The organism is Spiroplasma monobiae MQ-1, assembly GCF_002865545.1.
GTDB lineage: Bacteria > Bacillota_I > Bacilli_A > Mycoplasmatales > Mycoplasmataceae > Spiroplasma_A > Spiroplasma_A monobiae.
Genome location: NZ_CP025543.1, coordinates 519,044 through 576,714 on the forward strand (window position 1 = coordinate 519,044; position 57,671 = coordinate 576,714).

The window sequence follows — 57,671 nt, forward strand, 5'->3', positions numbered from 1 at the left end:
GAATTTAGATTCAATTTCTTGATTTATATTCATTACCATTCCTTGAAAAACAAATTCCTTGTTTTTACTTATTGCTTTTTTGATCATATCTTGAAACTGTTCATTTTCGCTAACACCGCCACCAATAGTTATTAATTCAAAATCTAATACATAATCTAAATTAATTATAAGTTTTGCTATTTGTTCTATCCATTCATCAATCATCTTTACAGCTATTTCTTCTCCTTCATTATATAGTTCAAACATTTGTTTTCCTGTTAAAATTTTTTCTTCTTTGTTTAAAAACTTTCTTTTAAAAAGCAAGGCACCCAAACCTGTATCAAAAGTTACAGAATAATTCCTCTCATTACCAATACTTGAATACATCTTACCAAACTCTCCCGCTCTTAAATTTGCTCCATTATATATTTTTCCATTAATAATTATTCCACCACCAATTGCAGTACCAATAGTTATATGAACCATATTTGATACTTTTTTTGTTTTATTTCTTTCATAAAATTCACCAATTGCAGCTGACTTTGCATCATTTTCTATAAGAATTTTTTTCATATTTTTATATTTTGAAAAATATTCTTCAATATTTATGTCGATTTCAGTAATAGTTGATGGTGATAGTATTTTCTTATTCTTTGAATCTATAATTCCGGGCAAGGCCAAGAAAACATTAAATTCTTCTTTTTCATTATCTAGCACTTTAGATATTTCTTCAAAAACTTTAACTAATCTAGTTTTTGTAAAAAATTCTGTAACAACATCTGCTTCACAAGTTAAATATTCATTTTTTATTTCTTTTTTATTTTCAAATACAATACATTTTGTTCCTGTTCCTCCAACATCAAAAGTATAGCTTTTCATACTTATTCCTCTATTCTTTCTTTCTTTATTATTTTTTCATTTTAGTAAGAAAATAATAAGTCTTTTTCAAAAAAAAGAAAACACTTTCCTAAAAAGAAAGTGTTAAATTTTTTCAAATATGTGAAGGAATAAAAGTTCTAAAATTATATTTCTATATATCATTTTAGAACTATTAAAATCGTAATTCAATATCATTTCTGCTTCGAATTTTTCATCAATTTTAAATCTTTGTCTTTCGCTTGCTATTAAAAATGACTTTTGTCCTTCTTCCCTTGTTGAATTTCAAACTTTTAATAGTGAATCATTATCTGCAGAACAAATTATAATTATGTTTAAATCATTAACATCATTTTTAATTAAATTAGATCTATAGTCATTACTAATTAGTCTTACATTTTTATTTAATGAGACAAAAAGATCTTTTATATAATTTGCTGCATGTTTAACTTGATATGATGAATAAATATTAATTGTTTCTTTTATTTTTAATTCATTCACAATTTCTTTTATAAAGAAATTGTTTTGTGAAATTCAATGTGTTATAGAATTTAATTTTTCAATAACGTTAACATCTTTTATATTTCTATTTCAATCATAATGTTTATACTCTTTTTTTAATTCAAACATTAATTCTCTATAGCCAGAATAACCAATTTTCTTTGAAAATTTAGTTATTTGACTTATACTAACAAAAGATTCTTGAGCAAGTGTTTTCTGATCTTTAAAATCTCCATTGTTGAAATGACTTAATATTATCTTAGCGATTGTAATATATGTTCCTTCATTAATTCCTCTTGTTACTTTTTCAATTTTTTCTACTATTGATTCCATTATTTTTATCCTTTATTTCATTCTCTATATAATTATAGTTTTTAAGATTATGTTTTTCAAAAAAAAAAAAAAAAATATTTTACAAAGATAAAATATTTTTTTTGGATTTTATAATTCTCCAGTTTCTCTGAATTTTTTGAATCAATTAAATGATTTTTTCTTGAATCTATCTCCAGTACCTTTGTGATAATCATCATAATCAACAAAGATTAATCCGTAACGTTTTGACATTTCGTTTGTACTTAAACTTACAACGTCAATTGGTGTTCACATTGTGTAACCAAATACATTTACTCCATCAAGAATAGCTTCATTCATTTGTTTAAAGTGTTCTGATAAGTAATCAATTCTATAATCATCTTCAACAGTATTGTTGCTATCTAATGTTTCAACAACTCCAATACCATTTTCTGAAATAAATAAAGGTATTTCATATCTATCTCATAATTCATTTAGAGTAACTCTTAATCCAATTGGATCAATTTGTCAACCTCACTCAGTTGCTTTTAAGAATGGGTTTTTACCTCCCATTAGTAAATTTCCTCCAGCTTTTTCTAATAATTCTTTTGAAATTGTTGAGGTCATGTAGTAACTGAAAGTAATGTAATGTATTGGATTGTTTTTAATTACATTCATTTCTTCAGGTGTTGTTTCAAATTTAATATTGTGTTCTTCGAAATAACGTTCTGAATATGTTGGATATTTTCCTTTGATCATTACATCATAGTAGAAATATCTTTCCATTTGTTGGAATTTTAAGTTTTCCATTACATTAACTGGGTTACAGTCAGAATAATAAGTTGTCATGTTAGCAACCATACATCCCATTTCAATATTGCTTGAAATTGTTTTTGCAATTTCAATAACCTTAGCTTGAGCATAAAATTGGTTGTGCAATCCTTGTCATGCAGCATTTTTATATTCCTCTTCTGTTTTGAAGTCTTCTTTGAAAACTCCAAGACCAGTAACAGGAGATAATGTTGCAATATTGATTTCATTAAATGGTAATCAATATTTAACTAAATCTTTGTATTCGTTCATAATAACTGTTGAGAATTTGATAAATAAATCAACAACTTTTTTGTTTGATCATCCACCATATTCTTTTGTAATTGGATAAGGAACGTCATAATGTTGGATGGTTAACATTACTTCCATTCCGGCATCTTTACATTCTTGAAATACACTTCTGTAAAATTCAATTGCACTTTTGTTTGGTTCTGCTTCATCTCCATTAGGAAAGATTCTACTTCATGCAATTGACATTCTATAAATGTTCATTCCAGCTTCTTTAAATAAAGCAATATCTTCTTTGTATCTGTGATACTGATCTACTCCAAATCTTTTTGGATAGTGTAGACCTTCTTTGTTTTCAATTGATTTTTCATAATCTTCTCTAGTATAAGCATTTAATTCACTTACACTTTTACGATCCAAATTTGGGTTGAAAGGTCTCATATCTGCGATTGTAAGTGATTTACCATCAACATCATATGCCCCTTCTACTTGTGAAGCTGAAGTCGCCCCTCCTCACAAGAAATCTTTTTTAACAAATTTCATAATTTGCCTCCTTATTGTTAATTAACTGCTAGTAAATTTCTTTTTTGTTCTTTTGTAAAGTAAATTTTTTTCTCTTCAAGAACACCATAACCTACCTCAACAGCATTTACTGCATTTCAATATAAGTTTTTGAATTCTAATATTTCTTCTTTTTTAACTTCTTTTGAAATGTTTTCTACAAATTCAAATGTAGCATTTTCTAATTCTTTAACTGTTGATTCATAGTTTTTAACTGTATCTTTTCGGTCTTTAATTAGATTTTCTTTTTCTAACACTAATGGATTAATTTTATCAGTTAAACTATATGAATTGTATCTCTCAACAATCATGTCAATTTTTTCTTGTTCTAATTTTTCATTAACTTGAGCTTTTGTTGCTTTTTTATATAGTTTAGCTTTTGTTTTTTCTTCTACACCATTTAAATAAGCAATTTTAGCTTCTAACTTAAGTAATTTTTGTAAATATTTTTCATATTCTTTAATTACTTCTTTTTTATCTTTTATTTGTAAAGAAATATCTTTAGAATTTTTTTCAAATCATTCTAAACTTTCTGAATTCATTTTTTTCAATAATTTTTCAATTTTTTTAGAAACATCTACTGCTACTTTGTATTCATTTTTTCTTTCTTTATAGAAGAAGAAAGTTAATAATATAGCAGTACCAATTGTTGCTAAAAATGATAATAATAATATAACTTTATGCATTGGCTCATCATAGTTTAGTACTGCTAGAATTCCTTGAGGACCTACAGAGTTTTGAACAACACCTAAGTAACCACAAATTAATCCACCAACACCTCCTGATAAACATCCAATTATGAAAGGTTTAACTTTTGGTAAGTTTATTCCATAAATAATTGGTTCTGTTATACCAAATACTCCTGCTGGTATTGCATTAAGGGCTAAGCCTCTTAAATTTCCATTTTTTGTAAATATAGCTATACCAATAACAGTTCCCAATTGTCCCATAACAGCTATTGTAACTGCGGGTAACATTGGTGAAGGTGTTGCACTTGTTATGATTGGTAACATCATTGTCATAGCAACAGCTACGTGAACACCTGTTAATACAAGTGGTTGTCATATAATTGTAAATAGAGCAACCCCTATACCAAATGGTATAGCACCCAATAAATTAACCAAAATAACCATTAAGTATTCTAATAATCCCAATATTGGTCCTGCAATAAATAATACAGGAACTACTGTTAAGAAAATAACAATAGCTGATCTAAATACAATATCAATTGAACTTGGCATTCAAGTTTTAATTCATTTATCTGAATAAGCAATTATAAATCCAGCCAATATAAATGGAAGAACACTTCCTTCATAAGCTTTTATAACTACAGGATAATCAGATATCCTAAATAAGAACCAACCAGAAATTCCATATTTTGTTTCTGACATCAACTGACCAAAACTTCATTCTTCAGTTCCAGTAGGCAATACTCCAACAAACAATATTCTTGAAGTCAATATCAATCCTGCAAATATAGCAAGAATAGTATTCCCATTTAAATATTTAACCGTATTATATAAAAAGAATACACCAATTAAGTTTAATCCTACCTTTTGCAAAATGAACATAATTACTGAAAGTAAATTTGCATTTTCAATACTAACTGTTGGGTCATCAAGGTTTTGTGTTCAACCAATTTGGTTTGTAATTGCATATAGAGCACCAAATATACCAACAGCCATAAGCACAGGGATAATCGGAACCATGATTCCAGCAATTGCTTCCATTATTATAGAACCAACAGATTTTTTAACTTTATCTTTTGTTTCTTTGGTAGATCCTGAATAGTTATCTAACTTTTCAATTTCTTCTCTTACTTTATAACATTCTCCACCAATAATGATTTGTAATTCATCACCAGCTCAATTTATACCTTTTACTAATTCATTTGATTTTATTTTAGCTTCATCAACTTTAGATTTATCATTTATGTTAAATCTAAGCCTTGTCATACAGTTATATACTCTTGAGTAATTAGCTCTTCCTCCAACTGCATTCACAAAGTGTTCACCTGCTAATTGATATTTTGATTTAAATTCTTTTAAACCATTTTCGCTTTTAGCGGGAGACACTTGCTTATAACTAATTTTACAAATCAATTCACCCTTTTTGTATTTTCCTTCTTTTAATCCAAGTATTTGAATATCTTCAGCACTTGCTGGATCAAATACAATTGGTGTTTCACTTGTTACATTGTTGTCTTTTAAAACTTGTAAGTCAACTTCAAATATTGCATCATTAAGTTTTAAATTTTGTTCAAGCTTTACCTTTTGAGTAAATGGTTTCCCATTTAATTTAACAGTATCAATACCACAATGAATTAAAACATCTAACTCATTGTTTATTTTAAAACCATAAGCATGTTTTGTTTCAAATGTCATCTTACACTTAGCCTTATCAAATGGCAATGAAAACTTTCCGTTTTCTGGTATTACTACTATCCCATCTCCAAGCATTTTCTCTGAGAAAACAGCATCACTACATTTAGAAATGTGTTTTACTTCACAGTCAACTGGAGCATATAGATTAATTTCCATACAAAATTCTCCTTTACAATAATATTTTCCATTATATGTAAAAAAAAAGAATAGATTTATCTACTCATTCAAGTACTTTCCTAATTGTAAAGTTTTTAAAGTTTATTAAATATTGTAAAGAAAAGCATATTAAGAGCCAATATTCTAGTGTCTGCTCTTGAATTATCCAAATCAAAGTCAATAAGCATTTTGGCTCAAAATTCTTCTTCTAGCTTATTTTCTTGTTTTTCAGTAACAATCAAGTAATTATTTTCTTTTGTTTCATAAGACTTAGTAAAGTTATCAATTAAAGTATCATTGTCCCTACCTGTTAAAACCACTATATTAATTCCTTTTCCATTTTGTTGTCTTGGTTTGAATCTAAATTCATTATTAAGCAGTATTACATCTTTGCCATATTCTATTAATAAGTTTGCAAAATATTTTGAACAATCATAAGCTTGATAAGAAGAATAAATATTTATAACTTCTGCTCGATTTATTCCAATTATTATTTCATCAACAAATTTTTCATTGTTTTGAATTCAGTTTTGAATATTTGCAAAAACCTCTTGTGAATCAATCCTACTTGTCTTTTCATAGTTATATTTTGATCATTCATTTTTAATTGTAAAAATAAACTCACGATATCCAGAAAATCCAAGTTTTTTAGAAAACTTAGTTAATGTAGATATAGAAACAAATGTTTGTGAAGCTAGCTCTTCTTGATTGAAAAATTTTCCGTTCTTTGAATTTTCCATTATCTTTTTCGCTATTATTTTAAAGGTTGTTTCTTCAAAATCCTTACTTAATATTTCCAATTTTTCAAACACAGAAATCATTTTTTTACCCTCTTCCAATTTGATTATAGATAATTTTTATTAAATAAAAAAAAAAAAAAAACATTTTCATTTAATAAAATGTCTTTTATCTATTTTAAATATTCTAAGAAAGTTAATGCACCTAAATGTCTTACCGCTTGATTTGCAAAAGCATTAGACTTAGAAACTATCTCAATTATATCCTCATTTGTTGAATTTTCATTAATATTGTTTGTAACAAATTCATTTATTAAACTTGAGATGAATGCATCCCCAGCACCAGTTGTATCAACTAATTCTTCACAAAGAATTGTTGGAACAAAAATAATTTCACCGTTTCATCCACACATAGTGTCCTTGCTTCCTCTTGTTATACAAATTAATGCTTTTGGATTATTCTTCATTAATTCTTTTAATGCATTTTCCTCTTTAATCATTCCAGTAACCAGCAATAACTCCTCATCACTTAATTTTATTAAACTTGCATTATCCAAAAACTCTACACAAAGTCTAATGAACAACTTAATTTCAGCTTCAGTATTTCATAATTTATCTCTGAAGTTTGGATCAAAACAAAAGTTAATTTCATTTTTCTTTGCAAACTTAAGCAAGCTTCAGTAAGAGTCACTTAAATCACCTTCAAGAAGTGCTGTTGCACTTCCAAAGTGTATAAAATCAATTTCCTTTAATTTATCTTCTGAGAAATTAGATAAATGAAAATCATTATCACTATTTCTAATAAATTCAAAGAATCTTTCTTTATTTTCATCCAAAGTAACCTTTGCTATTGTTGTTGGTAATTGTGATTGCTCAATGAAATCTGTTTTAATATTAAATTTTTCTATGAAAGTATTAATTGAATCTTTGTATTTATCATTTCCTAAACTACCCATAAAATAACTTTCGTTATTTTTTAGCGCAGCAATTGAACAAGCAACATTAAAACTTGCTCCCCCAACCTCAGCTTTAGTTTTGCCATCAGCTGAATAAACATCCATTAAAACTTCACCAATAGATACTATTTTTTTCATACTTCTATTTTTCCTTTAATATATTTTTAAACATAATATTGTTTCAAACATACTTGTTTGAATCTAATTGAATAACTTTTATTTCATTTAAATCTGAAATAATTTTACTGTGATCTTTAATAAAGAATCTCAATGATATTGCATGTTGACCTTCATTAATAAATATTTCTAAACAGCTTCTGTCTATTAATATTCTAACATTATTAACCTCTAAATTACCAAAGTTAATTATTGAAGGTAAGTTTTCTTCATCATTAAAATCCATTTGTGTTCTGTCAATTACAAAATTATTATCCTTATTTTTAAGAACTATAAATTTATTTTCACTTGCTAATTTGATTTCAAAATCTTTATTTGAAATATTGTCAGATAAAATTTCAACTAATCCATTTTGATAATTAAAAGCACTATCTTCAGACTTAATTTCATTAAGTCTTAAGTTTTCTAATTCTTTAATCGGCATTTGATATAAGTAATCATTTTTCACAAATAATTCTCTTGGTATTGTTAAATGATTACTTCAAGTAGTTAACTCTTCAGGGAATGGATTTGATTTTGAATTTCCCAATCAACCTAACATGATAACTCTATCTTCAGTATTGTTAAATACTTGTGGTGCATAAAAATCAAAACCTAAATCAATTTTTCTTAATTCAGTTTTGAATTTAAAGTTAGCTTCAGAGTCAATTTCAACTTCTCTATATTTAACAAAGTGACTTCCCTCTCTTAAGGGAGCATCTTGTTCTAGACAAGCAAAAACATACTCTCTTCCATCTAATATAAAATGGTTAGGACATTCAACCATGTAAGAATTTTGTTCATCACCTTGATCAACTAAAACATCCTTTTTGAATTTTCAAGTTTCTCCATTAAATTCATAAACATTAAGAACACCTTCTTTATTTAAAGTTTGTGCTCCATTTAACATAAATAATTTATTTTCTTTTTCAAATACAATAGGATCTCTAAAGTGTCCTGTGTATTTTTTTAAATCACATTCAAATAATAATTCTTTTGTTACAACTTTTTCTTTTAAATCAATTAATGCTTTTAGTGTATAACTTGTTCTATCTATATCATTAAATTTTACATTTCCTGTATAGTAGATTTCCATTTCACCATTTGAATTAACTCTTGCACTTCCAGAAAAAACACCATTTTTATCATAGTCATTTGATGGAATTAAAGTTAATCCTTCATAAGTATAATTAATAAAATCTTTTGTTGTATAAAGTCCTCATGATTTATTTCAGTGTTCTATACTAAAAGGACAACTTTGCATAAAAACAAAATATTGTCCTTTATAATATACTAAACCATTTGGATCATTTGTAGAACCAGCATAACTTGATAAGTGAAATTGATTGTTATATCAATCAGATTCTTTTTTATCATGATACTCTTTGAATAGTTCTAAGTGACTTTCGTTTATTAAACTATATTTTTCTCACTTCATTTTAATTTCTCCATTTTGGTTTTTATTTTTTAGATTCTTTATCTTTTATTTTTTCAGATTTTTTAGCAGCTTTTTCAGCTTTTAATTTTTCTTTTTCAGCTTTTTCTTTTTCTCTTAAAACTTTAACTTCTTCAACATAAGCTTCATATTTAACTTTATCTTCTTTTAATTTAGCTTCTTTAGCTTTCATTTTTTCTAATTTAGCTTCATTAGCTTTAACTTTCTCTTCATGATTTTTAACATCAGTTTGCTTTGCAAATTTTTTAAAGTCAATTTGTGCGTTTACAACTTTTGTTGCGTATGCATCAATTTGTTTTTGAGTAACTTTTCTTCCAGATTCTCAATAGAAGAAGAATGTTAGTGCAAAAGCACTACCGAATGAAATTATGTTTACTAAGATAATTAATATTAAATTTCTCACACTATCTGTGTAAAGTAGTAGTCCAGGAATAACTGTTACACCCATTCCTTGACATCTAACATTAAGTAATCCTGCAAATAATCCACCAATAAATCCACCCAGTGAGGCAAAGATAAATGGTTTAATTTTTGGAAGGTTAACACCAAATATTGCTGGTTCTGTAATACCAAACATTGTTGATATTGCAGATGACATTCCTAAGTTTTTTTCTTGCTTTGATTTTGATTTTAAGGCAACAGCCATTGCAGCTCCACCTTGCGAAATGATTGATGCAGTTCATATCGCATTAAAGATTGATCCTTCTTTACCTAAACCATTTTGTACTAATTGAATCTCCAAACCTTGTAGAACTTGGTGACAACCAGTAATAACGATAGCTTGAAGAACACCCGCAATAATACCTGTACCTAAACCAAATGGTATATTTAATATAGCTTCAGTTCCAATTAGAATTCCGTTTTCAACCAATAATAATATTGGTCCCAAAACTAATAAAGCAACCAATAAAGATACCACAATTGTTAAGAATGGTGTGAAAATAATATTTACAGATTTAGGCATTCATGTCTTAATTCATTTTTCAAGATATGCTACACCAATACCTATAACAAGTGCTGGAAGAACCGAACCTTGGTAACCAGTAATAGGTATGAATCCTAAGTATATTGGTGTAGCATTTCCTGTAGCTATAGCACCTTTATCTGGCAATAGTGGAGAAATAAGCATTAATCCAACAATAATACCAAGTACTGGATTTCCTCCAAATCTTTTAACAGTTGATCAACAAACCAAAACTGCTAGAGATGTAAAAGCCGTTTTAGTTACAATATCAACTATAATTCATAAAAGGTTTCCTTCTTCAGGCGAATTTCCAGGACCCAGTATAATAGTTTTCAATAATGCAGCAAAACCCATTGCCAGACCAGCTGCAACAATAGCAGGAATTATTGGTAAGAATATATCCCCTAATGTTTTCATACTTAATTGTAATCACGCAAATTTTCCACCCTTATTTCTAAATGCTTCTTTATTTGCTTTTGCTTTTAGTGCAAATTCATCAAATGATTCCTTTTTATTTGAATCACTTATATTTGCAGTTTTAACTTCTAATATTTTTTGAACTTCTGCATAGACAGCTTCAACTACACCTGTCCCCAAGATAATTTGTAATTGAGTTGAACTTCAGTTAGTTCCTTTTGCTATTGGTGATTCTTTAATTGCATCAATATTTACTTTGTCTTTATCAATTACATTAAAACGTAATCTTGTAACACAGTGTAAATATGATTCAATATTATCTTTACCAACAGCATCGACAAATCTTTGTGCTTCTTGAGCATAATTTACTTTTGCCATGATTGATATTTCCTATTCTATTTGTTATTTTCTTCACTCTATAAAATTTCATTCAAAGAATTTTGGCTGATAATAACTTTGTCTAAATTCTAATATCTCACCAAAGATATCATAAACTTTTCCCTCATCTAAAATTAGACCGTCCACCATTTCATCATTTAAATTAAAATAATTTAAATAGTTTTCATAATCTGTTATAAATGATATTTTTTTTGCAGAGTGACTAACAATTAATTTTGTTTTATTCTCAATAAAATGCATTAAACCATTTTCATTCAATACATCCAGAGATAAATTTTTAAATTTATCTCTTTTAATTAAGCTTTCTTGAAATAAGATCAATTCTCCTTCAAATGTTTTTCTAATACATTTAATTCTTAATAGATCATCATTAACTTGAAAGCCAGTTGTTCTTGATAAATTGATATCACATTTTAATTCTTCTAAATTTGTGTAAACACTATTAGAACCTGGGAATAATTCTCTAAAACTAAATAATAAGTTATTAGAAATTTTATCTTGGACAACAAAACCTTTACCATTAACTGATTTTACAATTTGAAGTTCAATCAGTTTATTAAAAGCAATTCTTATGGGTTGCTCAGAATATCCGAATTTAGTTTTTAACATATTTTGACTTGGCAAAACTTCACCGGGAAGTACTTTATTTTCTCTTATCAAGTACATCAAATAGTCAAAAACTATCTCTCATTTTTTGTCCATTGCTAAATTCCCCTCAAAAGAATTATACAATTAATAAAACTATTTTAAATAGTTTTCAAGAGAATTTTTACCCCACTTTGTCTTCATCAAGATTGTAGACATACCAATTGTTGCTCCAGTTGCAATAAGCATTGCTATTGAAATATGAGCCCCCATAGGTATTGATTGTAATATTGCATTAATATTTTCATTTGCAAAATATTCTTTTGTAGCTGTTGTTGTCCAATCGAATTGAACCAATCCAATTCAACTTGCACTACCAAGCGAGTTTGCAACAGTATGTGTCATTCCCAGTCATCAACCCGCTATTCCACTACCAATTGCAGCTGATACAAATAATGGTTTTATTTGTAAATTTATACCAAACATTGCAGGTTCTGTAATACCTGTAAATGATCCAATCGTTCCCGATGTAGCTTTTGTAATTTGTTCTTTGTCTTTCTTACAAAAGAACACAAGACTTAAAGCAGCAGCCCCTTGAGCTATGTTTGAAACACATGCCACTGGAGTTATAAATGAGAATGAATGACCATATTTTAATTGTGTATCTACCAATAATTGTGTCTCAATTGGTAAGAAACCTTGATGTAAACCTGTAATAACAAGGAAAGGATAGAAGAACGCAAACACCATTCCACCAAACCCTATAAAGTTTCAATTTGTATATTTAAACATACCAGCAAGAGCAATTGATATTCCTCTTCCAATAATTTGTCCTAAGGGACCAATTATTCAAAATGCTAATCAAGATGAAATCAATACAGTAACCAAAGGTACCACAATAATTGCAATCACATTTGGAGTTATTTTTTTAAGTAATCTTTCAATATTGACAGATATAGCCAATACCATTAATACCGGTATTATTTGAGCTTGATAACCAATAAGTTTTATCTTAAAGAAACCACCAGCAACATTACCAAATATTTGATAATATACCCCAACAGTTCTTGCCATCATAGATAAATAGTCTTCTTCAGAAACAGTTAATCCATTCTCACTTAATCAATTATCGAAAGCAGCTTTTCTAGTTTCTTCAATAATGTTTGAACCTGTATTTAAGTCAAAACCTAATAATACGGGAGTGCTTGTAGAATAACTATTTAATAACCCAGGAGAGATTAAAACCAACCCCATAGCCATACCAAGATAAGGATTTCCACCCCATCTTTTAGCTGCTGTATAACCAACAAACGCAGGAATAGATCCTAAAATAGCACCACCAATAATATCTAGCAATTTTGTAAAACCAGAAGTTGGTGCAAATGTTCCGATCAATGATTTTAGTGCCAAAGACATTCCACCAGCTATAAAAACTGGTATTAATGGTACAAATATTGAAGCAAAAGAGTTCATTCCTCTTTTTGAAATCATAAATAGATTTGACTTAATAGAGACATCTTTTCTTCATAAAGGCTCTTTATTTTCTAATTTAATATCACCTTCACTTTGATTATCTTTTATAATCAAATTTATTTGTTTGTACAACTTGTCAACAACACCAGTTCCAATAATTATTTGATGTTGTGTTTCTTGCTTTTTATAACCTTTAAATAAAGGATGTTTTTTTGCTTTTTCTAAATCAAACTTATCATCATCAATTAATATAAATCTCAATCTAGTAGCACAATGTTGTATTTCCTTAATGTTATCTTTTCCGCCAAGAAGTTCGATCATCAATACAGCATTGTCGTAAAATATATTCTTAGACATATTTCCTCCTAATAATATTGATACATAGTAATTATTTATCTTTATTAACACAATATGTATACCTATGATTATAAGTTTTTAATAAACATAAAAAAAACCCTCTCAATGAGGGTTTATTATAAATAAAATTGGGTGTTCTAAACCAAATACTCAACTTTTGGTTTAGAAGAATAGCAAAGAAAATAGTTTTTTGAGTAATTAAGATAACCAATATCATCTAAATTTGATTAAGACAATTTTTTAAAATTTAATTTCCCGAAACACATTAATTAGTAGTAATTACAGTATACAGCCAAACTTAAATTCACCATTGGTCACAAAATAATCACTTCTGGTGAAAGAAACCGATGTTTCTTTCAATCTAATCTTTTCAAAAAAACTCATTAAAATCTATGCTTTTTGAAAAGTTAAAAGGTGTTTATAAAAAAAAAAAAAAAAACTCAGAATCATTGCATATAAAGGGTTTTTTTAAAGAAATGTAAAATATTTTAGTCACTAAAATATTTTTAAGTTTCAAATCACTCTTTGCTTTTTTTTTTTTTTTTTATTATTAAGAGGTATTAGTTATCTTCCTATTATAACTAATACACCATTTTAGAGAATATTTGTTTAAGATTATATTTTTTTACAAAAAAGTTATATTTTTTATTGCCTTATACCTACTATAATGTTTTACTATATTTACATAGAGGTGAAATAAAAATGAAAAATAAAATTTGATTTATAACCGGAGCCAGTCAAGGTTTTGGTTTAATCTTTGTAAAAAAATTACTAGATCAAGGACACTGTGTAGTTGCTACAAGTAGAAGTCCTGAAAAAATTATAGAACAAGTTGGTAACAATGATTCTCTTTTAGCTTTAAAAGTTGATTTATCTAACCAAAAAGAATTGGATGACGCAATGAAACAATGTGTTGATAAGTTTGGATCAATTGATATATTACTTAACAACGCTGGTTACGGACAATTGTGAACATTTGAAGAAACAAGTGATGAAGAAATAAGAAAATGTTTTGAAGTTAACTTTTATGGTACTCTAAACGCAACACGTGCTGCATTACCATATATGAGAAAACAAAAATATGGCCACATCTTTACAACAGCATCTGTTTGAGGTTATGTTGGGGATCCTTATATTTCTACTTATGCTGCAGTTAAATTTGCAACAGATGGTTGAACAGAAGCTCTTAGTCATGAACTTCAAGGATTGAATATAGGAGTAAGTTGTATAAAACCTGGAGGTTTTAGAACTAATTTCTTAGAAACAACTTCAATGGTAACTGGAGAAGATAAAATTGCTGATTATAAAGAAGCAAGAGATAAGTACTTTGATAACTTAACTAACTTCAATAAACATCAAGATGGAGATCCAGAAAAATACTGTGACTTTATTATTAATTTAACTAAAAAAGATAAAGTCCCTCCATTACACATCTTCACAGGTAGAGATGCTTATAAAATGGCAGAAGATAAAATTGCTAAAATTAAAAAAGACATGGAAGAAATTCAACAAGAAGCTACAAACTTACACGTAGAATAAAATGATTAAAAAAACCACTTTAAGTGGTTTTTATTTTAGTTAAATAGAGATTCAATATCAGGATATTCACTTATACCATTTACATAAAATCCAGTAAATTGATATACAGTTTTGCTTTTAACACTGTTTTGGTTATCTTTTGCTTTTATTGTTAATGTGTATGTACCATTTTTAAAGTTAGTAGCTGAACCAGGTTCAATTTCTATATTAACAATATCAATTGGATTTAAATCAAAGTTTAAAGAAATAAATTGTTCTAATATGACTTTAGAAACTTTATTAGAATCAAGCAAGTCTTTTTTATCGGTGATACTACTAATAATTGATCCAACACTTTTAATTTGATTTTCCTTATCAGATAAATCAAGTGGTGAGGTTCTTAAAAATGCATCCTTTAAACTTCCCTTTATTAATTTAGAATCACTTTTTGCAGTTATATCAAATCTTCTATTAATCTTTTGACCTTGAATTTTGTGGAAATTACTAATTTGTATATCATTCATATATACAAGATACTCTTCTTCTTTTATATTATTTTTTTCAAAAAGTCCTTTTATTAAAACTTTTAAATCTTCTTTGTTAAGTTCAGAGTCTGAACCTTTATCAGCAAAACCTTCTATAAAACCAAGATTTTTGTCAAAATTAGATATATCAATTATATCTTTTACAAAAACATCAAATTTAATATCTTTTGCATTTTTGTAAGAGAGTAAAATTGATGTATTACCTTGTTTTAAAGCTATAATTTTCATTTTACTTGAATCTTGATCAAAAGTAACTTTTACAATTTCTTCATTTGTTGTTTTAAATTTTAATGTTTCATTTTCTATTTTGTTTTGCACATTGACCAAAAACTCATTTGTGTCTCCAACACCAAATAATGTTTTATCTTCCACTTTTTCGATTACTGGGTCTAGTATTGTAGTCTCATTCACTTTAACTTTTAATACTGCCTCATTTTTTTGGTTATCTGCTTTAAAAATTAATTCTGTTTCACCTTTTTTTAAAGCTGTTATTTTTATTTCCCCTTTTGATTCAACTATATTTATATCAATAAAATCTACAGCAGTTTCTTTTAAAATTAAATTTTTAGCCTTTTTATTATAATTTATTGTTTTTTCTACAGTTTGACCATTAACGATATTAAACTCTAAAGTTGATTCACTAAGTTCTATATCAACTCTATTGTCAAAAACTTTTATAACAAGAGTTTCATTATTTTTTGAATTACTTGCAGAAAATTCCACATTGTAAGTTCCAATTTTTGTTGCTTTAATATGTATTGTTTTTTGTTCATCGTTGATAACAACTTTTAATGATGGGTCAACTTCAGAATGAATACTTAATCCCTTTATTGATTTGTTGTATTCAATTGTTTCACTTGAAACTACATCATTTGTTAGTTCTAAATTAATTTCTTTTTTACTCAAATTTATTTCATAACCTTCATCAATAACCTCTATAGAAACTGTTTTTGTTTTTAAAGAATTATCTGCTTCAAAAACAATATTTGTACTTCCTTTTTTCAGAGCTGAAAATTTTATTGTTTTTTCTTCTTGATAAACTTCTACTTTAACTACATCATTATCATTAGAAATTACTCTTAGATTTCTAATGGCATGACTATATTCTATTATTGTAATTTCTTTTTGCCCTTCATCTATTTTTAACTCAAGACTATCTGGAATATCTATTTCGTATTTGGATTCAGTTATATTTACTTCCATAATCTCTTCTTTTTTTGCATAAAGAGAATCAAAAGTTATTATAGCTCGACCAACTTCTATAGGTTTTAAATAAATATTATTATTATTTTGATCTATTGAAACATCAATCTTGTTTCCACTTATGTCCTTTACAATCAATTCTTTAATATTTTTATTATATTTAACAACCTTATTATTTGAATTTTGATAATCTAACAATAATTCAATTTTATTTTGTTCAAGATTAATTTCTTCTGGGTCAATAATGGTTATGCTTAATTTTTTTGATAGTTGAAATTCATTTGAATAGAAGTTGACATAATAATTACCTATTGGTGAAGAAGAACTAAGGTAAAATATTATGCTTTTATTTTCTAATTCAATTTTTATATCAATAGAGTTTGGGGTATTTTTATCCTTAACAATAAGATCAGAAACCTTATTATTAAATTTAACTCTTTTTTCAGTATCTTTATCATTTATCATAAAAATAGAGTTATTACTTATTAGATTACTTTGTGTTACTTTTGTAAAATTTATTCACATAAATATAGAAAGAGCCAATATTACAAATAATGAAATTAATATAGCCAAAGATATTAATATATTTTTTTTAACTTTTGGATTAGATATTTTTTTCTCTTTATTTGTTAGATTATCTAGTTTGTCTAAATTTTCTTTAAGATTATTATTTGGTTTTGATTCTTTTTTTATATTTTCAAAATCACTTTTTTTCTTATAATTTTTACTATCAAAATCTTCTTTTACTTTTGGGCTTGAAGGATTTGTATTATTATTAAAACTTGGTATTCATACTTTTGCATTATTTTTGATTATCATTTGGCAACAATAACAATGTTGACAAAAACCAAATAAAAAATGTTCATAAATAGGCACTTGCACATTTGTATTTCAATAACAGCTACATTGATCGCAGCTTCTGTATAAGAACTGAATATAAGAAAATGCATCGCTTATTAAATAAAACCTACCCATAACATTATGGTTATTATCAACAACATAAAATGAATTATCGTTAATTAATATGTAGTACATAATACACTCCCCAAAAAAACCTGAGAAAAATTATGTTAAAAAAAAAAAAAAAAAGTATTTTTACCCCTAAAAACTTTTATTATAAAAATTATATGTTTTTTTTTTTTTTTTGTCAAATAGCGACTTTAGATTAAATAAAAACCACTGTAAAGTGGTTTTTATTTTTCTTATTTTTTAGCACTTCATTTAAATGTAAATGTAGTAATTGTAAATATTGCAGCAAGTATTAATATTGCTCCAATTATTGGTTGTCATGTTGATGTAAAATCTTGACCGATAAAGTCACCAGGTGTAGGTTTACCAGTATCATCAAACTTAATTTCATAATGTTTATTAAACGGATTATCTCAACCCCCATTATTTCAACCCCTTGTTGCATACAAGAATAAGAACACTCCATACTTATGAGGAATAAAATAAGTAAATATTATCATGCCTTTGCTTGTTTCAAATATTTCTGGAGGTAACATAATTCCTGACAAGAATATACTAAAGAAGTAAACCATCATAATCATACCTTGACTTGATCCTGATGAACTAAATATTCCACCAAACATTGTTGCAAGAGCAATTGAAGTTAACGTAATTAATACCATTGATAGCAAGAAATATCCTCAATGAATATTTCCCATTAATTTAATTAATGTGTTAGCTTTTTCAACACTCATTGCATTAAGAATTTCTGAAAAAATGATATTAAATAACATCATAATTATAAATGACACTATTCCCGCAATTAAATACACTAATCACAATGCCGCTATAAATACACTTTTTCTAATTCCTGTAATATCAATTCTCTTTAAAAAAACTGAGTTTTTTCATTCAACTACCGCTGGGGCAAGCAAAGTCAAACAAGTCATACAAGGTAATAATGTATATGCAAAAAGAATTGCAAATTTTTCTGTACCTGGAGTTTGACCGTATTTTCCACCCATAATAAAGAAAAACATAATATTAAAAAATATTGGAACAACTATCATAAAGATAATAGATTTGGGTTCTTTTATAAATGATTTAAATAATAATAAAGATAAGTTATTGAAAATACTAATTTGTTTTTTTGCATCAAAGTTAACTTGTTTTCCAACTTTATTCATTATTTATTTTCTCCTTTAAAAAATCTATTCATAAGTTCTCTTACAGAATTATGATTTTTAATTGTATTTTCTACTGAATCATCATATCAAACTTTACTATCTTTGATAATGATAAGTCTGTCACACATTTCTTCCACTTCTTCTGGGTGATGAGAAACCAACAATAGTGTTTGTTTAAATTCTTTTGTATTTACCTTAAAAAAATCTATAATTTTAAATTGTAATTCCATATCAAGTCCTGTTGTAAGTTCATCTAAGATTACTATTTTAGGATTGTTCATGATTGAAATCATAGCATTAAATCTTTGTCTTTGACCTCCGCTTAATTTTTTAAGTGGTCTGTTAATGAATTCCTCTATTTCAAAAACTTGTTTCAGTTTTTCCTCTCACTCTTTTGTAAATTTTGGATAAACCGACTTATAAAAATCTAACATATTTTGTGCAGTTATTCCATTTGGTCAACTGCCTTCTTGTAATTGGATACCTATTTCTTGTTTGATATTGTTTTGTAAGTTAATTTTAATTTCCCCTGAATCAGGTTTACTAAATTGAGCTATCATTTCCACTAATGTTGTTTTACCACAACCATTAGCTCCCATCAAAGCTACACGTTGACCTTCTTTTATTTCTAAACTAAAGTCTTTAAAGATAATTTTTTTGCCAAACGATTTTGAAATATTTTTTACGTCAATGATTGTTTGCATTTCTATTTTCTCCTTATTAAAGAAAATATATCATAAATAAATAAACATACAAGATTTTTATTTCAAATATAATTTTTTTCTCTTGTTTTTATAAAAAATAAAAAACGCATTATAGCGTTTTTGTATTTTTAAATTAAAACTTTAGACTTATACTCATTTGTAAACTTTTCTCTAAGTTTAATTTGATGCTCTACAATTTTATTTTCAAATTCATCTTTAATGTTAATTTTTTGGTTTGAATATTCTTCTAAATAATTTTTTTTATCAAATTTTTCCAATGATGAAACCTTTTCTTTTTTATTATTAACTAAATCTGAAATCGCATTAGCTCTATCTTCTTTTGCGGTTTTAACAAATTTTTTAGTTTCTTCTCTTTTTTTATTTACAAATTCTTTTTCAGAATCTTTTAAACCTTTGTAAATTAATTTAGCTTTTTCGATTTTTTGAGTTGTTTCACTATTAATTAAATTTATTTTATCTTTTAAAGCATTTATTTTATAGATAACATCTTCTCTTTCTTTTTGAGTTTTAGACATTTTTACTAATTCATTTAATCCTTTAATTTCATTTTTAATCTCTGAAATTTCATATTTCTTATCTTCAATAAATTTTTCAACAGTAAGAACATGAGTTTCTTTTAAAGATCCCACAGTTCCTCTGCTTGAAATTAATAACATTCCATAAACCGATGTTGTAACAGCAACTCCAGAAGCAATAGCTATGAAGAATACTGCAGTTTGTCATCCATAAGGAACAGCACCCAATATAGCAACAATTGGTCCACCATGAGCTGCAAGATCAGTTATTTGAAATGCTCCTGCAATTGCTCCTGCAACCATTCCACCAAGAACATTTGAAATAATTGCTCTTTTAGGGTCTCTAATAGCAAATGGGATTGCACCTTCAGAAATACCAATAGTACCCATAATCATTGCGGAAATACCCATTCCTCTTTCTTCTTTTGTAAAGAATCGTTTAAACACAATTGTGCTCAAACCCATTGATAAAGGAGCAACTGGTATTGCAGCCGCCATTGCACCCATAGGTTCTGCAATAGGATCTGCTAGAGTAACAAGTGATGCACAAGTAACAAATGCAATTTTGTTAATTGGACCCCCCATATCAAATGATGCCATAGCACCTAACAATATTCCCAAGGCAATTCCCAATCCAATACCAAAGTTTGGACTTTGATATCCACTCTTAATTGCATTAGATAATTGTTCCATCACATAACCAATTGGTCCACCAATTACATAAATAAATAGAACAGATATTCCAATACCTGCTGTTAGAGGTATGAAGAATATTGGCATAACAGCTTTTAATGATTTGTTAACTTTTCAAGTATTAACTCACTGAACATAGTAACCAACCAATAAACCAGCAATAATAGCTCCAATAAATCCTGTTGGGGTTCTAACTTCACTCATACCTGGTAAAGGCATGAATTTAGAAGCATCATTACCAATAAAAGCACCAAGCATTGCAGGAGCAATTGCTGCTCTTCCAGCTATTGAATTAGCTATGAATCCAGCTAATATAGGTATCATTAATGTAAATGCAGCTCCTCCAATTGAATCCATTATTGCTAATGGATTTCAAGGATATCTGTTTTCAGGACCAGCAGTACCTGATTCGGGTCCTCAAATTGCTTTAGCAATTCCTATTGAAAATGCCAAACAAATTCCACCCATTATAATTACAGGGATCATATATGAAATACCAGCAAGTATATGTTGTAGAACCCCTTGTTTTTGTTTAGCAATTCCACCTTCATTGCTAAATTCAACCCCTAATTGAATGCTTCCTTTTAAAAAAGCATCGTCAAGAACCTTTAATGGTTCTTTTATAGCTCTGGCAACATGTGTTGAGTACACCAATTTCCCATTAAATCTTTCAAGATTAACTTTTGTATCCGCTGCAATAATGACTACATCAGCAGCTTCAATTTCTTTTGAAGTTAATGGGGTACCAACCCCTTTACTTCCTTGTGTTTCAACACGAATATTGTGTCCCGCTTTTGATAATTCTGATAATAGTTTATCTTCTGCCATATAAGTATGAGCAACACCAACAACACACGCAGTAATTGCAACAACATTTTTACCATCAAGGGTATTTGCTTCTTTAAAGACTTTATCTACTTTAATATCCATAAATTTAGAGAATTCTTTCGAGTTTTTAGCAGTTTTTAATTTTTTTCTTAAATCTTCAGACATAAGTTTTTTAGCAGTTTCACTTAATATATTTAAATGTTCACTTGAAGCATTTTCGGGTATTATTAATGCAATAATAACTTTTGTAGGTTTACCATCAAGTGATTCTCATTCTACATCGCCTAATGTTCTAACACAAATTATTGAAGCGCTTTTTATACCCTTTACCTTTGCATGGGGTATTGCAAAACCATCTTCAAACCCAGTTGTTCCTTCTTCTTCTCTTTTATAAAATGCCTTTAAAAGAGATTCTGATTCTGAAAAAATACCAAGTTCTTGTGCTTTATTTGTAATATATTTTAGAACTTCATCTTTTGAATTTAGTTCAATGTCTAAGAATATATTTTTGTCTATATAAATATTTTCCAAAATTTCCATTTTCCTTTCTTTTTTCTAGATAATTTTCTAAAAAAAAAAAAAAAAAAACAACCCTTTTAGCTGTTTTTTTTAAACTATAAATTTATTCAGGAAATTAGTAATTCTGATTCTCCTTCGATTGTTAGTTCGCCTTCTTCTTTTATACAAAAAGCTGAGTCACCCAATTTGAATTCTAAGTCATTTATTAAGCACTTTCCTTTAATAACAGTAAATTGGTATCATTTTAAATCCATATTGCATTTTCAAACTACCTTTTCTTTATCTACAGTTACTTTTTCTAAAGAAAAATATTCACAATCAAATTTTAAATCTTTATTGTTTCTTATAATAACATCGCTTGTATCTGGAATTGAAACATTTTTTAAACTATCTTCAATATGAAGTTCTCTAGATTTTCCATTATTATCAATTCTGTCATAATCATATAGTCTATATGTGATATCACTTGATCTTTGAATTTCATAAACAGTTACACCGGGTGTTATTGCATGTATTTTTCCTGGTTCAACATAAAGGAAATCCCCTTTATTGATTTCAACTTCTTTAAGCAAATTATTTCATTCACCATTTTTAACCATTTCCTTGAATTGGTTAATACTTTCTGCTTTATGACCATAAATTAATTTTGCATTTTCAGGACAATCTAAAATATATCAACTTTCTGGCTTACCAAGAGAATTATGTTTATTCTTTGCATATTCATCGTTAGGATGCACTTGAACAGACAAAAAGTCATTGGCAGTTATTATCTTTGTAAGTAAAGGGTATTGTTCTTCTTTTGAAAAACAAAAAATATCTTTATTTTTTTCATAAAAATCTTTAAAAGAGATATTTTCACCTTCCAAATAAGACATACCATTTTCATGAGCAGAAATAACTCAAGCCTCTCCTATATTGTTTTTTGGTATATCAAATCCAAATTCCCTAAGTTTTTCTCCCCCTCAAATTCTTTCGGAAAAGAATGGCTTAATTTTAATAATTCTATCCATTTATTCAATACCTCCATTTATTATTTAAAATCTTCAATAATTGAGTTTAGTTTTTTACCAACTCCAGCGCTTTGAACTGTATCAATAACTTCTTTTGCAAGTTCTTTGATTCCATCAATTGCATTTCCCATTGCATAAGAATTTGGAAAATCTCTAAACATTGGATAGTCATTATGTTCATCTCCAAACACATGAATATCTTCTTTAGTAAGTTTATAGTGATTTAACAAAGCGTTTAGTCCTCAACTTTTGGTTGCATCTTCTTTAAAAAGTTCTATTCTACATCCTCCATTTTCTCTTGGAAATTCTAGAGCTAATAATGATTTCTCTTCTACAATTTTTCTTACATAGTCAAGTTCTTCATCACTTATTGTGTTTGCAACAAGTACAGGAAAACTTTCATCATGATCTAGACCATCATTTATCATATGTTCTAAATCATCATATTTGTACAGAATTTGATCATTGGGAAAATGATCAAAACTTATTTTAGTCTTGTTATTAGTTAACATTTCTTGTCAATCATCATGTTTTACATAATGAACTCTAAAATCATTTGAAATACATACATCAATATTTGTTGATAAAAACTTTTCCATCAAATCTTTTATTTCTTCTTTAGAAAAATGATTTTTAGCAATGTATTCAAATGTATTTGGGTCAATCACCGAAGCTCCATTAGAACAAATTACTGGTAATTTAATATTTAAATCTCTTGCTGCAAAGTCAGCCATAAAATAATTTCTACCAGTAACAATTGTTAAACTATTATTTGAATCCTTTTGAAATTTTAATAACTCCTTTTTATTTTCTTCACTAACATTATCTCATTCAAAAATTATTGTTCCATCCATATCTGTTGCTGCTATTTTTTTAAATTCTTTCATAATTATTACTCCTTATTACAAGATTATTTTAACTTGTTTTGTAAAAAATTAATTTAAATAAAATATATTTAATATATTAGTTATAATAAATAAGTATTATGAAGAGCAAATTTTCATTCTACTTATTATATAAAATGTTTTAAAAGACAAATGGTTTAATTACTGAAGAAAATTTAATAAAAATATAACTTTGATTAGTTTTTAAAAACTAATAATTTTTAATATTTTTTCGTTGTCTTTTTAGAAAGAGGAAAAAGAAAATGACAAAAAGTTTAAAAATGCTAGAAGAAAGAATTTCAGCAAAAAGATATGTTCAAGACTTTAAATTAAGCGATGAACAAAAAACAGAATTATTAGAATCAATTAGATTCGCACCAAGTTCATTTGGTATGGAACCTTTTAGAGTTTTAATGATCGAAAATAAAGAAATTAAAGAAGAATTGTTACCTGCTTGATGAAATCAAGTTGGTGTAACTCAATCATCTGCGGTTTTGATTTGAGTTGGTTACAAAGAAGATTACTTAAAATCAACTCACTTTAAAGAACAAGTTGAAAGATCAATTCCAGCTGAATTTGAAAGCGTTAGAGAAATGATTTATGGTGGAGCTGATGGAATATTGTCAGCTCTTGAAATTACAAGAGATGAATGAGTTGCTAGACAAGCCTATATTTCATTAGGAACTGTTTTAAATACAGCACAAGAATTAGGATTAGATGTTTGTGCTTCAGAAGGTTTAGAACAAAAAGGAATAGCTACAGTACTTGAAAAACATGGTTTATTAAATTCTAAAGATGAAAAAGTTTTAGTTGGGATGTTCGTTGGTAAAGTCGATAAAGACCAAGAATTCCATCATTCATTTACAAAAGTTAGAAGACCATCAGATAAAGCTTACAAAATAGTTGAATAATTAAAAAATAACACTTTAGTGTTATTTTTTAATTCATTTCAAACATTTCCATGAAAATATCATATACTTTGTCTAGATTATTTTTTTCAGTTGAAGAAATTGATAAAAACTTATCATTTGGATCAAAATCCAATGTTTGTTTAATAATTTTTTCGTTTTTCTGAATATCATTCTTTTTACACTTATCTCTTTTTGTTGCCACGATAAAAACCTTTATTTCGTGATGCTTAAAGAAATTATACATTTCAACATCATCTTTTGTTGGTGGGTGTCTTAAGTCTACCAATTGACAAATAAACTTCAATTCATCTCTATTAGTTAAATATTCATCCATCATTTTTGCAAATGCTAATTTTTGATCATGATTTACCCTTGCATAACCATAACCAGGTGCATCCACTATTCTAAATTGTGAATTATTAATATCAAAGAAATTTAAAAGTCTTGTTTTTCCTGGTGTTGATGATGTTTTTGCAAGTTTGTTTTGATTTGTTAAAGCGTTAATAAAAGTGGATTTTCCAACATTACTTCTCCCAATAAAGCAAACCTCTGGAATATTATCCTTTAATCAACCACTTTTATTAGCAGCTGAAGTTAAAAATTTAGCTTGTTTTATCATAATGTTTTAATCTCCACTTTTATTTTTACTATTTTTGAATTTTTATAAACTCTTTTAACATGTTTTCAAACTCTTCTGTAATGTAATCTGTTTCATCTTTAATTACTTCTCTTCTTTTAAGAAGAACTTCATTATAATACTTGTTTAGTGTGTCAACAAAGTGTTGTTGATTTGCAATTCTGTTTTCCAACACTCTATTGTTGTATTTTTTTTCCAATTCATATTGTTGTTTCATTGATTCTAAGATAGTTTCTTCCATATCTAAATAACTTCTAAAATCTTGTCTTTTGATCTTTTTTAAAGTTTTAATAGAAAATAACTTCTTTTCATTTTTATTTAAAAATTTTTCTAACATAAAAAGTACCTCATCCGACTATAAAATAATTATAAAACAATTTTAGTAATTTAATAGTTTATTTTAAATTTAAACCCTTTAAATAATCATATAATTTTCAATTATATGAAGTTTTTACCAAATCTTCTAATCCTTTTTCATCTCTAAAGGTTATAAAAATAACGGTTCTTTTTAAATTATGTGATATGTCAATAATATTTTTCATATCAATAACTTCATTAAATAAAATTAATTGGCCTTCATATTCAAAAGCAATAATAGAGCTTTGTTTTGCACTTAAAATAGATATATAAACAATAACTTGAATAGTATATAACAAGTAAAAGAAAGTGAATAGAATTGATAGTATCTCTAATTCTTTAAATATTAAACAAAATATAAAGTAAATTGTAATTAATACAAACATTGGCATAAAACCAATAAAAATATATAAATTGAAAAATTTATACAACTTCTTATTTAAAAATTTATTATCTGGTCATATTAATTTCATTTTCTTAAGTCTTTTAAAGTGAATTGCAAAGAAGTAAAAAAGAGCAATGCTTGTTAAGATCATTAAACAATAACCGGTTAATACATTTCCTGTAGTTAAGTTTGAAAATATCATTATTATCTAATCCCCTTTATTACCAAGTTTTTTTACAGTTAAAAGTAAATCAAAATTATCAGTACCCATAATATATTTATCGTCGTTTATTTCTAATTGTGTTGAAAAAATTCAATTTTTCTTAAAATAAAATAAAATATGACTGCAGTAAACTATATTTTCTAAATTATATTGAAAATACTTGTCATTAAGTTGAATCATGACTCTTTTGTTTGTTATATATAAAGAACAATTTAATTTAGATTCTTTTAATTCTTTTTTATAATCAATTTTATCTTTATTATTTTTTAACTTTAATTTAATTAAATTAACTTCTTTTTGAAAAAAATAACACTTTTCATCTTTTGGTAATTCAAAATCAATTAAGACTTCTTTTAATTTAAATAGATTTTGTTGGTTTTTAAACTCCTCATTTATTAAATTGGAATTTTGTTTAAATGATTTGTACTTTCCTTTAAAAATTAAAGCTAAAATACCTGTAATAAGTACTGAGATTAACCAAAGCGAAATAATTATAATTACAATATGATCTTTTGATTCCATTTTATAAACCCCCAATACTTGTTTTATTATATCAACTATAATTTCAATAAAAATAAATACAGTTAATAAAATACTTTCTAATAAAAAAATGCTAGAAGCATTATTTTTATTAGAAAGTATATAGGTTAACTTTTTATTCATTGTTTTAGTTAATCAGTATATTTTTACAAATTAAGATCCTGCTGGAAAATGTAATGATTAACTTTGTAAGTTATTCATAAGCGCTGCAATAAAACCTTTACCTAGTTAAATTGTATAGGAAAACCCTTTAAAGGATTTTTTTTATTATATTTATACACTTTAAAACATTAATATTTGATAAATAAAAACCACTTATTTAAAGAGGTTTTGCTTTTTATAAAAATTTCTTTAATTTTATTTATTTGTTTTAAATCTGTTGCAATCTACACATAACATTTGTAAGTTTTCATAAACTGTTTTTCCACCCTTGCTTCAAGGAACAATATGATCTCCTTCCATTTTTTCAAATTGAAAGACTTTCTCGCATTTTCGACCTTTAAATCCTGGACAAATTCCTTTTTGCTCAAGAAATTTTTTTCTTTTCATTGTTTTATCAAAAGCTCTAAAACTTAAATATTTTTCATCATTTGTTAAAACGTATGGAAAAATACCAGGTTTTTTTATAATTTCTTCATCCTCCATTAATTCTTCAACTTTTGTTTGTATATCAATAAAATTAAATTTTTTATTATATGAAATATTATAAATATCTCCTCATTTTTTATTTACAGATTTTAATTCCTTTGCAAATAAGTAGCTTGAATTTTTATATCCAAAAATATCTAAAACTCAACTGACAACCTTATTTCAATGATCAATCAAATCATTTGCATTACTTTCATTTCTATATTTGTTCATATAAGATTCAATATCGCAAATTTCTTTATTTATAATATAATCAAAACTACTTTTTCATTCCAATGCTAATTCTAAAACTTTTTGTCTTCCCGCCTTTGTATCATCAAGTTCAACAATCTTGCAATCATTTCTCATGGGTTCAATCAATGCACGACAACCGTTTTTGCTTAATCCAAAATATTTTTTAGCCTCAGTAAGCCAAGTTCCTGTATAAGCTGCATTTCTCAATTCTTGCTCATTTAATTTTTCTCCAGCTGTATTTATAACTTTAAATCATTTTAATTTTTCTTCATTATTTCCCAGACAAATTCTAATATCAAGTTCATAATTCATAATTTTATTATATGTTGTGGGTAAAGATTGTTTTAAATTAGTAGCATTCATTTTCGAACCATTAAAAATTCCTTCTAAATTAAAAGAATTAACATCAGCTAAAAATTGACAAATACTTAATATTCTTTGCTGACCATCTAATACTTCATACTTTTCATTATTAGATTCTACATTTACTAAAAAAATAGTATTTAAAGGGAATTCTTGGATTACGCTCTCAATAACTTTTTGTTGTTTTTCCATATCATAAATAAATTCCCTTTGATAAGCCGGCCTTACTATTAAATTACCTTTTCAAGCCAAAACCTCTTCATCATCATCTATTTCACTTAATTTTTTATAACCCTCAAACAAATCCTTTATTTTGATTGTTCTTATATTATTATCTATTTTCATTAAATTATTTTCTCCTTTTAATTATCATTCTCATATAAGGGAAAACTTTTTTTCCATTTTCATCCTCATATCAAACATCCTCTTGTTTTCCTAATTCATTTGGAGTTGTAGAAATTCAGGGATTTCTTCCAAGACCAATAATATCAAATTGATCTGGATTTCACTTTAATAAAAACGAAATAGGAACCCCCATTGGTTCAAAATAATCAACCGGAATTTGTTTAATCTTATCAACATTTATTGCATCATAATTACAATATTTGCGATATATTTCACTTTCATTCTCATAAAGATAATTTAAAGGATATTTTTCATATCTTTTTTTAAAATCTAAATTTGTAAATCAATTATGATTTCCAAATTTTTGTAAAATATCCCCGTTTGCTGTTCTAATCATTTTCTTATCATCAAATAAAGTATCGAAAGGTACTTTATGTTTTTTTGGTTGCGTTACGCCTAATCATAATTCATTATTTTTAATTAATTTAAATATTTCTTTATAGGAAATTGCATTCATATTACCAATTATTAAAAACTTCTTCTTATTTTCAATTATTTGAGACACGAACTCTCTAAATAAACTAAATGGCGGATTAGTTATTACTATATCTGATTCTTTTAAAAGCTTTATACATTCTTCACTTCTAAAATCCCCATTAGAAGTTTTAAATCAAATAGGTTCAAAATCATAAATATCTAAATCATTTCCACCTTTGTATCTCATGCCATATGTGACTTTATTTTCATTATTATAATGTGTTGCTATTAATTCTTTAAGACCTAAGGAAGAAAACATTTTATGAAAATACAATCAAAATTGACTTGATTTTTGTTCAAAATCATTTGGATTTTTATTTTTAAAATATTGATTTGCAGTAGACAATAATTTTGAATCATTCTTCAATACAGCTTCATCTAACATTTTTTTTCATGTTTTTGATCCAAAAAAATCCTTAAATAGTTCAGGATCATCACAATTACATAAAATTGTTTTTCCCTTAAAGTTATCCCAATAATAAGACATTTCCGATTCAATTGTTTCATAAGTAGTGTAAAATTCATCATTTTTTATTTTTTTTGCATTTGCCAAATTTTGTTTCATTAAAAATGTTCACCCCTTAATATTTAATTAAACTATCATTAAAAACAATTTAATTATATCATTTACATTATAAAAATAGATTTTTGAAGATAATTTATTTAGGCAATATATTTGCAATTTTAAATTGATAAAATTTTTACATATTATTTTTTTAAAATACATTGTTTATTATACATTCAAATATTCATTTATTTATGCTGTTAAATTGAAAAAAATTCCTTTAATTGCTCTTTTAAAAATAATTCAAAAGCTCTAAATATAATTTGTATATACATTTAATTCTTTTCATCTTTTTGTTTTTTATAAAATACATATTTATTGCTTAAATGATCTATACTATAATGCTCAAAAATTCTTATATAATGATGAGTAAATTTTTGATTCTTCAATTTAAAAAAATTATTACTTGAAAATTTGTTTAACATGTAATTTAGCATTTTCTTTTTTATTTATTTTTTTGATTTTTTCAATGTGTCTTAATATTACTTTTTTGATTTTTATCTTTCATAAAAACCTATTATTAAAGTCTTAATTTATTTATCTCTTAAACACAATCCTAAAATTCTTAAATTTTTACATATTTTGTTTATGTATTATTCTTTTAAATTTACTTCAATTTTTAGGTCTTCCACCAACATAGGTTTCGTATATTTCAATTTGACTACTATCAGAAAATTCAACATATTCATTTAACATTATTCTAATTTTATGTAACATTCTCCAAGTTATAAGATAACTACGCTCCAAATCCAGGAACATTTCTTTAGCAGATAACCTATTTTTAGATATTTAAACTAAATATATAATTTTAAATTAATCTAACAATTTAATATTAAAATTATAAACTATTATTTTTTTAAATATTGAAGCTGTTGAATAACATTTAGTAAAAAAAACTTTCACCTTTATCTCTTAAATAAAAATAATTGAATTAAAGTTACATTTAAACTTTTTTTTTTTTTTTTCTAATACAAAACTAGAACAAGATTTTTTACTATTAAATCTTGTTCTAAATTGATTTTTAGTCATTTTTTCAATAATTTTATCTTCATATTTATTTATTTATTTATTTATTTATTTATTTATTTATTTATTTATTATAGAATAAATAAAGTTATAAATTGTATAAATAACTTTTTATTTTTAAAATTAAACATCAAATTTAGAAAACTGTAATTCTAAATTTTTCAAGAATGCTTGACGTTCTTCTAAAGTTGAGGTTGCAAGACCTTTATAAGTTTGAATGATTGGATTATACAAACCTATTTTTCTCATAACTTGTGCTGTAATTGCATCATTGTGTTTTTTTGTTTGGTTTGTTACTACTTCTCACATATCTCCAAGAGATGTTTCAATAATAAATGTTTTTTCAATATTTATTGATGGTTTTCAATCAACTGGATTGTTACCCTCTTTAATCAATGTCCCAATAAATACTCTATCAAAGAATCCTTTTAGGATTGCTGGCATTTCAAAGAAGATTATTGGATAAATAATAACTATTTGATCACATTCGTTTTTTAATACTTCAGTGAAGTGTTCTAAGTTCGGATCATATTCAGCATAACCAAAAGCTTGAAACTCTTTTTCTGAAATAACAGGATTAAATTTCATTTCATTTAAATCCCATACTTCATATTGCTTATTTGCTTTCTTTAATCCTTCAATTACAGAATCTGCAATTGCATGGTTAAAACTTTTTTGTTTTGGATTCGCTATTACAATAACTGTTTTCATAATATTACCTCTTTGCTAACAAAATAATAATACACTTTTTAGTGAAATAAAAAAAGTAGGTAAACCTACTTTTTAACTCCCTTTTTAACGTTTTGTAATCTTGATTCTAATTCAGGGTCTTTTTTATTTGGTTTTCTATTACCATTATTTGATTTGTCTCAGTTATTTAAAACTGGTTCCATATCTTCAACTCTTGATTTACCATCATTTACTCAAACGTATTTTGATTCATAATCTGGATCATTTAATTTGTCTAAGTTATATTCTAACTCTCTTTCAAATAATCCACTTCTTACAATTCCTTTGTCTTTTCTTATTTTAGCTGTTTCAGTTTTTTTAGCTTTTGCAACAGCATGTTTATCAGCTGCAATAGCTGCATATCTTGGTTGACGGTTTTGGAATTCACTTCTGAAGAATTTTCATCAAACAAAGTATCCAACACCAGATAATAATAAAACTAATAACACTGCCAATAAGATAATTAATCATAACGGCATTGTTCCAGGAATAAATACTGTAAGTTTTGAATTAATTGAGTTAATTGTAACTCCAGGTCTAGCTGATTGTGCACTAACAGTTATATCAAGTGCTTCACCAGATTTTCCTCCAGTAATAGCTAACTTACCTGTTGTATTATCATATGAATAAGTTGCACTAGAAATTTCTGTACCTTCTTCATAAGTTGTCAATGGAAGATTGACAGATACTGAACTAAACATATTATAGTTTTCAACTTGGAAAGTTTTTACTTGCCCTTCTTTAATTCTTAAAGTAGATCCAAGACCTTTAACTGAAATCGTGCTGCTAACAACATTTAAACTATCTTTTACATCAAAGTCATATCCACTACCAGTAAATCCAATTCTTTGCTTTCCAGTTTTTGTTGCTTTTAGTTTAACTGTTGTATCATTTCCATTTGATGTAGGAGTTCCAACAATTTCATATCCACCAGTTACTTTAAAATCACTTGGCACATTTTTCATACCAAGTAATTGGTAATCAAATTCTTCACCTTCAAATATATCTCCTTCAATTCCTTGAGTTAGGAACTGACCAGTAACAACAGTGTTACCAATTTGATCAAATGATATTTTAAAGTTTAATGATTGATTTTGAACTGAACTTTCTAATAGAAGTCCTTCTTTTGGTTTTGCAACAGCTTCAATTATTTTTTGATCTGATAAGTCAATTGAGTTTGATCTTACAACTTTTAAATTATTTCCTAATTGTCTATCAATATCATCATATATTTCAGCTAATTTATTCGGATCAGTAATAACTTCTTTTTGAACTTTAACTCTAGTTGAGATTGTTGCTCCATCTTTTGAAGTAAAGATTGAAGAATCTGAATTTGATACTATAACACTCCCTGAATTTCTAACAAATTTAGTATTAATATCTAATTCTATTTCTTTGTGTCATCCATTAAAATCATTACTTGTTATTAATCCATTAAATGATTTAGCATCAGGAAGAATTTGTAAAGCTTCATTTAAGTTTAAGTTCCCATTTGAACTTTCAACTAATGCAAATGCTGTTTCTTTTCTGGCACCAGCTGCATTTATGTTATTTGTTAAAGCCTTTTGAACTCCATTAGTTATTTCAACATAACTTCTTGAGTAACCAATTTTACTTCTATCATCTTTTACAAAGTAAGTTCCATTTTTTCCTTCATATGAAGTTGAAAATGAAATATCAGCAGAAATTAAAGTTTCTGTTAATTTTAATTCTTCATCTCCTGAAATTCCACTATATATTTGTTTACCTTGTTCTGAAGTTATTGTTATTGAATCTCCATTAACGGTCATATCAGTAATATTTTTCACTCCATTAACTGTTTTAATAGGCTCACCTAGGTTTGCTTCGGTCAAGTTTCTATCAAGTACTTTATTTTCAATTTTATAAATCTTGTTTCCAATAGCAACAATAATGTTTTCACCATCCAATTCACAAGCCGCAGTTAGACCACTTATTTTCATATCAATAGTAGTTATACCAATAGTTGCAATTAAATTAGTTCCTCCTGTAACTGAGTTTTGAATTAAGTACTAGCTTCCCCCAGAATATGTAGAAACTTTTTTAGGTTTTTCTCCAGCATCTAAATTTGATGTTTGCAAGTTAGATTTAACTGTTTGAGGTGTTCCATTTAAATTAATTATGTTTGCATAAGCATTGTTAGACATAATGTACATTTTAGAAGTAGCATCAAAAAATCCAGAGTCGAATTTTCCATTACTTAAACTAGTCCCAGCAACACTTTCTATTATTGGATCATTATAAAGATAAGTTTCTTTTATACTTTCTTTGGTTAGTGAAAAACTTTTTAAAATAGAATTACTTGGACTATAATATGATCCAAAATACAATACATCATTAACTACAGCAACTTCTGTATAGTTTGATTGTAAACCAGTAATTAAATCATGTTTTTGTAAATTAGCATTTTCATCTAATAAATAGATTGAAATTGTAGATTTACTTGAAACAATAAAGTATTCAAAAGCCTTATCATCATAATCAGACTCCCAAACCGCAAAACCTTCTCCAGATTTCACAATATTTTGTAGATAATCATCACTTGCTCAAGCATTACCTGATGCAAAGTTCAATAATTCTTGTCTTTGATTAATACTAAATGCAGAAACACTTAAAGTAACAGGTACAGATATACTTAATGTTCCTAAAATTGTTAATAATTTTTTCATTGTAAAATTATCCTCCCTTATACTTATTTTTTGTTTTTTTCTTCTCTACGTTTAGCTTGTGCAATTTTTGCAGCTTCTTTACCAACAGCAGATTTATAGAAACGTTTACGTGAAATGAATCACATTGACATAATTACAAGTACAATGATTGAAATTCCACCAAACGCTAATATTGGTGTAACTCATCTAGGCATTGAACTTGGTGTTTTTAAACCATAAACTGTTATTTCAATAGTGATGTAGTTTCATTGTCCTTCTTTTCTAGATTCAAAATCAGACAAAGTATTTGCAGAAGTAAACGCTCTATCAAATAATCTAACAGTCATTTTTGATGAGTTAGCTTTTAAGTCATATCTCATATCACTTATTAAAGCAATTCCCAATCCTGGATCTAACATTTTATGTTTGTTAATACGGTTTTGAATTTGAATTAGGTTAGCACCTAATTCATTACTTGTTGTTAATCCAATTCCGTTAAATTGAAGTTTTTCAACTTCTTTTGCTTTTGCATCTAAATCCAATTTATTTTCTGGTGAGAATTTTTCTGCTTCTGAACCAAAAACGTTATCGTCTAATTTCATTTTAACTTTTAAAGTTTTTAATGTTATATAACCATTTTCAGAATCATTTTCATTCATGAAGAAGAAACTATTATCAATTCCGCCCTTAGGTTTAATTCTAATGTTATCTAATGTGTAGTTTCCATCTGCATCCGGTTCTGCATTAATTGCAAACCCTCAGCCATCGCCTTCTCATTCCTGACCACCTAAGAATCAGTCATTAATTTCTCATTGACTATTTGAAAGTTCTTTTCACATAACATTTTTTTCAAATCCTTTTACAGATTCTAATGAATTTTGAATTTGATTATAAACTCATCCAACAACACTATTAAAATCATCATAACCTTCAAGAACATAACCTTCTTGTCAAGGTGAAATTTCGCTTAAGTTATATCTATTTGTGTAATTTGTATTAACAGCTTGCATTTTAGAATTTCTAAATCTTGATGTATTTGAACTATCAATATTTTTAATTTCTACTCTACCACTTTCGTTAATTTCACCAAATTTATCATCTGGAATCAAGTACTTATCTACTATATTAATTTCATAGTCAACACCAATTTCTGAATCAGCAAACATAGCAGAGACTTTCTCATCACTAACAACATTTCCACCAACCGATGAAATTGCTTTGTCAAGTTCAAATATAAGATCTTTTTCATACTCTTCACTTCCATTTAAAGGAGTTGCTCTTGTATAAGTATAAGGTTGAGTAACCATATTTCTAAGATCGTATTTTTCAAAAACCCTTGAGTTGAAAACCCCATTTCCATTAACCTCATTAAATGAATATTTTAGATAACCCTCTGAATATACAACTGAGTTCGGTAAAATTCCGTAATTAGTTGATACTACAAGTTCATCCAAACTTGAATCCAAGAATAATATTTTTCTAGCTTCACCATTAGTAAAGTTTCTTGGATCTTTGTATGAATATTGGTAAATAGAGTTAGGTGTTGTAACAACTAAATTGTAATTATTATTAACATCATCTTTATATGAATAAAAACCATTTACATTGTTATCTTCATAATATACTTCACCATTCATAGTTTGACTAAATGATTGTGGTTGTAAATCAAAAAGCTTCTCCATTTCATTTCTTTCATTTACAAAGTAAATAGCTGATTTTGTGTTTTGTGAAGTACCCTCACTTGCTGCAATAATGCTATATTGTGTATTTGCATAATCCAATGTGTGTTCTGTGTTTGTAATAAAGTTTATTGATTGATCATCTCTTTTATTAGAAAGAATATTATCAGTCATAGTTAGATCAGAATTCAAACTAAATGAATGAAACTTATTATCTTCTCTATTAGTAAAATTTAAAGTAACTTTATTATCTCCCCCCATTGAAAAACTTGAATTTGTAGGATTATAAATATTACCAAATTCATATGTAGAACGTTTAACTAAATCTGAGGAATTTTTTATTATATCACCATTTTTTGAATTATCCTTATCTCCAGATATTATAGCTTTACTTAAGTCAAATCTATCAACAGCATAATTCAAACCGCCATCTTTATGATAATAATTATAGAATACATAGATACTGTTATTTTGGTCAGAATTTGAAATTGATCTTGTTGGTGAATAAACTTTTAAAATTTTATCTCCGTTTTTATAATTTGGGTTTAAATCCAAGTTTAAAACTACTTCAGAAGCTGCATCAGGACTAATATCAATTACTTTAATTTTTCCTACATTACCAATAACATCTTTAGTTGCATAACTCATATATTTTGTTTTAGTACCATTTAAAGTATTGCTTTGTTTATAAGTAGACATAAAAGAAGCTGCAGCAGTATTTGCTCCAAGTGAACCATTGAAATCTAAATCAGTTACAACATTTGAAAATCCCTTTTCAGGATCATTTTTAATGATAGATCCACTTACATTATCGTTAGTAACGTTATAAATAATATCGTTTTTAGTATCTCCATCACTATATTTGTAAGTTGCTACAATATTTCTAGCATCAGTATTTCCTATTTCTGCTTGTGCAGCAGTTTGAATACCATAATTTGTATTTCTTTGAGCATTTAATTTTAATTCTTCATTACCTGGTGCTAAACCTGTAAATAAGTTAAAAACATCACTATTAACACCTTCTAATTTAGCTGCTGCTCTAGTTCCAAAAATATCTAAAACACCAGTTTGTTCCGCCATTAAAGCAACTGGTTGAGCTGATATAGTGATTCCACCTAGTAAAGTTAATAAAGTTTTCATATTTTGTCCCCTTTTCTTAAAGATTCTACTTTTTCAATCAATTAAATTATCAATTTAATTTATAAGTCAATAACTTAATTCATTGAAAAAGTGCTATATACGCTTTCTATTTCCATCATAGTATATATGCATACTATACAAAATATTATAGTGTAGAAAGAGAAAAAAGAATACCAAAAAAGTAAATATTTTTCATTTTTCTAAAAAAAAAAAAAAAAAAACTAAATAAATTAGAATTAAATTTATTAAAAATCTTTTATTAAAAAAACAGATATTAGTAATTATCTGTTTTTTTCTTTTATTTCATAATTGTCAATACTTGTTTTTGCACTTATTAAACCAACAATAGATCCTATTGCTAATACAGCTGAATTAAGTCCTATAAAGACCGCCAAGAGACCTAATACAAGATTTGATAAACTATCTCCTATATTGATGCTTTTGGCTATTATTAAAGGTAGTAAAGAAATAATAAATAAACTTAACCCGAAAACAAGCGATAACAAATAACCTATTCTTTGTTTATAACTTTTTCTTGAGTTAATTAAAGTTAAGTTAAATATTAAAACAAAATAAGCTATTAAACAAATAATTAAAACAAGTCATCCTATTGAAGTAATTGAGTTAAGTGTTGTATTTGATATTTCTTTAAGTCATTCCCCTAATTTTCAAAGTAATTCATATCCTTTATTAACAAAGTCTTTTAAAGTTATCATGATAATTGAAAATATCATGACAGGCATTAAACTAGTTAAAAGAAGATAAATACCAGTTTGACTTAAAGTCTTAGAAAATCTAATCATTTTTTTCTCCTATTAAATATGCTTTTTTAATAGGTACCTATTACATTTTTAAACTATACTCTTTTAAATAAAAAATAAAACCCCTATTAAGAGGGGCTTATTTTAATTATTATCTAAAATTAATTCTTACATTCATTCTAGCTGATCCGTAAATACCTTTATTTATACCAGCTTGGTTTCTTGTTGAGAATAAAGTGAAATTTAAACTCTCATTATTAGCTATTGCTTTGTCAATATCTTCTTGTGTTGCAAGTCTGTATATATTCAATTCTTCATCAAATACATAGAAAGGACTGTGATCAATTCCTTCTGTTGCGAAATATAGAGCATTGTATCTGCTACGAGCTGAAATACGATAAGAAATAATAGTTGTTGTGAAAAATCAAACAAATTCCAAATCATTTTCTGCTTCTTTAGAAACTTCAACCAATCATTCAAAATTATTGTAAGTGTTTAAATCACCTGGATGGTGATGAATTGTTGAGTAAACATAAGCTTCTCCAACAACATTGTTCATCAATCCTAACTCTGTTGGCACTATTTTTAATAGTCAAGTTTCTTTAGAAGCTCCATTTTTTCCACTTATATCATCATCATTCGCTTCTCTACCATCCATTACATTTATCATGAATTCAACTTGAATTCAATTAGTTTGAATAGAAATATTTTGTTCTTTCATTAAAATTCTTTGTATTGAAGTTGTTGCAACACCACTTTTATAGTATTCTAAATCAAAAAGAAAATACCCTAATTGTTGAGTTTCACTATAACCATTTAAAGTGGAAAGATCAACTTTAGTTTCTTGATTTTCTTTTATAGTTTCTATTGCCACCTCACTAATTGGCAAAACTGCTGAGGTTGTTAAACTTAGTGAAGCAATTAAACTTAATAATTTTATCACTTTGGTTTTTCCTTTCTTTCAACTACCCACCCTACCAACCTTGTAGTTACTTTTATCATAAAACTAATTATGGATTTTTTACTTTTTTTATAAAAGTGTAAAAAATAATATAAAAAAAAGCCCAGAGCGAGCTCTGGACTAAAACTATTTAAGGGTAAAATAATTTTAAATTTAACAACTTGAATTGTTCTAGGTACTTATTTGCTTTTTTCAAAGCTCTTTACAAGTAGCATTAACTTGTAGTTTCCTGATCCCGCCCTTACACCCTTTAATTTCTTTTAATAAAGAAATTAACTGGAAACTTGGAGATTTTCAACTGAATTGATAAGTTGATAAAATCAATACCTTTTAAACTAATTCATTTTTTATTCCCTATTTGCTATTTTTGAAATACGTTATTTTTCGTAAGTTGAATAACAACATCTTACATTTTTATTATCAATTATTTTTAAAAACTATCAACAAAAACACTCCATTATAAAAGGTTTTTTATCTTTTTATATTTATTTTATTTTTGATGATTCTTGTATTTATTTAAATAATTTGATATATTTATATTGTCTATTAATTCATTAATAGACACGTTGTTGTAAGCCCTCCCAAAGTTTATAATAACTTACAGGGATTTATTCTTTATTATCTATTTCGTTAATCTATTGGTTAGAAATGTATATAATACTTCAAACAAACAATAGTGAATCTGATAATATAATAGTTTCCCTTTTGAAATTCAACCCATTTTTAATGGGTTTTTTTTATTTTCAATAAGAAATTATTTAATTTTGAAGTAACTCAAATAAGCTTTTTAATTAAAAACCTATTCTTAAACAACGCTTTAAACTATATTTTTTTATTCCCGAATTGTACAAATGATTACATGTCTTAGTAAAATATGTAATACCTTTGACACGATTATTTTAATACTTTAAATTTAAAATGCAAAGTTTTGGTAAAAACTTCTCTTTTATAACCCCTTAACAAAGGGGTTATAAAGAATTTTAAAAAAGTTTAAAAAAAATTGATCTTGAATTTGATCAATTTTTTAAAAATCATAAGGAAAGTTTAACTTCAAGAATTTAGCTCATCCAGGATTTGGTGAGTGATTTGGATATATTTCTAAAAACTGTTGTTGAGCTGTTTCATAAGTCGGTGCAATTATTCTTTTGTTTCTTACCATATACATAAAGACAATACTTGCACTTCTGTTAATACCTCAAACACAGTGAACATATATTTTTTTATCTTCAATGTTGTTTTCTATTTGTTTAATTGCATCAAGTATTAAATCTTCATCCATATCGTCAATAAACGGATAATCTTCAAAGTCATAATAAATAGTTTTTTTATCTTCTGAAATAACTTTGTTTTCCCCTTCTGGAGCATTTAATTCAAAAAAGATTTCTTTTGCACAACTTATTATCAAATCTGAATCAGTTGGAGCTGAATATCTATCTCCTAAATATAAATTTGCAGCAATTTTTTTACTCATATTTTTCTCCTTTATTTTGTTTACACTCAAAGTGGTAAGAATTTAGATATAAATTCTTCTCTTGTATCTATAAATAAACAATCATAGTTTGTAATACTTTGGTTTAATAAATTTTTATGTTCTAGGATATGAACAAATATGTTTATTTGTTCATCTGCTATTTGGTCTAGAAATACTATTGGTCAATGTTGTATGCTTGGAAATAATTGTGTTAATCCAAGATTGCTTGGTTGATCAAGATAACTCTCAATTAACCTTGCTTTGTCTTCTTTTTCCTTACCAACCAAATTCAAATAAAAGCTTAAGTTATTTTGATTATTTGCTTTTACTAATCGATCAATTCCATCAAAAGTAAAGAATAGATTTACAAACTTATAGTTTCCGTTCAAATAATGCACTTTGTACACATCTTTTAAATTATAAGATTGACTTCCATCAGTTACTAGCACATCTTGAGGTGCATAGAACTCTATTTGGCTACAGCTTTTTTCATTTAAAATTGTATTTAAGTGTTTTAAAAAATTATTAATTTCCATCTGTATTTACCTCAAAATTATTATAATAAAAAACTAGCCTAGAGCTAGTTAAATATTATATAAATATTACTTTTAATTGGTTGGCTAATACCAATTTAAATAAATACTAAGTAAAAATGTAATCTGTCTGCTATAAACTTTTTTAAAGCTTATATATTTATTTAGAAATTACCTTATATTTCATAAAGGTCAAAACAAAAAAACCCTTATGAACCACAGTTAAATCTTAATACTTTAAAATTATTGGCTATCTGATTTCAAATCCTAAGTACCTTGAAAAATTAAGGTTTGTTTAAATTAGATTATTAAATCCCTACCTTTGATTTAAAGGCTCTTTTATTTTAACAATTTAAAACAAAAAGTATGTAGCTTTGAGCTATGTTGAAAAATTTTTAACAAACAAAAATTAATTTTATTAAAAAAAACTTTTATTCAAGCATTTAAAAGTAGTTTTAGAATTTTAAAGAATGGAATTTTACCTTACTTTTGTTTAAAATAAAATAGAAGGATTAATAGAAATGAATTATAAAAAAAGTTTAAGAAAATTAAAAAATTACCATTACAATTGGTTGAATATAACACTTATGATAATTTTATTTCCAATAGTAGTGCTTTTGTCTATGTTTTGTGCAGTTGTATTTGTGCCCTACTTATTTAAATATCCCAGAAAAGGTAAATATAAGGGTTTTGAATTTAATAGTTATGAACATTTAGAATATGATTTGAAAGAAAAGGATATTAAAAACTTTAATATTAAAAAAGAACAAATAAAAGAATTTAATATTGGAGTTTTAAAAGAACAAATAAGTTCTTTAATGGTTCGAAATAAGGATAGTAAAAAATGAGTAATTGGATTGCATGGTTTTAAAAGAAATAAATACATGGGTTTAAGACAAATCTATCATTTTTATGATCAAGGATACAACTTACTTACATTCGATGGTTTTGCACATGGTTCAACTTATGGAAAGTATTCAGATTTTGGTCTTACAAATTCTAAAGTATTAAATGATGTTATTAAGTGAGTAAAAGAATCTTTTGAAGTTGAAGAAATTGGAGTGATTGGAACAAGTATGGGTGCAACAACTGCTCTATACTTTGCAAAAAAATATTACCAAGAAAATAAAGTTGATTGATTAATTGCAGATTGCCCATTTTCTCAAGCTGTTCCACAAATCAGATTTTTCTTACAAAAATATATGGTATTGCCTTGATGATTTATGTCATTAGGAATTAACTATAACTTTAGAAGATATGCAAAAGCAAGTATTGGTCAAGTTGATCTACTTGATGGTCAAGAAAAAATAGATGATTTAAAAGTATTGTTTATTCATGGTAAAAAAGATGATTTTATAATGTATCACAATACAGTTGTGTTACATCACTTAAAACATGTTTCAGAAACAATTAAAAACAGTGAAATCAAATTATATGATAATGCATCTCATTCAAGCAGTATGCACAAAAACATGGATGACTATATACAAACAACTATTAGCTTTGCTCAAAAATAAAAAAAACTTCTCAATTGAGAAGTTTTTTTTATTTTATCCTTAAATCATTTTATAAATAACATCTTAATAAAAATTTAGAAATTTAACATAAAGACAAGTTGTATTGTACTATTACTAATAATACTAGAACTAAAACTTAATTATTAAATGACGCTAAGTAATTATTTTGATACTCTTTTTAATGATAATTTAGCTTGATCTTTACTGTCATCGATTGAGATAACGTATCCATCCATTTGTTGTCCTACAGTAACGTAGTCAGCAACATTTGTTACATATGCATCAGCGATTTCTGAAATGTGGATTAAACCTTTGTAGATTTTTCCATCAATTTCAGCATCACAGAATGCACCAAAATCAACTAATTTAGTAATAGTAATACTTACAATTTTTCCCATGTTTATTTCTCCTTACCTACATAACTATAAACTATTTTTGTACTTTATTTTGCTTTTTCTATAAAAAAAATAAAATATTTTCAAAATAAGGATATTTAGAAAATATTAAAGTTTAACTATGCTTTTAAATTTTTAAATATTAAAACTTTTCTTCTTTATTTGATATAAGGGTATATAAAGAATTTATAAATCCAATTTTAAACTCATCTTTTTTTATTACGAGCTTTCTTTTTCAAAAATTTATAATGTTTTTTACACATCATTCCTGTAGAAAAAGATTTGTAGCCCTTGTTTAAGCATCCACTAACTGGACAAGTACTAATTTTCATATAATTATTCCTATCTATTTAAAATCATTAGATTTTCAAATTTTGATATAATTCATATGTATAAAAGCTTTTTATTCCTAGAAAGTTGTTAAATTTTTTTCAGATTAATATTACATAGATACTTTTTTTGATTTGTAATTTTATTTTTGCAATACTATTCTTAACTGTGGTTAATTAAAACCTATCTTTATTATATGTTGCAAAGATAGGTTTTAATATAGTTAAAATGGAAGTCAAAAATTTTTTAGTTACAAATAAAATATTTTTACTTATTTAAAGGTAAAAGAAAGTCTTTATTCTTTTTATAATAGTCATCATCTTGAACATAGTAAAGATCGATTCAATCATCTGTTCTTTGAACATCTATTGATTTAAAAGAAGATTCTAAAGCATTTAAAAGTGGGTCCATATTACTTGCAAGAACCATTGCACTTATTGAAGTTTGTTCGATAATTTCATACATATCTGCAAATTTAGGGTGGAATAAGTAAGCTTGAGGATTATAGTGAACAAAAGGTAAAAATAAGATATTGCTAATCTTAATAGTGTCTATAATATGGTTTTCTGCAATATATTGACTTAACCTTTCACCAAGTGGTTTGAAGTAGTCTAAAACATGCTTAGAGCCATTTTTAGGCATAACTTCGTGTCAATAAATGTCATCATCTTCTTTATCAATTATGCTAAGTGAAATTATGTTTATATAATCTTCTTTTCCATATGCTAAAAAAATGAAGTCAAATGATATATTTATATAATCTTGAATTGGATATAGCATTATTAAAGTATTTTTATTCAAACCCATAGTTGATTTAATAACTTCTCTCATTAATTTTACCCTTAAGATCATATCTGTTATTTTGTTTTCATCAGTTTCATAACCAAGTAATATAAAAAACCTTGAACTAAATAAGGTTTTTAATTCTTTATCAGCTATTTGCATAAAATAATCAAGTTTAAATATACAAATAGAGTGAATTAAAGCATTATCACTAAATCAAACATTTTGATTCTTAAAAATTAAAAGCTTTTCTTTTTCTATTTTTACAAGTTTTAAGAATTTTTTTGAAGTTGATCTTCTTTTATTCATATAAAAACCTTACTTTCATTGTCTTTATTATACCATTTTTAAAACTTGCTTTAAATATGGTCAAATAAAAAGTACTTATTAATTAATAAGTACTTATAGTAAAATATTTTTATTTAATCATTTAAATGGTTGTAAAAATTAAGTACAACTTCTATGTTTCCATGGATACCTTTACTAATTCCATATTCACTTGCTCTAACTCTTAAAATTAAATTGATGCTTTCTCCTGGCTTTAAACTAATTTCTTTTAACTGTTCATCATAAAGTTTTTCTCCTGTTTCACTTATTAAATAATTAGTATATTCAAATGCTCCAAATCTAAATACAGATAGAGGATTTTCAAGAGCTCCATTATAGGCTTCGCTAATGTATTTTTCAAATACAAATTCAGCTATTTTCATATCTAAAGTCGCTTCATTAAGTCTGTCATATATTTTTACATTATCATCAATTTTTAAATCATGATCTAAATGTTTTAAAATAAATGTAACATTAGCAGAACCTTTAAATCCATTTGCATTTCCTAACTCATTTGTAGATATTCTAACTGTAGAGTAAGTAGTTTTAGCTCCATTTGCTCCAGATGCATCTGCATCTGTAAGCAATTCTCCTGTAAAGTCATTTATAATATAATCAACATTAAAGAATTGATAATCAGCATTTTCATAACCAGAAAATTTTAATGCACTTGCATAAGTTCTTAAAATTAAAATATTATAAGTGCTTGCATCTGCAATATAAAGCCCATTTTGACTATGAGTAACTGGTCTAAAGTCACCAATATCAAATGACTCTTCTAAATTTTGATTGTTTGAAATTAAAGCTAAAGGAGTTAAACTTGTAGCACTTAAAGACAAACTCCCTATTAAACTTAATAATTTTATCACTTTTGATTATTACCTTTCTTTCTCAACCCACCCAACACCCTAAATTATTTGTTAGTTGTTATTTTCATTAATATTCAATTTTACTTTTTGATTTTATAATAAACTAAAAATATTTAAAAGCCAACACAAAAGTGTTGGTTCATTTTTAAAAATCGAAGTTATCTGGATCTGGACCATCTCTGTATTCTTCAATTGTTGAAAGCAATTGCATATCTTCGTTTGTTAATTCAAAGTCTTCTATTTGAATATTTTCAATTACTCTTGAAGGTTTTGAAGATTTAGGAATTATTACATAATCTAATTGAAATGCTCATCTTAAACAAATTTGAGCTTCACTTTTTTTGTATTTTTTAGCCAATTGCTTTATTTGATCAATTTCAAAACATTTTCCTCTAATCATTGTTCCTCATGATTCAACAAGTATATCATTTTGTTTACACATATTTACAACTTCTAAGTTTTGTAAAGCTGGGTGTAATTCAAATTGATTAATAACTGGTTTTATTTTACAAATTTCTAAAAGTTCTTTTAAGTGATGTGCTTGAAAATTACTTACTCCAATTGATTTTACTTTACCTTGTTCAACAGCTTCTTCTAATGCTTTTCAACATTCAAGTCTATTTTCTGTTGGTCAATGTATTAAAAGTAAATCAATATAATCTAACTCAAGTTCTTCTAAAATTTCATCAATCGCTTGTTTTGCAAGAAGATAAGAATGATGAGAGTTTCATATTTTAGAAGTAATAAAAACCTCTTCTCTTTTTACATTACTTTCTTTTAAAGCTCTTGCAACTACTTTGTGATTATTATAAACAGTTGCTGTGTCAATGTGTCTATAACCACTTTCAAGAGCTGCTTTTATAGAATTTAAAGTTTCATTCTCATCTGTTAATTTATAGGTTCCTAAACCTATTTGAGGGATTGTTAATCCATTATTTAATTTTAAATTTTTTTCTAATACTTTATTCATGTTCTTGTCTCCTTTTATAAAGTATCTTTATTATAAGTCTTTAATGATGTAAAAATGATTTTAAAAATTTTTAATTAAAACCTCATTTATTTTACCTCTATTTTCACTTTTTGAATTAATCATTCTTGACGCCTTTACTATTTTAATATTATATTCTTTATATATTTCTTTTATGAAGTCGGTGTCGTGATTGGAAACTATAAAGTAAGCCCCAACACCATCTATATAATTGCAAAAATCCCTTAAAGCAATTTGCCCTTCTTTTCCAAAAGAATCCTTATTATAACTTTCAAAAGTATTTTTATTTATTTTGTCATATGGAGGGTCCAAATAAACTAAATCATCTTTTTTAATTTTATTTTTAAAATATTCAAAAGATTCATTTGTTATTTCTATTTTATTTAAATATTCAGAAACTTTTTTTATATTTTCAATGTCATAAATTTGTGGTGCAATTTCAGATTTGTTTCAAGGAACATTAAACTTATTATTAGCATTTTTTCTGTAAAGACCATTAAAACAGGTTTTATTTAAAAACAAAGTTCTAGCAGCATTCAAGAAAATATCTTTAGAAAAATCTTCATCTGAGTATTCTCTCAATTTATAATAAAAAGCTTTTGGATTTTTATTATACTCAATTCTGAACAACTCAATATTATCAATAATTTTTGCATAATTTTCTCTAACACATTTATATAAATTAATAATTTCCTCATCAATGTCATTAATTAATGCATTTTCATTTTCATTGTATAAAACCAATGCACCCCCACCTAAAAAGAGCTCAAAATATTTATTATATCCCTTAGGAAATTCATTATTAATAACTTTGATTAATTGCGTTTTACCGCCCGCCCACTTTAATATAGGTTTAGCCATTAATTACCTCCAATTAGTTTTTTAAAATCATTTTTTTCAAACTCTTTTAAATTAAATAAAAAATCAATTCTTTCATAAGCTTCTTTAATTTGATTTTTTGTATTTTTTCACCCTAGACCGTCAGTTATTCAAATAAATTTTACATTTTTAAACTTGTTAATTTTTTCACTAAGGTATATATAAGACTTGCATGTCTCATTTAATTTACTTCCACTTGAACCGTAGAAATTTACCTCCATAAGGTAATAAAAACCTTCAAATTCTATTGCAAAGTCAAGAATTTTATCGGCTACTTTATCATCGAAAACTTCTAAAAATTCTTTAAAGACATCTTCAGAAAAAACTTTAGCAAGATTTTTCAATCTTACTTGTGTGTGAAATTTAACATTTTTTTTATCAAGGATTTCTTTACATTTTGCCTCCATCAAGGAACCTACTCTATTTTTTCTAGCATTTGTATCCATGCCCACTTCCAAACCAATAAGATAATCAATTATACTTTTTACTTTATTTTCTTGAAAAAATCTAATTATTCCACTTCTATCAATAATTCTTATAACTTCATCTATTGAAGTATTTTCAGAAATTTTTATTTCCTCATTAATTGTTTGTATAATACTTTTTCTTATAGCTATTAAATTAGGTATTAACGTTTTTATTGATGGATTTTGTTTAAAAATTAATTCCAATCTTTTAGTTGGTTCAGGATCATTTAAAACGGTATTTAAAATCTCTAATTCTTCATACCTCTTATTTACATTTGATACAACTTTTTTATAATCAACATAATCTTCGACATCCATTATAGTTGGTTTTAGATTTTTAAAAAATAATTCAAAGTTTTTTATCATATTAACCACCTTTATTTATAATAAATAATACACAAAAAAAATATAAATTTTAAAAAATCTTGATTATATAAATAATTATTTAACTACAATAGAATTTAAAAATAATTCGTAATTATTAACTATAATATAAAAACAAATCAATATTCATATGTGTTAAAAAATTTTAGCAATCTCTAAATTAATTTTCACAAAATTTTTTATTATCCATGGATTCAAGTTATCTTTGCATATTTTATGCATTTTTTTTAGATGTAATTGATTATATAAAATATTTTTTATTTGTTTTATATGCCCTCATCCTTTAATGTTCTATGTAGTTCTAGTTCAAAGTTTTGTGAAATAATTTTCTAATATTTCTAATAATTCACTGTCATTAATTACGCTTGTCGCTATAAAACTATGAAACTTTTTTTCTATTATTTGCGAGTTTTCTATGTATTCATTTAACTCCTCAATTTCTTCATCAGATATTTTTCCATCAAATTCAATAAATAGGCACCCAAATAAAAAACAATTATCTATTTTATCAAATTCAATATTTAAACCTTTTCTTTCTCACATATTATAAATAATATCATTACATACTTTCGTAAAATTCTTTTGAACTTCTTCAGTTATTGCTATGTCGTTTAAATCAGCATACTTAAAATTTCTAACATCAGCGTTACTCATCCTATTAATTTCCTGCCCCCTTACAGAAACTCTTTTATTATCTGTATTTGAACTATTGGCTCTTCAAATTAATTCTTTTAAGTCAGAAACAATATTTTTGGTTTCTTTTTTTGATTTTGATTCACAAATAATAAGTTCTCCATTATTTAAATTTAAAAAAAGGATGTCATGACCATTTCTATTCAACTTATCATAAGATAAATCAGAGATAGGAATGCAATTCATATTTTCTCCAATACATTCAAATAGTGAATTATTTTCTTTAAAATGTTGATAAAAAAATATTTCAGCATTGAAACCTCTAATTTTTTTCATATTTCCTTCTTCTTCAAAGTTAATATTCCAAAGATCTCTCGGTAGATAAGCATTATTTTTAGTTTTATCTTTTAAAACTTTTTCATATATATCCATCATTTCTTTTTTTTCTAATTTTTCCTTTATAATACAGATTCTCATCTCTTAATCACCCTTTCAACATTAAGTTTTATGAATTTATCTTTTTCTTCAAAATTATAATTTTTAAAGTTATTAATTATTTCATTTTCATTCAAAAAAATTTCATTTTTGTAAAAAATTTTTTTGAACTTTTCTTTAGATAAAGTTATGGCAATATTTTTATAAAAACCATTTTTAACTAGTCAACGAATTAAGTCGTTATTTGTTAATATCTCAACCTTATCATAAATATCGTTTTTTTCATTTTCATCAAACTTGCAATCCATGAAATGAAGCATTGAGTTTTTCAAATTATATTCAATATCACTTTTAATAATTTTCAATGTTTCTCCAGTTAATATATTCATATGCTTCTCATTTTTAGAACTAAAAATATCTCCTTCATTAGTTTTTGTAATGAACTTACCTGTGAATCTATATTTTCTTTCTTCTAAAGTTTCTCTATTAAATTTTTCATAATATTTAGCCATATTTAAAACCATGTTCTTAACAGTTAAACCTTTTAAATATCAAGAAAAAATCAATGCAATTTTTTCTATTGTATTACCTTTTCATTTTTCTTTTAAAAAATAATAAATTATCATTAAATTGCTTAATAGTTTTTTGCAATACAAAAAATCTAGCTTATTCTCATTTTCTTTAATAAAAATAGATTGTAAAGTCTGTTTTATTTCTAAAGAAATTGTATCAGAAAACAGAATTTTTTTATTTATATTACCTTCAATAAAATAATCAGATTTTAGAGTTTTATCAGATTTTGAATTGTTATTACTGATAAGTTTTTTATCTAATTTAATATTTTTATCATTATTTATTTTTTTTATAAATTCATCTATCTTAGTTTGATTTTTCGGATTTTTATTTACAATGACTAAATTTTCTTGGAATTTTTTTGCAATACTATTTTTTACAGTGGTTTCCTTGCTTGAGTTTATATAAAATCCAAATCCATGAGGTGATTGATCGTATCTACCTATTCTTCCAACTAAGTTTTTAGGGTCTATATTTTTATCAGGGAAACGATTATTAGTAATAAATAAATAGTTTGTATTTAAATTAACACCTTTCATTAAGGTGGGTGAACAAATTAAATATTTTATGTTTTTCTTTCTAAATTGACTTTCTATAATTTCTCTTGTAAATTCATCTATTTCTCCAAAATGAACAGCTATTCCTCTTTCCAACATTTTAATTACAGAATAGTGATCTCCATAATATTCTTTTAAATACTCAATTAAAAACTTAATTTCTTCTGGTTTTTCATAACCTATTTCTTTAGACATTTCCAATAAAGCATCACAATATGTTGTAAAAGATGTAAAAGGGGGATAAATCAAAAAAGTTTCATTCTTTTCTGCTTTATTAATTTTCTTTATTATTTCAATCATAATTTGAAGATTATCTTTGCCAAGAAGACTTGGAGGAAATTCATCAATGAAGGAAAACTTATCATTTTTATTTAAAATTTGAGTTGCAATATATTTATCTTTAACATTTTCTTTATTTACTAAATATATCATATCTCTGCTAACTAAATTTTGCTCTACATATTCTTCAAATGTTTCTTCAAAAAATATACCATCTAAAAAACTTAATATTCCCTCTTTTAAATTTTTAGAGTTTGGAGATAAAAAAGTCATTTTAATATCTTTAAAATTTTTTAAATATAATAGAATAGAAAATAAAATTTGATTCCTAATATTTATTAAATCAAGAGAATAAAACTCATCAAATATTACTCAATCATAATTTATTCCTGAGTTTTCTTCCTTATTAAAAAATGATCAGAATTTTTCTTGAGTCATTATAATAAGATTTCTTTTCTTAAGGTCTTGATTTATATTAGTAATTACTGAGAATAATTTCTTTTGATTATCCATAAATCAATCACAATACTCACTAACAAGTGCGTTTGTAGGTAATATTATGACACAATTATTTCAATTTCTTTTTAAAACAGAATATTTAATTAAAAAACTTTTTCCAAAAGAAGTCGGTGCAGAAATTACAAGTTTATTTTTCTTATCAATAAGTTCAAAAACTTCTATCTGTTTTTTTGTTAAAAAGAATTTATTGTCATATTTTAAACTCTCATATTCAGAAAGTTCATAGTCATTAATTTTAGAATTCTCTATAAGATATGGAAAATTTCTTGTTCTAATTAAAATCTCTTGTTCTAATTCTTCAGAAATATTGACTTCTTCAAAAATATATTTATATTTTGTAATATAAAAAATGATTTTATTAATTTTTTCAAAAGTTTCTTCATCTCTATTGTTGGTGGCATTACTTAAAAAAAGCTCACTCCTCATTACAAAAATAACAATATCAAGTTCATAATTGTATATTTTTTCTCTTGTCGAATTAATCAAACCAAAGAAACAAAGAATATTATTTTCAATTTTTGTAAATATTTTTTCTACAATATCATTTAAAATTATTTTGTCATTCATCTTAAAAATTAAACCCCTCTAAGAAATCCAACATTATTTTTTGCCAATTTCTTCATAACTTTTCTCTATTTTTTTTAATATTTTCTACCTTGTTTATAATTGTTCTTTCATCCGATTCTATTAATTCTACACTTTTTTGAATAATTCCTTTAAAATTTTCTAAAGAATTTAATTTTCAATTGTTAAATTTATCAGAAATATCATTTTTTTCACTCTTATATCTTATCCCTAATTCAATTATAATCAATTTTCTAATCATAGAACAAACAAAAACAAAACTTTCGGGATTAGCTATTAAAATATTTTTATTTTTATTCGATACCAAAAAGGGAACTTTAAATTTTTCACTAGTACTTGTTGCTACAAGAATTGCATAATTAGCACCTTCTTTTGCCATGTCTTCTGTCAATTTTGGTTCTCATGTATCTTTTCAATCACCATTTTTACATTCAAAAACAATTTTTCCTAATTCTTTTTCTTTTTCTTTTACTATTTGTAAGAAGTCTGCTTTAGTTCCTGTTCTTGTAATTTTGCTAACTTCATCACCGGTTGCAGATGCCAATTTTCTAAGTTCTAATTCAACTTCATTTTCTCAGTTTTCACCTTTTGTTTTATTGTTTAAAATTCTGTTTGTAGCATTGGCTACTTTTAGGTCTGTTATTTCAGCTTCCTTTGTTGAAATAACGGATTCATATTTACTCTTAAGTTCTAATTCTAATTTATTTAAAAGTAATTTGTTATTACTTTCTAATTGATTTTTAAGAGATTCCAACTTTTGATTGTTAATTAAATCGCTATTTGCAATATCACTTTTTAATTTAACAATAATATTATTTAATTCTGAAATTTCACTTTGTTTATTTAATTCTATTTGTTTCTTTTCAGAATCCATTCTCAATTCAAATTCTTTTTTAAGATTTGAAGTTAATTTTTGTTCAATACCTTTTTCTATTTCTTTTTTTAAATGTTCTTTGTATTTAATAACACTCTCTGTGTCTCTATTGCCCAACATTAAAAGGTCTATATCTTTTTTACATTCAGGACAATTAATAATTAGTTTTTCCATATTTATTCCTCTTTTTTTCTATATTTAAAAAGGAATTAGAACTTAATAAGATTAAGCATTTACGTATCAAGAACTATTTTTCTATCAACTATAAGATAATCTTTGTGGCTAGATAATTTATCTTTCCAAATTCATATTATCTAAAAAAAAGAAAAAAACAACCACTAAAGGTTGTTATATCTGACTTGTTCATATTTTATTTTAACAGTTCCATGTATCATTGGATTTGTGTTATTCGAACTCACTATTAGTAAAATGGTTAAATCAATATCTTCTGAATTTGCATTAGAAAAGTACTCTTCGATTTCAGCTTTTTCTCCAAAAAATTGCTCATCACTTTTCCCATCATTTGCTATATATAAGAAGGTGTTATTACCCTCTAAATCCCATTTTATTATATTTCCATTTGTTTGCTTTTGTTCAAGCAAAGCATTGTTGAAATTTTTCAAAGCTTGATACTCAGGTCTATTATCATCAAAACTTTTTAAAACTTCATTTCTTGTAGTGAAGGGTACTGAATTTACTTGCAAATCATCTATATTAACATCTCCAACTTCTATTTCTCCAGGGAATTCAGAGATATTTCAATCAGCAATTAAAGTATCACTATTTATATTTATGGTTTTTAAATAAATGAAATCCAAGTCTTGAACATTTAATACTTGTTCGCCTTTTTTATTATCATATTTCTTTGCCGATTTGTCTCAAAATTCTAAATTATTAATTGTGTTTTGAGTAAAATCTATCTCATATTTTCCTGCTTGATTAAATTCATTTTCAAAAATACTTATGATATGTGGTTCAAATTTTTCAAATAATTCTTTTTCAGTTATTTGTTCGATTCCACTTTCTATAAAATCTGTTAAGTATATTTTTTTTGCTTTAAAAATATGATCCAAACTCTCATCCCTTAAATCCAAACCCATCTTTAATTGAAATTGCTCTTCTTCAACTAAATCATATTTTTTTTCACTATCTGAATAATATGTTCTTATATTAAATCTATATATTTCACTTCCATCATAAGGCAGCAAATCAATTCATACTTTTGAAGTTCCAGGCATTACTTTTTTTCCATTGTTTGGATCTTTAAAAGTTAAATCATTTGAAAGACCAAACGGTCATCTTATTTCAAAACCTTTATTTCTATTTGATCACAACAAAAAATCATAAAAATTATCTTTATCTGAAGGATCTCCAAATAGATTTATAGGATAAGATGTAAATTTAACCTTATCTAAACTTTCGGGTCTAGTTCCGGTTATTCCTGTTCTACAAGAAATTACAGTTAACAATGGAGTTGAAGTTATAATTAATCCAGATAATAATGTTAATATTTTTTTCATATATATTACCTCCAAATATCTAATATTATTTTTGCTTAAAAAGATAAAATAAAAGTGAGAAAGAAATTACTCAATCACTTTTAAGATTTTATTATTACTCAATAATAACGTTATCTATATTTAATTGACCTTCAGCTCTAGAATAATACGCATTTATTCAACTTGCATAGGCTCTAACTTCAACATCAAAAACTATTTCTAATTTGTTATCATTTGTTCATTTACTTTGTACATGAGCCATTGATTCATTTCAATTAACTGTTCCAGAGTATTTCCTATTTCAAATTTCTTGTTTACCAGAACCAATGTTGTGTGCTAAAGTACCTTTATGATTTAATGGTAACAATGATGATTGATTTTCTATTGCAGATTTTCCAGTATAGTCAAATCTAATTGTTGAAAAATAATTTGTAAAATTATTTTTACCAAAAACAGGATTGTGAGTTAAAACAAAGCTATCTCTTTGATACTGAGTTGAGTTATATGCTTTTACAGATAAATCTTTTGACTTAAATGAATTTTCAAATTTAATTTGTGATTTAAAATAAATTTCAGCTGTTTGACTTTTAAATTGTTCCTTACCTTCCAACACTACTTTATCGTAAGTGTACTCTTTGATTTCAAACATATTTAATTTTAAATCTGGATTTTTGTCTAAAACTAATTTGTAAATCAAATCCTCATTAGGATTTACTATCGTTCCTAAATTTGTAGTTGTAATATAATCTTTTAAATTTTCTTCAATAACTTCATCACCATTTTTTATTGTAAGTTCTGTTGCAATAACACCTTTATAAATTGGGTGCCCTCCAAGAGGTCTATAATATAGTTTTGTATTTATAGATTCTCCTGGTTTAGGAAGAACAAAGTTATATCCAGATAAACTTCAAAGTTTTGGGTTATCTAAATAGTCAAATAATGCATCTACAATTATTTCATCATTTGAAGCAAATAAAATTTCTAAAGTTATATACTCTATAATTTCTTCTTCTGATTTTGCACTAATTCCTTCTACATTTATAGTAATCGGATCTAATTTAATTTTTGTTAAATCTACTTTTTCATACTCATTGATATTTTCTATTATCGCATTGTTAAGGTTAATATTATTTATTACGTTTGCAGCAGGAGAAGTTAATCCCACACTGGCAATTAATCCCAATAATAAATTCATATTTTTTTCCTTTCAAGCACTAACAATTAGTACTCATCATTATATTATTATTAAAGTTAATTAAAATAATTTATTAAACAAAATAAAAACTCAAATATATTTTGAGTTTAAAATATTTTTATTAATTTAATTCATCTCTTCAAATAATTTTACCTTGAGCTGTTTTGGCGTTACCCCCACCCTCAACATTAAATTTATCATGATTTTTCATTCTTTCAATTGCAATAATTGAACAATTTGATTTGCAAAAGAATTTTGTTTCGAATTTATCGATAACTTCAACATATGAATTTGAATTATTTTTTAAAATAAGATCACAAATGAAATTCATTTCCTTCGTTTCTAAATCTCCATCTTTAATTATAAATATATTATTTTCTCCAGCAATATCTGGTTTGATATCTATATATTTTTTATATAATTCATCTTTTCTCTTTGATTCGACCATTAACATGTATCTCTCCATGTTTTTTCTTAAATCACTTATTAGTATTTTTAATTTAAAAAATGTATCTCTATTTGATCCTTCTAAATCTTTTTTTAATGCAAAGAAATTATCAAAAACACTTTCTAACATTTCATCTCTTCCATATTTGTTTTTATAAGTTTCATATCTTGCATCAACAACAAGCATTTCAGCTCATTCATCTGTTTGCAAACTATCTAAGTATTTATATAAATATGGAGTTTCTGTTATTGCATAAAATCTATAAATGTTTTTTCCTTTTGTTTCAAAGTTAACAATTACAAATTCAGGAATTTCAAGTAAATTATCTACATGAGTTCCACTACAAAGTTGCATTGAAACATCTCCAAATTTTACAATTCTTAAATCACCTTCAATTTCTTTGTTATTAAATTCTATTGAAAGATTGTATTGTTCTTTTGCAGTTTTTGCATCAACAATTATTTCTTCTTTGTAAGATACAGTTCTTCTTTTTTCTGTAACTCTTTTGTTAATTATATACGCTGTTCCCCAATCAATTTTTTCTTCAATTTGCATATCAATTCTTAAACCATATTCATCATTGAAGTAACCTTTTCCTACACTTGTAGGAAACATTTCTCTTAATGTATCAAACAATAAGTGTGCAGCACTGTGGTTTTTGCTAACTGCATATCTTTTTTCGCTATCAATTTTAGCTTTTATAGGTGATCCAACTTTAATATTGTTTATTTTTTCTACTTTATGAACAACTTTATTATCACTTATTGCTAATCCTATAATTTTATATTCTATTTCATCAAAAATAATTATTCCTGAATCTCCAATTTGTCCTGCTGATTCAGGAAAAAAAACAGTTTCTTTTAAGTAAAGTAAAGTAAAATCTTCCTTTTGTAGAAATTCTGTAACTTCGGTTACAATTTCTTTTAATCCATATCCTTTAAAATCTTTTAACATATTACATCTCCATTTTTATTTTACTAAATTTCTTTAGCTTCTTTAAACTTTAGTAACTTTTTTTCCATTGATTTGGCCCTACTGTTGTATTCATCAATTTCATTTTTAAAATAATTTTCTATTTTAATAAAACTTTCTGTATACTCTCAGCCATCTACTTTTTTAACTTTGTCTATTCCCGGATTTCCATTATGTTTAGAAACAATATATCCATTAACAAAATTATCTTTTTCCATTTGTTTTCTTAAATTGGATATAACCGAATATACATATGTTCTTGTTCTCAAATTGTAATAATCTTTATGGACCAGATTTTTTTGTTTTTTTAATTCTTCAACTATTGTAGTTGTTTTAAGTCTTAAATCCTTATTTTTGATTAAAAATTGAATCACAAACTCTCCTATTTTAGCTTCTTCAATTTTTTTAATATAAGCATTATTTTTTAATTTAATTGTTTTACTAGTTAAATTATCAAATTGCATTATCGATAAGGGAACATTATTTTTTAATCCGACCAATTTTTTTCTTTTATGTTTATCTATAAAGTTTTTCTTTAACAATTCCGATCTAACTAAGTCCACTAATTTTGAAACTTCAGTTTCTGTTAATTTTTTATCAAAATCATAATTTGCCTCTCTTAAAATATTTTCAATATCTTTTTCGAATACTTTCATGTATCCTCCTTTTTATATATTTAAAAAGCGCTTAAAAGCGCTTTAAAATTTTTCATAATTAAAATATCTATCTTAGATGACCATAAATTTTTAATAAAGATCTTCTACTTTTGCTATTTTTAATTAATGTTTTCATTTTTTTATCCACCTTTTTTTGAATTACATTCTATATGTGTAATTTGTAAGTTATTTATTTGATTTGTTCCGCCTCTGCTTTTAGGTATCTTGTGATCTATATTTCAAGCATAAGTTGAGTTTGGTTGTTCACTTTGATGTGCAGCTTTTAAAAGTTTTCCATTGCATATCGCACAAAGCCTGTGATTATTTAAACAATTATCTTCAGAACAATAACATTTTCTTGCTAGTTCTCATACTTTATATACATCCATATTTTTGTCTCCTTTCTTTTTTGAAATGAAGCAAACCCACTATATCTAATTTTTCTATAAAAATCTCCTCTTTATATCGTTTAAATCAAAATTCAACCGACCAAAGTATTATTTTGATTTAATATTAATTAATGTAGTAGGCAATTGCCTCCATTTTTGATTTTATTATTTTTTTAGCACTTAGTCAAGTAGTTTGCTAATTTTTTTAAAAATATCTTTATATATAAAAAAAACCGCTATTATGCGGTTTTATGGTCGGTTGAATTTTTAATTCTCAAATATAATATCACAGCGTGATTAGAGTTACAACTTTTTTATATAAATTTTTTAATGTATATAAACCTCTTTTACTCTATAATCAATAAGTAAAGAGGAAAACGTAAATATCATGGATGACAAACAATATAAACAAGACTTATTAGAAGTCTTTAAAATAGCCCAAAAAGCTAAAGGAAAAACTTTAAGACAATTATCAGGAAATAATTTAGATAGAGTCAGATACTTTGATAATAAAGAAAAAATAAA

49 protein-coding genes (2 of these 49 running past the window's edge) are annotated in these 57,671 nt (G+C 25.7%); 4 read left to right on the forward strand and 45 right to left on the reverse strand.

Going from position 1 to position 57,671, the window contains the following annotated elements:
- From SMONO_RS02460 to SMONO_RS02505, 10 genes are all read right to left on the reverse strand, one after another.
- A protein-coding gene (locus tag SMONO_RS02460) for an ROK family protein (protein ID WP_101780777.1) crosses the window boundary here: on the reverse strand, positions 1 to 858 show its 5' portion. 63 nt of this gene lie to the left of the window's left edge; the window shows 858 of its 921 coding nt (coding positions 1–858); the start codon lies at positions 856 to 858; the stop codon falls past the left edge of the window.
- Positions 859 to 960: 102 nt separating this feature from the next.
- On the reverse strand, positions 961 to 1,689 hold the full coding sequence (locus SMONO_RS02465; RefSeq protein ID WP_101780778.1) for a MurR/RpiR family transcriptional regulator: 729 nt from the start codon (positions 1,687 to 1,689) through the stop codon (positions 961 to 963).
- A 108-nt stretch (positions 1,690 to 1,797) separates the two neighbouring features.
- Positions 1,798 to 3,249, reverse strand: coding sequence for a glycoside hydrolase family 1 protein (locus SMONO_RS02470; protein ID WP_101780779.1), 1,452 nt, complete (start codon positions 3,247 to 3,249; stop codon positions 1,798 to 1,800).
- A 17-nt stretch (positions 3,250 to 3,266) separates the two neighbouring features.
- Entirely contained in the window at positions 3,267 to 5,807 is a 2,541-nt protein-coding gene (locus tag SMONO_RS02475) for a glucose PTS transporter subunit IIA (RefSeq protein WP_101780780.1), read from the reverse strand.
- Between the two features lie 95 nt (positions 5,808 to 5,902).
- On the reverse strand, positions 5,903 to 6,628 hold the full coding sequence (locus tag SMONO_RS02480) for a MurR/RpiR family transcriptional regulator (RefSeq protein WP_101780781.1): 726 nt from the start codon (positions 6,626 to 6,628) through the stop codon (positions 5,903 to 5,905).
- An 89-nt stretch (positions 6,629 to 6,717) separates the two neighbouring features.
- Complete coding sequence (locus SMONO_RS02485) at positions 6,718 to 7,638, reverse strand: carbohydrate kinase family protein (RefSeq protein WP_101780782.1); 921 nt, start codon at positions 7,636 to 7,638, stop codon at positions 6,718 to 6,720.
- A gap of 4 nt (positions 7,639 to 7,642) precedes the next feature.
- Positions 7,643 to 9,094, reverse strand: a complete 1,452-nt coding sequence (locus SMONO_RS02490; RefSeq protein ID WP_101780783.1) for a glycoside hydrolase family 32 protein — start codon at positions 9,092 to 9,094, stop codon at positions 7,643 to 7,645.
- Between the two features lie 22 nt (positions 9,095 to 9,116).
- The gene (locus SMONO_RS02495) at positions 9,117 to 10,871 is read right to left on the reverse strand and encodes a PTS transporter subunit EIIC (protein WP_158637902.1); all 1,755 of its coding nucleotides are present in this window, start codon (positions 10,869 to 10,871) and stop codon (positions 9,117 to 9,119) included.
- Positions 10,872 to 10,895: 24 nt separating this feature from the next.
- A complete protein-coding gene (locus tag SMONO_RS02500; RefSeq protein WP_101780784.1) occupies positions 10,896 to 11,594 on the reverse strand; it encodes a GntR family transcriptional regulator in 699 nt (232 codons plus the stop codon).
- A 39-nt stretch (positions 11,595 to 11,633) separates the two neighbouring features.
- The gene (locus SMONO_RS02505; protein ID WP_101780785.1) at positions 11,634 to 13,307 is read right to left on the reverse strand and encodes a PTS transporter subunit EIIC; all 1,674 of its coding nucleotides are present in this window, start codon (positions 13,305 to 13,307) and stop codon (positions 11,634 to 11,636) included.
- Between the two features lie 702 nt (positions 13,308 to 14,009).
- Between SMONO_RS02505 and SMONO_RS02510 the strand changes: the two genes are divergently transcribed.
- The gene (locus tag SMONO_RS02510) at positions 14,010 to 14,846 is read left to right on the forward strand and encodes an SDR family oxidoreductase (protein ID WP_101780786.1); all 837 of its coding nucleotides are present in this window, start codon (positions 14,010 to 14,012) and stop codon (positions 14,844 to 14,846) included.
- 35 nt (positions 14,847 to 14,881) lie between these two features.
- Here the strand turns inward: SMONO_RS02510 and SMONO_RS02515 are convergent, their stop codons facing one another.
- From SMONO_RS02515 to SMONO_RS02540, 6 genes are all read right to left on the reverse strand, one after another.
- Positions 14,882 to 17,608 carry a hypothetical protein gene (locus SMONO_RS02515; protein WP_101780787.1) on the reverse strand — a complete coding sequence of 909 codons (2,727 nt, stop codon included), beginning with the start codon at positions 17,606 to 17,608 and terminating at the stop codon, positions 14,882 to 14,884.
- A gap of 167 nt (positions 17,609 to 17,775) precedes the next feature.
- Positions 17,776 to 18,708: an ABC transporter permease gene (locus tag SMONO_RS02520; RefSeq protein WP_101780788.1), complete on the reverse strand. Its 933-nt coding sequence runs from the start codon at positions 18,706 to 18,708 to the stop codon at positions 17,776 to 17,778.
- On the reverse strand, positions 18,708 to 19,412 hold the full coding sequence (locus SMONO_RS02525) for an ABC transporter ATP-binding protein (RefSeq protein WP_101780789.1): 705 nt from the start codon (positions 19,410 to 19,412) through the stop codon (positions 18,708 to 18,710). Before SMONO_RS02525 ends, SMONO_RS02520 begins: the two co-directional genes overlap by 1 nt.
- 128 nt (positions 19,413 to 19,540) lie before the next feature.
- On the reverse strand, positions 19,541 to 22,009 hold the full coding sequence (locus SMONO_RS02530; protein WP_211277578.1) for a fructose-specific PTS transporter subunit EIIC: 2,469 nt from the start codon (positions 22,007 to 22,009) through the stop codon (positions 19,541 to 19,543).
- A gap of 74 nt (positions 22,010 to 22,083) precedes the next feature.
- A complete protein-coding gene (locus SMONO_RS02535; protein WP_101780790.1) occupies positions 22,084 to 22,998 on the reverse strand; it encodes a type I phosphomannose isomerase catalytic subunit in 915 nt (304 codons plus the stop codon).
- A 20-nt stretch (positions 22,999 to 23,018) separates the two neighbouring features.
- Positions 23,019 to 23,885 (reverse strand): Cof-type HAD-IIB family hydrolase, encoded by an 867-nt coding sequence (locus SMONO_RS02540; RefSeq protein ID WP_101780791.1) that lies wholly within the window; start codon positions 23,883 to 23,885, stop codon positions 23,019 to 23,021.
- A gap of 260 nt (positions 23,886 to 24,145) precedes the next feature.
- Here SMONO_RS02540 and SMONO_RS02545 point away from each other — a divergent pair, with 260 nt between their 5' ends.
- On the forward strand, positions 24,146 to 24,793 hold the full coding sequence (locus SMONO_RS02545) for a nitroreductase family protein (protein WP_101780792.1): 648 nt from the start codon (positions 24,146 to 24,148) through the stop codon (positions 24,791 to 24,793).
- Between the two features lie 28 nt (positions 24,794 to 24,821).
- Here SMONO_RS02545 and yihA read toward each other — a convergent pair whose 3' ends face one another.
- The 15 genes from yihA to SMONO_RS02615 form a co-directional block, all read right to left on the reverse strand.
- Entirely contained in the window at positions 24,822 to 25,412 is a 591-nt protein-coding gene (gene yihA / locus SMONO_RS02550) for a ribosome biogenesis GTP-binding protein YihA/YsxC (RefSeq protein ID WP_101780793.1), read from the reverse strand.
- A gap of 28 nt (positions 25,413 to 25,440) precedes the next feature.
- Positions 25,441 to 25,767 (reverse strand): hypothetical protein, encoded by a 327-nt coding sequence (locus tag SMONO_RS02555; protein ID WP_101780794.1) that lies wholly within the window; start codon positions 25,765 to 25,767, stop codon positions 25,441 to 25,443.
- 58 nt (positions 25,768 to 25,825) lie between these two features.
- The gene (locus SMONO_RS02560; RefSeq protein WP_101780795.1) at positions 25,826 to 26,374 is read right to left on the reverse strand and encodes a hypothetical protein; all 549 of its coding nucleotides are present in this window, start codon (positions 26,372 to 26,374) and stop codon (positions 25,826 to 25,828) included.
- Positions 26,375 to 26,380: 6 nt separating this feature from the next.
- On the reverse strand, positions 26,381 to 26,917 hold the full coding sequence (locus SMONO_RS02565) for a hypothetical protein (RefSeq protein ID WP_101780796.1): 537 nt from the start codon (positions 26,915 to 26,917) through the stop codon (positions 26,381 to 26,383).
- A gap of 375 nt (positions 26,918 to 27,292) precedes the next feature.
- Complete coding sequence (locus tag SMONO_RS02570) at positions 27,293 to 28,525, reverse strand: GmrSD restriction endonuclease domain-containing protein (RefSeq protein ID WP_101781105.1); 1,233 nt, start codon at positions 28,523 to 28,525, stop codon at positions 27,293 to 27,295.
- A 4-nt stretch (positions 28,526 to 28,529) separates the two neighbouring features.
- Positions 28,530 to 29,627 carry an adenine-specific methyltransferase EcoRI family protein gene (locus SMONO_RS02575; RefSeq protein WP_101780797.1) on the reverse strand — a complete coding sequence of 366 codons (1,098 nt, stop codon included), beginning with the start codon at positions 29,625 to 29,627 and terminating at the stop codon, positions 28,530 to 28,532.
- 573 nt (positions 29,628 to 30,200) lie between these two features.
- Positions 30,201 to 30,344: a hypothetical protein gene (locus tag SMONO_RS04260; RefSeq protein WP_158637903.1), complete on the reverse strand. Its 144-nt coding sequence runs from the start codon at positions 30,342 to 30,344 to the stop codon at positions 30,201 to 30,203.
- A 432-nt stretch (positions 30,345 to 30,776) separates the two neighbouring features.
- Complete coding sequence (locus tag SMONO_RS02580; RefSeq protein WP_101780798.1) at positions 30,777 to 31,364, reverse strand: NAD(P)H-dependent oxidoreductase; 588 nt, start codon at positions 31,362 to 31,364, stop codon at positions 30,777 to 30,779.
- 65 nt (positions 31,365 to 31,429) lie between these two features.
- Complete coding sequence (locus SMONO_RS02585) at positions 31,430 to 33,343, reverse strand: hypothetical protein (protein WP_101780799.1); 1,914 nt, start codon at positions 33,341 to 33,343, stop codon at positions 31,430 to 31,432.
- Between the two features lie 69 nt (positions 33,344 to 33,412).
- Entirely contained in the window at positions 33,413 to 34,069 is a 657-nt protein-coding gene (locus tag SMONO_RS02590) for a hypothetical protein (RefSeq protein WP_101780800.1), read from the reverse strand.
- Between the two features lie 23 nt (positions 34,070 to 34,092).
- The gene (locus SMONO_RS02595; protein ID WP_101780801.1) at positions 34,093 to 36,867 is read right to left on the reverse strand and encodes a hypothetical protein; all 2,775 of its coding nucleotides are present in this window, start codon (positions 36,865 to 36,867) and stop codon (positions 34,093 to 34,095) included.
- 281 nt (positions 36,868 to 37,148) lie between these two features.
- Entirely contained in the window at positions 37,149 to 37,670 is a 522-nt protein-coding gene (locus SMONO_RS02600; RefSeq protein WP_101780802.1) for a hypothetical protein, read from the reverse strand.
- 109 nt (positions 37,671 to 37,779) lie between these two features.
- Positions 37,780 to 38,571 carry a hypothetical protein gene (locus SMONO_RS02605; RefSeq protein ID WP_101780803.1) on the reverse strand — a complete coding sequence of 264 codons (792 nt, stop codon included), beginning with the start codon at positions 38,569 to 38,571 and terminating at the stop codon, positions 37,780 to 37,782.
- A gap of 1,042 nt (positions 38,572 to 39,613) precedes the next feature.
- Positions 39,614 to 40,060: a dual specificity protein phosphatase family protein gene (locus SMONO_RS02610; protein ID WP_101780804.1), complete on the reverse strand. Its 447-nt coding sequence runs from the start codon at positions 40,058 to 40,060 to the stop codon at positions 39,614 to 39,616.
- 20 nt (positions 40,061 to 40,080) lie between these two features.
- Entirely contained in the window at positions 40,081 to 40,596 is a 516-nt protein-coding gene (locus tag SMONO_RS02615; RefSeq protein WP_101780805.1) for a hypothetical protein, read from the reverse strand.
- A gap of 620 nt (positions 40,597 to 41,216) precedes the next feature.
- Here SMONO_RS02615 and SMONO_RS02620 point away from each other — a divergent pair.
- Entirely contained in the window at positions 41,217 to 42,110 is an 894-nt protein-coding gene (locus SMONO_RS02620; protein WP_245857232.1) for an alpha/beta hydrolase, read from the forward strand.
- Between the two features lie 161 nt (positions 42,111 to 42,271).
- Here the strand turns inward: SMONO_RS02620 and SMONO_RS02625 are convergent, their stop codons facing one another.
- The 14 genes from SMONO_RS02625 to SMONO_RS02690 all read right to left on the reverse strand — a co-directional run bounded on the left by SMONO_RS02625 (position 42,272) and on the right by SMONO_RS02690 (position 57,146).
- On the reverse strand, positions 42,272 to 42,508 hold the full coding sequence (locus tag SMONO_RS02625) for a S1 RNA-binding domain-containing protein (RefSeq protein WP_101780807.1): 237 nt from the start codon (positions 42,506 to 42,508) through the stop codon (positions 42,272 to 42,274).
- Between the two features lie 594 nt (positions 42,509 to 43,102).
- Entirely contained in the window at positions 43,103 to 43,927 is an 825-nt protein-coding gene (locus tag SMONO_RS02630) for a hypothetical protein (RefSeq protein ID WP_101780808.1), read from the reverse strand.
- Between the two features lie 113 nt (positions 43,928 to 44,040).
- Positions 44,041 to 44,814, reverse strand: a complete 774-nt coding sequence (locus SMONO_RS02635; RefSeq protein ID WP_101780809.1) for a hypothetical protein — start codon at positions 44,812 to 44,814, stop codon at positions 44,041 to 44,043.
- 145 nt (positions 44,815 to 44,959) lie between these two features.
- Entirely contained in the window at positions 44,960 to 45,784 is an 825-nt protein-coding gene (locus tag SMONO_RS02640; RefSeq protein ID WP_101780810.1) for an aldo/keto reductase, read from the reverse strand.
- A gap of 60 nt (positions 45,785 to 45,844) precedes the next feature.
- Positions 45,845 to 46,663, reverse strand: coding sequence for a DNA adenine methylase (locus SMONO_RS02645; protein WP_101780811.1), 819 nt, complete (start codon positions 46,661 to 46,663; stop codon positions 45,845 to 45,847).
- Complete coding sequence (locus SMONO_RS02650) at positions 46,663 to 47,514, reverse strand: DpnII family type II restriction endonuclease (RefSeq protein ID WP_101780812.1); 852 nt, start codon at positions 47,512 to 47,514, stop codon at positions 46,663 to 46,665. Before SMONO_RS02650 ends, SMONO_RS02645 begins: the two co-directional genes overlap by 1 nt.
- Positions 47,515 to 47,823: 309 nt before the next feature.
- A complete protein-coding gene (locus SMONO_RS02655) occupies positions 47,824 to 48,642 on the reverse strand; it encodes a hypothetical protein (RefSeq protein WP_101780813.1) in 819 nt (272 codons plus the stop codon).
- Positions 48,624 to 51,095, reverse strand: a complete 2,472-nt coding sequence (locus tag SMONO_RS02660) for a DEAD/DEAH box helicase (RefSeq protein WP_101780814.1) — start codon at positions 51,093 to 51,095, stop codon at positions 48,624 to 48,626. Before SMONO_RS02660 ends, SMONO_RS02655 begins: the two co-directional genes overlap by 19 nt.
- Position 51,096: 1 nt before the next feature.
- Positions 51,097 to 52,161, reverse strand: coding sequence for a DUF2130 domain-containing protein (locus SMONO_RS02665; RefSeq protein WP_101780815.1), 1,065 nt, complete (start codon positions 52,159 to 52,161; stop codon positions 51,097 to 51,099).
- A 164-nt stretch (positions 52,162 to 52,325) separates the two neighbouring features.
- Positions 52,326 to 53,507 carry a hypothetical protein gene (locus SMONO_RS02670; protein WP_101780816.1) on the reverse strand — a complete coding sequence of 394 codons (1,182 nt, stop codon included), beginning with the start codon at positions 53,505 to 53,507 and terminating at the stop codon, positions 52,326 to 52,328.
- A gap of 94 nt (positions 53,508 to 53,601) precedes the next feature.
- The gene (locus SMONO_RS02675) at positions 53,602 to 54,681 is read right to left on the reverse strand and encodes a hypothetical protein (RefSeq protein WP_101780817.1); all 1,080 of its coding nucleotides are present in this window, start codon (positions 54,679 to 54,681) and stop codon (positions 53,602 to 53,604) included.
- A gap of 121 nt (positions 54,682 to 54,802) precedes the next feature.
- Positions 54,803 to 56,083 carry an alanine--tRNA ligase-related protein gene (locus SMONO_RS02680; protein ID WP_101780818.1) on the reverse strand — a complete coding sequence of 427 codons (1,281 nt, stop codon included), beginning with the start codon at positions 56,081 to 56,083 and terminating at the stop codon, positions 54,803 to 54,805.
- Between the two features lie 23 nt (positions 56,084 to 56,106).
- Positions 56,107 to 56,757: a hypothetical protein gene (locus SMONO_RS02685; RefSeq protein WP_101780819.1), complete on the reverse strand. Its 651-nt coding sequence runs from the start codon at positions 56,755 to 56,757 to the stop codon at positions 56,107 to 56,109.
- Between the two features lie 140 nt (positions 56,758 to 56,897).
- Positions 56,898 to 57,146: an HNH endonuclease gene (locus SMONO_RS02690; protein WP_101780820.1), complete on the reverse strand. Its 249-nt coding sequence runs from the start codon at positions 57,144 to 57,146 to the stop codon at positions 56,898 to 56,900.
- Positions 57,147 to 57,534: 388 nt separating this feature from the next.
- On the opposite strand from SMONO_RS02690, the gene SMONO_RS02695 reads away from it, so the two are divergent.
- Positions 57,535 to 57,671, forward strand: partial view of a MutH/Sau3AI family endonuclease gene (locus SMONO_RS02695; RefSeq protein ID WP_101780821.1) — the 5' end (the start) only. It continues 1,195 nt past the right edge of the window; 137 of the gene's 1,332 nt are visible here — the first part of the coding sequence; its start codon is at positions 57,535 to 57,537; its stop codon lies off the right edge, out of view.